Annotated in this window: 56 protein-coding genes (2 of these 56 running past the window's edge); 22 read left to right on the top strand and 34 right to left on the bottom strand. The window is 69.3% G+C overall.

Going from position 1 to position 55077, the window contains the following annotated elements:
- Together TSH58p_RS29835 and rpoZ are read right to left on the bottom strand one after the other, a co-directional pair.
- A protein-coding gene (locus TSH58p_RS29835) for a bifunctional (p)ppGpp synthetase/guanosine-3',5'-bis(diphosphate) 3'-pyrophosphohydrolase (RefSeq protein ID WP_035679205.1) crosses the window boundary here: on the bottom strand, positions 1 to 559 show its start. The gene continues 1613 nt to the left of window position 1, outside the view; only the first 559 of its 2172 coding nucleotides appear in the window; it begins with the start codon at positions 557 to 559; its stop codon lies off the left edge, out of view.
- A gap of 105 nt (positions 560 to 664) precedes the next feature.
- Positions 665 to 1111: a DNA-directed RNA polymerase subunit omega gene (rpoZ, locus tag TSH58p_RS29830; protein WP_109069409.1), complete on the bottom strand. Its 447-nt coding sequence runs from the start codon at positions 1109 to 1111 to the stop codon at positions 665 to 667.
- A gap of 297 nt (positions 1112 to 1408) precedes the next feature.
- On the opposite strand from rpoZ, the gene TSH58p_RS29825 reads away from it, so the two are divergent.
- Positions 1409 to 1990, top strand: coding sequence for an NYN domain-containing protein (locus tag TSH58p_RS29825; RefSeq protein ID WP_109069408.1), 582 nt, complete (start codon positions 1409 to 1411; stop codon positions 1988 to 1990).
- Between the two features lie 34 nt (positions 1991 to 2024).
- Here the strand turns inward: TSH58p_RS29825 and TSH58p_RS29820 are convergent, their stop codons facing one another.
- Positions 2025 to 3047: an esterase-like activity of phytase family protein gene (locus TSH58p_RS29820; RefSeq protein ID WP_109069564.1), complete on the bottom strand. Its 1023-nt coding sequence runs from the start codon at positions 3045 to 3047 to the stop codon at positions 2025 to 2027.
- Between the two features lie 244 nt (positions 3048 to 3291).
- On the opposite strand from TSH58p_RS29820, the gene TSH58p_RS29815 reads away from it, so the two are divergent.
- Positions 3292 to 3984 (top strand): sensor histidine kinase, encoded by a 693-nt coding sequence (locus TSH58p_RS29815; RefSeq protein WP_109069407.1) that lies wholly within the window; start codon positions 3292 to 3294, stop codon positions 3982 to 3984.
- 32 nt (positions 3985 to 4016) lie between these two features.
- Here the strand turns inward: TSH58p_RS29815 and TSH58p_RS29810 are convergent, their stop codons facing one another.
- The 12 genes from TSH58p_RS29810 to TSH58p_RS29755 form a co-directional block, all read right to left on the bottom strand.
- Positions 4017 to 4421, bottom strand: a complete 405-nt coding sequence (locus TSH58p_RS29810; protein ID WP_109069406.1) for a NifB/NifX family molybdenum-iron cluster-binding protein — start codon at positions 4419 to 4421, stop codon at positions 4017 to 4019.
- Positions 4422 to 4499: 78 nt separating this feature from the next.
- Positions 4500 to 5033: a MarR family transcriptional regulator gene (locus TSH58p_RS29805; protein ID WP_109069405.1), complete on the bottom strand. Its 534-nt coding sequence runs from the start codon at positions 5031 to 5033 to the stop codon at positions 4500 to 4502.
- 175 nt (positions 5034 to 5208) lie between these two features.
- Positions 5209 to 6093: a DUF2076 domain-containing protein gene (locus tag TSH58p_RS29800; RefSeq protein WP_109069563.1), complete on the bottom strand. Its 885-nt coding sequence runs from the start codon at positions 6091 to 6093 to the stop codon at positions 5209 to 5211.
- Between the two features lie 91 nt (positions 6094 to 6184).
- Positions 6185 to 8614, bottom strand: a complete 2430-nt coding sequence (lon, locus tag TSH58p_RS29795; RefSeq protein ID WP_247873960.1) for an endopeptidase La — start codon at positions 8612 to 8614, stop codon at positions 6185 to 6187.
- Positions 8615 to 8625: 11 nt separating this feature from the next.
- A complete protein-coding gene (locus TSH58p_RS29790) occupies positions 8626 to 9033 on the bottom strand; it encodes an Hsp20/alpha crystallin family protein (RefSeq protein WP_109069403.1) in 408 nt (135 codons plus the stop codon).
- A gap of 33 nt (positions 9034 to 9066) precedes the next feature.
- Entirely contained in the window at positions 9067 to 9258 is a 192-nt protein-coding gene (locus TSH58p_RS29785; RefSeq protein ID WP_109069402.1) for a DUF2934 domain-containing protein, read from the bottom strand.
- A gap of 167 nt (positions 9259 to 9425) precedes the next feature.
- Positions 9426 to 9677, bottom strand: a complete 252-nt coding sequence (locus TSH58p_RS29780; RefSeq protein ID WP_109069401.1) for a hypothetical protein — start codon at positions 9675 to 9677, stop codon at positions 9426 to 9428.
- A 93-nt stretch (positions 9678 to 9770) separates the two neighbouring features.
- Positions 9771 to 10595 (bottom strand): universal stress protein, encoded by an 825-nt coding sequence (locus TSH58p_RS29775; protein WP_109069400.1) that lies wholly within the window; start codon positions 10593 to 10595, stop codon positions 9771 to 9773.
- 147 nt (positions 10596 to 10742) lie between these two features.
- Entirely contained in the window at positions 10743 to 12530 is a 1788-nt protein-coding gene (locus tag TSH58p_RS34350) for an autotransporter domain-containing protein (protein WP_247873959.1), read from the bottom strand.
- Positions 12531 to 12806: 276 nt separating this feature from the next.
- A complete protein-coding gene (locus TSH58p_RS29765) occupies positions 12807 to 13397 on the bottom strand; it encodes a cytochrome b (protein ID WP_109069399.1) in 591 nt (196 codons plus the stop codon).
- A 203-nt stretch (positions 13398 to 13600) separates the two neighbouring features.
- Positions 13601 to 15589, bottom strand: coding sequence for a PP2C family protein-serine/threonine phosphatase (locus tag TSH58p_RS29760; protein WP_109069398.1), 1989 nt, complete (start codon positions 15587 to 15589; stop codon positions 13601 to 13603).
- Between the two features lie 156 nt (positions 15590 to 15745).
- On the bottom strand, positions 15746 to 16750 hold the full coding sequence (locus tag TSH58p_RS29755; RefSeq protein WP_109069397.1) for a zinc metalloprotease HtpX: 1005 nt from the start codon (positions 16748 to 16750) through the stop codon (positions 15746 to 15748).
- Positions 16751 to 16984: 234 nt separating this feature from the next.
- Here TSH58p_RS29755 and TSH58p_RS29750 point away from each other — a divergent pair, with 234 nt between their 5' ends.
- The 4 genes from TSH58p_RS29750 to TSH58p_RS29735 all read left to right on the top strand — a co-directional run bounded on the left by TSH58p_RS29750 (position 16985) and on the right by TSH58p_RS29735 (position 20509).
- Positions 16985 to 17893 carry a DnaJ C-terminal domain-containing protein gene (locus TSH58p_RS29750; RefSeq protein ID WP_109069396.1) on the top strand — a complete coding sequence of 303 codons (909 nt, stop codon included), beginning with the start codon at positions 16985 to 16987 and terminating at the stop codon, positions 17891 to 17893.
- Position 17894: 1 nt separating this feature from the next.
- Positions 17895 to 18263 carry a chaperone modulator CbpM gene (locus TSH58p_RS29745; RefSeq protein ID WP_109069395.1) on the top strand — a complete coding sequence of 123 codons (369 nt, stop codon included), beginning with the start codon at positions 17895 to 17897 and terminating at the stop codon, positions 18261 to 18263.
- Between the two features lie 516 nt (positions 18264 to 18779).
- Positions 18780 to 19199 (top strand): CopG family transcriptional regulator, encoded by a 420-nt coding sequence (locus tag TSH58p_RS29740; protein WP_109069394.1) that lies wholly within the window; start codon positions 18780 to 18782, stop codon positions 19197 to 19199.
- Positions 19200 to 19276: 77 nt separating this feature from the next.
- On the top strand, positions 19277 to 20509 hold the full coding sequence (locus tag TSH58p_RS29735; protein WP_109069393.1) for a PHB depolymerase family esterase: 1233 nt from the start codon (positions 19277 to 19279) through the stop codon (positions 20507 to 20509).
- Positions 20510 to 20743: 234 nt separating this feature from the next.
- Here the strand turns inward: TSH58p_RS29735 and TSH58p_RS29730 are convergent, their stop codons facing one another.
- Together TSH58p_RS29730 and TSH58p_RS29720 are read right to left on the bottom strand one after the other, a co-directional pair.
- Positions 20744 to 20935: a hypothetical protein gene (locus TSH58p_RS29730; protein WP_014198714.1), complete on the bottom strand. Its 192-nt coding sequence runs from the start codon at positions 20933 to 20935 to the stop codon at positions 20744 to 20746.
- A 324-nt stretch (positions 20936 to 21259) separates the two neighbouring features.
- Positions 21260 to 22189, bottom strand: coding sequence for an NAD(P)/FAD-dependent oxidoreductase (locus TSH58p_RS29720; protein WP_109069392.1), 930 nt, complete (start codon positions 22187 to 22189; stop codon positions 21260 to 21262).
- 177 nt (positions 22190 to 22366) lie between these two features.
- Here TSH58p_RS29720 and TSH58p_RS29715 point away from each other — a divergent pair, with 177 nt between their 5' ends.
- From TSH58p_RS29715 to TSH58p_RS29705, 3 genes are all read left to right on the top strand, one after another.
- Positions 22367 to 22756 carry an Hpt domain-containing protein gene (locus TSH58p_RS29715; protein WP_109069391.1) on the top strand — a complete coding sequence of 130 codons (390 nt, stop codon included), beginning with the start codon at positions 22367 to 22369 and terminating at the stop codon, positions 22754 to 22756.
- A 75-nt stretch (positions 22757 to 22831) separates the two neighbouring features.
- The gene (locus tag TSH58p_RS29710; protein ID WP_247873958.1) at positions 22832 to 23203 is read left to right on the top strand and encodes a response regulator; all 372 of its coding nucleotides are present in this window, start codon (positions 22832 to 22834) and stop codon (positions 23201 to 23203) included.
- Positions 23204 to 23301: 98 nt separating this feature from the next.
- Complete coding sequence (locus TSH58p_RS29705; protein WP_014198709.1) at positions 23302 to 23682, top strand: hypothetical protein; 381 nt, start codon at positions 23302 to 23304, stop codon at positions 23680 to 23682.
- A 7-nt stretch (positions 23683 to 23689) separates the two neighbouring features.
- Here TSH58p_RS29705 and TSH58p_RS29700 read toward each other — a convergent pair whose 3' ends face one another.
- Complete coding sequence (locus TSH58p_RS29700) at positions 23690 to 24637, bottom strand: glutathione S-transferase family protein (RefSeq protein ID WP_109069389.1); 948 nt, start codon at positions 24635 to 24637, stop codon at positions 23690 to 23692.
- A gap of 65 nt (positions 24638 to 24702) precedes the next feature.
- A complete protein-coding gene (gene wrbA / locus TSH58p_RS29695) occupies positions 24703 to 25305 on the bottom strand; it encodes an NAD(P)H:quinone oxidoreductase (protein WP_109069388.1) in 603 nt (200 codons plus the stop codon).
- 127 nt (positions 25306 to 25432) lie between these two features.
- Here wrbA and TSH58p_RS29690 point away from each other — a divergent pair, with 127 nt between their 5' ends.
- Positions 25433 to 26371, top strand: coding sequence for a LysR family transcriptional regulator (locus TSH58p_RS29690; protein WP_109069387.1), 939 nt, complete (start codon positions 25433 to 25435; stop codon positions 26369 to 26371).
- A 30-nt stretch (positions 26372 to 26401) separates the two neighbouring features.
- On the opposite strand, the gene TSH58p_RS29685 is transcribed toward TSH58p_RS29690, so the two are convergent.
- On the bottom strand, positions 26402 to 27703 hold the full coding sequence (locus tag TSH58p_RS29685) for a tetratricopeptide repeat protein (RefSeq protein ID WP_247873957.1): 1302 nt from the start codon (positions 27701 to 27703) through the stop codon (positions 26402 to 26404).
- Positions 27704 to 28303: 600 nt separating this feature from the next.
- Between TSH58p_RS29685 and TSH58p_RS29680 the strand changes: the two genes are divergently transcribed.
- The 5 genes from TSH58p_RS29680 to TSH58p_RS29660 all read left to right on the top strand — a co-directional run bounded on the left by TSH58p_RS29680 (position 28304) and on the right by TSH58p_RS29660 (position 32827).
- Positions 28304 to 28948, top strand: a complete 645-nt coding sequence (locus TSH58p_RS29680) for a transglycosylase SLT domain-containing protein (protein WP_247873956.1) — start codon at positions 28304 to 28306, stop codon at positions 28946 to 28948.
- A gap of 83 nt (positions 28949 to 29031) precedes the next feature.
- Positions 29032 to 29871: a 23S rRNA (adenine(2030)-N(6))-methyltransferase RlmJ gene (locus TSH58p_RS29675; protein ID WP_109069385.1), complete on the top strand. Its 840-nt coding sequence runs from the start codon at positions 29032 to 29034 to the stop codon at positions 29869 to 29871.
- Between the two features lie 110 nt (positions 29872 to 29981).
- Positions 29982 to 30977 carry a hypothetical protein gene (locus tag TSH58p_RS29670; protein WP_109069384.1) on the top strand — a complete coding sequence of 332 codons (996 nt, stop codon included), beginning with the start codon at positions 29982 to 29984 and terminating at the stop codon, positions 30975 to 30977.
- 31 nt (positions 30978 to 31008) lie between these two features.
- Positions 31009 to 32010 carry a hypothetical protein gene (locus TSH58p_RS29665; protein WP_109069383.1) on the top strand — a complete coding sequence of 334 codons (1002 nt, stop codon included), beginning with the start codon at positions 31009 to 31011 and terminating at the stop codon, positions 32008 to 32010.
- A 91-nt stretch (positions 32011 to 32101) separates the two neighbouring features.
- Entirely contained in the window at positions 32102 to 32827 is a 726-nt protein-coding gene (locus TSH58p_RS29660; RefSeq protein ID WP_247873955.1) for a beta-lactamase hydrolase domain-containing protein, read from the top strand.
- Positions 32828 to 32849: 22 nt separating this feature from the next.
- On the opposite strand, the gene TSH58p_RS29655 is transcribed toward TSH58p_RS29660, so the two are convergent.
- The gene (locus TSH58p_RS29655; RefSeq protein WP_109069381.1) at positions 32850 to 34628 is read right to left on the bottom strand and encodes a tetratricopeptide repeat protein; all 1779 of its coding nucleotides are present in this window, start codon (positions 34626 to 34628) and stop codon (positions 32850 to 32852) included.
- Between the two features lie 418 nt (positions 34629 to 35046).
- Here TSH58p_RS29655 and TSH58p_RS29650 point away from each other — a divergent pair, with 418 nt between their 5' ends.
- Complete coding sequence (locus TSH58p_RS29650) at positions 35047 to 37671, top strand: PAS domain S-box protein (protein WP_109069380.1); 2625 nt, start codon at positions 35047 to 35049, stop codon at positions 37669 to 37671.
- A 36-nt stretch (positions 37672 to 37707) separates the two neighbouring features.
- Here TSH58p_RS29650 and TSH58p_RS29645 read toward each other — a convergent pair whose 3' ends face one another.
- Entirely contained in the window at positions 37708 to 39501 is a 1794-nt protein-coding gene (locus tag TSH58p_RS29645; protein ID WP_109069379.1) for an ABC transporter ATP-binding protein, read from the bottom strand.
- 148 nt (positions 39502 to 39649) lie between these two features.
- On the opposite strand from TSH58p_RS29645, the gene TSH58p_RS29640 reads away from it, so the two are divergent.
- The gene (locus TSH58p_RS29640; protein WP_247873954.1) at positions 39650 to 40708 is read left to right on the top strand and encodes a patatin-like phospholipase family protein; all 1059 of its coding nucleotides are present in this window, start codon (positions 39650 to 39652) and stop codon (positions 40706 to 40708) included.
- Between the two features lie 6 nt (positions 40709 to 40714).
- On the opposite strand, the gene TSH58p_RS29635 is transcribed toward TSH58p_RS29640, so the two are convergent.
- Positions 40715 to 41029 (bottom strand): hypothetical protein, encoded by a 315-nt coding sequence (locus tag TSH58p_RS29635; RefSeq protein ID WP_109069378.1) that lies wholly within the window; start codon positions 41027 to 41029, stop codon positions 40715 to 40717.
- 179 nt (positions 41030 to 41208) lie between these two features.
- Between TSH58p_RS29635 and TSH58p_RS29630 the strand changes: the two genes are divergently transcribed.
- Positions 41209 to 41739 (top strand): GNAT family N-acetyltransferase, encoded by a 531-nt coding sequence (locus TSH58p_RS29630; protein ID WP_109069377.1) that lies wholly within the window; start codon positions 41209 to 41211, stop codon positions 41737 to 41739.
- Between the two features lie 78 nt (positions 41740 to 41817).
- Here the strand turns inward: TSH58p_RS29630 and TSH58p_RS29625 are convergent, their stop codons facing one another.
- A complete protein-coding gene (locus tag TSH58p_RS29625; RefSeq protein WP_014198692.1) occupies positions 41818 to 41997 on the bottom strand; it encodes a hypothetical protein in 180 nt (59 codons plus the stop codon).
- A gap of 139 nt (positions 41998 to 42136) precedes the next feature.
- Positions 42137 to 43003 carry a porin gene (locus TSH58p_RS29620; protein WP_109069376.1) on the bottom strand — a complete coding sequence of 289 codons (867 nt, stop codon included), beginning with the start codon at positions 43001 to 43003 and terminating at the stop codon, positions 42137 to 42139.
- 190 nt (positions 43004 to 43193) lie between these two features.
- Here TSH58p_RS29620 and TSH58p_RS29615 point away from each other — a divergent pair, with 190 nt between their 5' ends.
- Positions 43194 to 45083 (top strand): potassium/proton antiporter, encoded by a 1890-nt coding sequence (locus TSH58p_RS29615; protein WP_109069375.1) that lies wholly within the window; start codon positions 43194 to 43196, stop codon positions 45081 to 45083.
- A gap of 52 nt (positions 45084 to 45135) precedes the next feature.
- Here the strand turns inward: TSH58p_RS29615 and TSH58p_RS29610 are convergent, their stop codons facing one another.
- Positions 45136 to 47169, bottom strand: a complete 2034-nt coding sequence (locus TSH58p_RS29610; protein ID WP_247873953.1) for a bifunctional diguanylate cyclase/phosphodiesterase — start codon at positions 47167 to 47169, stop codon at positions 45136 to 45138.
- Positions 47170 to 47557: 388 nt separating this feature from the next.
- The gene (rpoH, locus tag TSH58p_RS29605; RefSeq protein WP_109069373.1) at positions 47558 to 48433 is read right to left on the bottom strand and encodes an RNA polymerase sigma factor RpoH; all 876 of its coding nucleotides are present in this window, start codon (positions 48431 to 48433) and stop codon (positions 47558 to 47560) included.
- 254 nt (positions 48434 to 48687) lie between these two features.
- Between rpoH and TSH58p_RS29600 the strand changes: the two genes are divergently transcribed.
- Complete coding sequence (locus TSH58p_RS29600) at positions 48688 to 49062, top strand: response regulator (protein ID WP_109069372.1); 375 nt, start codon at positions 48688 to 48690, stop codon at positions 49060 to 49062.
- Positions 49063 to 49178: 116 nt separating this feature from the next.
- A complete protein-coding gene (locus tag TSH58p_RS29595) occupies positions 49179 to 50189 on the top strand; it encodes a M23 family metallopeptidase (protein WP_109069371.1) in 1011 nt (336 codons plus the stop codon).
- Positions 50190 to 50204: 15 nt separating this feature from the next.
- Here the strand turns inward: TSH58p_RS29595 and TSH58p_RS29590 are convergent, their stop codons facing one another.
- The 6 genes from TSH58p_RS29590 to TSH58p_RS29560 all read right to left on the bottom strand — a co-directional run bounded on the left by TSH58p_RS29590 (position 50205) and on the right by TSH58p_RS29560 (position 54138).
- Positions 50205 to 50660: a hypothetical protein gene (locus TSH58p_RS29590; RefSeq protein WP_109069370.1), complete on the bottom strand. Its 456-nt coding sequence runs from the start codon at positions 50658 to 50660 to the stop codon at positions 50205 to 50207.
- 188 nt (positions 50661 to 50848) lie between these two features.
- Positions 50849 to 51337, bottom strand: coding sequence for a YajQ family cyclic di-GMP-binding protein (locus TSH58p_RS29585; protein ID WP_109069369.1), 489 nt, complete (start codon positions 51335 to 51337; stop codon positions 50849 to 50851).
- Between the two features lie 127 nt (positions 51338 to 51464).
- On the bottom strand, positions 51465 to 52001 hold the full coding sequence (locus tag TSH58p_RS29580; protein WP_014198683.1) for a hypothetical protein: 537 nt from the start codon (positions 51999 to 52001) through the stop codon (positions 51465 to 51467).
- 22 nt (positions 52002 to 52023) lie between these two features.
- Entirely contained in the window at positions 52024 to 52656 is a 633-nt protein-coding gene (locus tag TSH58p_RS29575) for a hypothetical protein (protein WP_109069368.1), read from the bottom strand.
- Positions 52653 to 53306: a MotA/TolQ/ExbB proton channel family protein gene (locus TSH58p_RS29570; protein WP_109069367.1), complete on the bottom strand. Its 654-nt coding sequence runs from the start codon at positions 53304 to 53306 to the stop codon at positions 52653 to 52655. Before TSH58p_RS29570 ends, TSH58p_RS29575 begins: the two co-directional genes overlap by 4 nt.
- Positions 53307 to 53727: 421 nt before the next feature.
- Positions 53728 to 54138 (bottom strand): bacteriohemerythrin, encoded by a 411-nt coding sequence (locus tag TSH58p_RS29560; RefSeq protein WP_103039172.1) that lies wholly within the window; start codon positions 54136 to 54138, stop codon positions 53728 to 53730.
- A gap of 167 nt (positions 54139 to 54305) precedes the next feature.
- Here TSH58p_RS29560 and TSH58p_RS29555 point away from each other — a divergent pair, with 167 nt between their 5' ends.
- Entirely contained in the window at positions 54306 to 54599 is a 294-nt protein-coding gene (locus TSH58p_RS29555) for a DUF3072 domain-containing protein (protein ID WP_109069365.1), read from the top strand.
- A gap of 31 nt (positions 54600 to 54630) precedes the next feature.
- Here the strand turns inward: TSH58p_RS29555 and TSH58p_RS29550 are convergent, their stop codons facing one another.
- On the bottom strand, positions 54631 to 55077 hold the final stretch of the coding sequence (locus TSH58p_RS29550) for a peptide ABC transporter ATP-binding protein (protein WP_109069364.1). It continues 558 nt past the right edge of the window; the window shows 447 of its 1005 coding nt (coding positions 559–1005); the start codon falls outside the window, past its right edge; its stop codon occupies positions 54631 to 54633.

Raw genomic sequence — 55077 nt, 5'->3', positions numbered from 1 at the left:
AGAGATCCTCCAGCTCGTCCTTGACCTGATGCATGCCGATGCGCTCGGCCAGGGGAGCGTAGATCTCGATCGTTTCGCGGGCGATGCGCTTGCGCTTGTCCGGGTTCTTCAGATGGAACAGCGTGCGCATGTTGTGCAGCCGGTCGGCCAGCTTGACGAGGAGGACGCGGATGTCCTCCGACATGGCCAGCACCAGCTTGCGAAAATTCTCGGCCTGCTTGGCCTGCTCGCTGTGCAGTTCCAGGCGCGACAGCTTGGTCACGCCGTCGACCAGACGGGCGATTTCCTTGCCGAAATGCTTTTCGATGTCCTCCAGCGTGGCGACCGTGTCTTCGACCGTGTCGTGCAGCAGCGCCGTCGCGATGGTCCCGGCGTCCAGCTTGAGCTGGGTGAGGATGCCGGCGACCTCCAGCGGATGGAGGAAATAGGGATCGCCCGAGGCGCGGGTCTGCGAGCCGTGCGCCTTCATGGAGAAGACGTAGGCGCGGTTGAGCAACTCCTCGTCCGCCGAGGGGTCGTACGCCTTGACGCGTTCGACAAGCTCATATTGCCGGATCATGCCACCCGACCCGGCGCAGCGTGCGCCATGAAGTTTCGCAAATGAATGGTTTGTCGACGGAAACGGGGGCCATTGGCCCCCACAGCCGGTCGCTGTCGGTCAGCGTCAGAGATCTCCGTCCGCATCGCGGCCGGCGACATCGTCCTCGGTCATGCCGAAGGCCGCCGCCGGATCGCTCTCCATGTCGGACAGCAGGTCGTCGCCTTCGCCGACCTCCTCCGCCTCGCTCATCCCGTCCTCGTCCTCCAGCGACGTGTCGCCGCGGGCGGCCCAGTCGTGCTCGCCGGCCATCAGCTCGACGATCTCCTCCTCGGGCTCGTCGGGCTCGACGTGCTTCTGGTGGCCCTTGATCAGGGCGTTCTTCAGATGCTCCAGCATCACCGTCTCATCGGCGATCTCACGCAGGGCAACGACCGGGTTCTTATCGTTGTCGCGGTCGATCGACAGCGGGGCGCCGGACGCGATCTCACGCGCGCGCTGGGCCGCCATCATGACCAGCTCAAACCGGTTCGGAACCTTGAGGACGCAATCTTCGACGGTAACGCGGGCCATACCAAACCAACTCCGGGATCTGCGAAGGCAACCGAATATATTGATGCGTTCGCGCCTGCGCAAGCGCTTCGAGCTTCGTCGGGTCCGCCCGCCGTACCCCGCCCGCGGCGTGACCCCGCCCGCGCTCCCCCTTGCTCGCGCGTAGACGACCTCCTACTTTACTTATCTGGTGAATCGCAATTTCGCGTATGCCTGACATATAATTCAATCCATCGTGGAAGGATTACGGAATTGGATCGGAATACGACTTTGCCGAAAGATGTTACGAAGCTCTTTTATAAGGAAGAGCGTCTGGCGATGTTCATCGACGGCGCCAATTTGTACGCAGCCGCCCGGTCCCTGGGCTTCGATATCGACTATAAGCGTCTTCGCGACGGCTTCGCCTCCGAGGGGAGGCTGGTGCGCGCCTTCTACTACACCGCGCTGGTGGAGGATCAGGAGTACTCGCCGATCAGGCCGCTGGTCGATTGGCTGGACTACAACGGCTACACCATGGTGACCAAGCCGACCAAGGAGTTCACCGACGCGTCGGGCCGGCGCAAGATCAAGGGCAACATGGACATAGAGCTGGCCATCGACGTGATGGAGATGGCCGAGCGGGTCGACCACATCCTGCTGTTCTCCGGCGACGGCGATTTCCGCCGGCTGGTCGAGGCGGTGCAGCGCAAGGGCGTGCGGGTCAGCGTCATCAGCACCGTGCGCTCCCAGCCGCCGATGGTCGCCGACGAACTGCGCCGTCAGGCCGACAACTTCATCGAGCTTCAGGACCTCGCCCCGAGCATCGCCCGCGTCCATCATCACCGCGAGCCGATGGGGAACCCGGGCGCTCCGGGAGCGCCGGACCTGTCCGCCCAGGGCGGCCCCTACGCCAACTTCTGAGCGGCGTCGCACTCCTGTGGGGCGCGCCGACCGGTCAGCGCCCCGCGATGGTGGGCTTCAGGGCATTGGCCGGAAGCTGGAACATCATCAGATAGGTCCGCTGGAGCGGGCTGCGGTTGTCGTCGGAAACGATGTAGACCAGCGTGTCGCCGTCCGGGCCGGGCCGGACCGCCATCCCTTCGAAATTGTCGGTCGGCAAGGGCGGCTCCAGCCGCGCCAATTCCACCCCATCCATCGTCGCGCCGCCACGCAGCGAGTCCGCCGGCACATGGACGATGCGCGCCGCCCAGCCCCCCAGCAGGGACACCCGCCGCTCCAGCACCAGTACCCCGCCGTCGGGCAGGGCCGCCGCCGCCGTGGGGCGGAAGCGCGGTGCCGCGCGGTAGGTCAGCGGTTGCCAATCCGCGCGCGCCTTCGGATCGGCGGGAGCGATCCAGGCGTGGCGTTCCCGAACGCCGTCGTCGTCCCCTTCCTCGATGGCCAGGATGCGGCCGTCCGGCAGCGCGGCCAGCGCCTCGACCCCGCCGTTCGACGGAGCCTTCTCCAGGCCGGGCGGTGTTGGAAGCTTGCGCGGCGCTCCCTCGGGGCGGTCGGCGCCGTCGTAACGGAGGATGCGGTGATTGCGCTCGAACGGCACCAGCCAGCCGCCGTCCGGCAGGCGGACGAGGTCCTCCGAGTCGTTGAGGCGGCCGCGGGAGTCCGGGTCCTTGTCGATGACCAAGCGCCGGACATCATAGTGTCCGGCGCCGGCCAGACGCCCCTGGGCGTCGTAGGACAGGCGTCCCGTGACGCTCTTCCCGTTGTCGGAGACGGCGACGAAGCGGTCCCCCGAGTCGCTGACCCACAGGCCGGACAGGCCCCCCACCCCCGCCCCATCGGGCAGACGGAGAGCGCCACGGAACCGCAGGGCACCGACCTCCGCAAGAGCCGGGCGGTCCGGGTCCAGCGCAATCGGAACGGAGGGCGCGGATGGCCCGCCGTTTCCGGCCACCGCGGCGCAGCCGCCGGCCACAGCCAGCAGGGCGCAGAAGGGAATCACCAGGGTTCTCAAACGCATGGCGGCACTCATGCCACGACGGGGCGGCCGGGGAAACGCATTTTCCGGCTTGCCCCGCCTGCCCGCGATTCCCACCCTTTGTCCGCTGGGCTCATAAGCCCTGCCCCTCCGTCCGAACGTGGACGAACGAATTGGATATGCGCAGAGGGTTACTTCCTCAGAACCAACTCGGGAGTGGGTTCAAGCGCATAAATTGTTCTGTACCTAAGTAAAACATTGCCCAGCTTCAGCCGAGAATTGCGTGATGCTCAATCCCCTCCGGTCCCAGCCGGTCGCCCTGCCTGCTGATCGCCCCGCCACCGGTTCGGGAGCGCCGGAGGACCCAATCGCGGAGCGCATCCGGGAGCTGGAGGCCGAACTGCGCGAGCTTCAGCACCGGGCCAAGAACAGCCTTCAGCTGGTCATCAGCCTGCTGAAGCTGCAGACCGGCCGCATCCGCGACCCGGACGCCCGCGCCGCCTACGAGCAGACGCTGGTGCGCATCGAAGCGCTGGCCATCCTCTACCGCCAGCTCCACGAGTCGGGCACCGGCACCCATGTCAATCTGGGCCGCTACATCGAATCGCTCGCCGATGCGGTGAAGCACGGAACGCCCGGCGGCCTCGCCAACGTCCCCATCGAGGTGAAGAGCGATCCCATCCAGATCGGCCTGTACGAGGCCATGCCGCTGGGCCTGATCACCGCGGAGCTGATCACCAACAGCCTGCATCACGCCTATCCGGAACAGGGCTGGATTCGCGTGTCGGTGACGCAGGAGCACAACGGGCGCGCCCGCCTGATCGTCGAGGACAACGGGCGTGCCCTGCCCGCCGGTTTCGACACGACGGCCGAGGACGGGCTGATGCTGGCCGAAGCGCTGGCCGCCCAGCTCGGCGACACGCTGAACACGGAAAGCGACGCCGCCGGCACCACCGCCAGCGTGTCCTTTCCGGTTTGACGACTCAGGGCTGACGACTCAGGCCTGACGGATCAGGCCGGCGTTCCGTGGCACTCCCGCGGGGCGTCCTCGAGGCCGTGGTCGTGATGCTCGTGGGGATGCTCGGGCGGCGGCGCCGCCTTGACGGTGCCGGCGAAGTAATCGCGGATCGCCCGCACCGGGTCGGCCTCCAGCGTGGTCACCGGCTCGATGCCGCGGCGCTTCATGTGGTTGATGAAGCCCTCGCCGGAGGAGCCGGTGATGACCACCCGCACCGCGTCGATGGGGTGTGGGCGCCCGTCGCCGGCGAGGTGGAGCACCTCGTCCTCCGCCAGCTCGATCCGCGCGACCTCAACGGGCTCGCCGCCCGCCTCGGCCTCGAAGACCAGAAAGCGGCGGGTGCGGCCGCCATGGGTGGCGATGCTGCGGTAATCCTGCGTGCCGACGGCGAACTTCATCCCCTACCCCCCTCAAGGCTCAGCCGCCTTACCGTGGCACGGCGTACCGCCGCGCACACTGAGGGAGGTCAATGCGCGTCAGAGGATTTCCGTTTCGTCGGAGCGGATGACGTCCGTCCACTTGCGCTCCAGACGGCGCAGCGTGCGGTAGGTGACCTCGAAGTCCTGGCTGTCGCCGTCGGTGCGGATCAGACCGTCGGAATGGACGGACGCCATGTGGCGCAGCCGCTCGCACAGCTCCAGGCCCCTGGGCGACAACTTCAGCCGGGCGGCGCGCTTGTCGCGCGGCGAGGCGGAGCGGTCCACATAGCCGCTGTCCACCAGCTGCTTCAGGTTGTAGGAGGCGTTGGAGCCGAGGTAATAGCCACGCTCGATCAGGTCGCGCACGCTGATCTCTCCGTTGGAGATGTTCAGCAGCATCATGACCTGAACCGGGCTGATGTCGTCGATGCCGATGCGGGACAGCTCGATTCGCAGAACGTCGAGAAACCGGCGGTGCATCCGTTCGATGATCCGCGCCACCTCATGGTACATCTGGGTGGCGGAGGCCTTGCGCTCAGCGTCGTTGCGCTCGGCGTCTTCGGTCGGCTGGGGCTGAACGAGCGTCGTCATGGGCCTCGGTTCTGCGTGGGGATCGGGGAAAACGGCCTTCCTTGCCCAACGCACCGTAGGGACCTAACTGTTTAATTTATATTAACTGTGATGGCGACGAGAAGGCGCACCGAACCGTTCCAAAGGGTTGGCGCGCCTTCGGTCAAGGACTGGACAAGGCGAGGACTGGATAAGCTCAGATCCAGCTGTCGTCCCCGCCGCCATCGCCACCGCCGTCGCCACCGCCGTCATCAAACGAGGAATCGTCGGTCTGATAGTCGACGTTCTGGAGGTTGTTGTCCTCCGGCGGGAAGCCCTGGTCCGTGCCCCCCTGACCCGCTCCCTGGTCCGCGGAGTCGCCGTAGTAATTGTTGATGATCGTCTCGCCATGGCTGGCCGTCTGGCCCGCCGCCGCTGCGGCCTCGCCGAACGGGCCCGGCGAATGGCTGAGCATCGAGGAGATGGCGCTGGCCGCCAGCATGCCGCCGGCCACGCCCGCCGCGGTCTGGGCGGCACCGCTCAGGAACCCGCCGCCACGCGGCGCGTAGCCCTGCGGGCCGAATCCGGGCTGCGGTGCGTAGCCGGGCTGGGGCGGATAGGCGGGCTGGCCGTAACCGGGTTGCCCGCCAGCCTGCGGAGCGGCCCCCCAGGGGCTGCGCGACGGGGCCGCGGGGGACGGCATCGGCGGCTGCATCGGGTTGTAGGCCGGCCCCTGGGGAGACTGGGGAGCCGGAGCGGGCCGCTGTTCCGCCGGGCGGTTGCCCCCACCGGCCCACGGGCTGCGCCCCAGCCCGAGCGCGTTGGACAGGAAGCTGCCGCCGGACGGCTGCGTCTGCTGGGTCTGCTGGGCGCGGGCCTGCGCCTCCCTCACCTGCCGCTCCAGATCGTCGATGCGCTGCTGGGCGGCGGTCAGCGCCTGCTGCTGCACCAGGACCGACTGCGCCATGTAGTAGGCGGCGGCAGGCTGGCCCTGGATCATCTGCTGGATGAAGCGTTCCGCCTCCGGATCGCGGGGCTGGTTCTCCACCTCGCGCAGGTGCGTGAACAGATCGGAAAGGAGGGTGCGTTCCTCGGGCGTCATGATCGTCTCCTGTGCGCGCTCCACGCGGGCGCGCCTTTCATGTGGCGCACCGCACCCCCAGTGCGCAAGGGTCCCGGACCCGGCGGAGACGCTACCCGGCCTTGCGCTCCGCCGCCTCCGCGGAAGGCTCCGAAACCAGGGCCGCGCGGACGGCGTCGTCCACCCGCTCCAGCCAGACGAAGCTCAGCCGCTCGCGCACCGCCGCGGGAATGTCGTCGAAATCCTTGCGGTTGCGGGCGGGCAGCATGACCGTCTTCAGACCGGCGCGCTGGGCGGCCACCACCTTCTCGCGGATGCCGCCGACCGGCAGGACCAGCCCGCGCAGGCTGATCTCCCCGGTCATCGCCGTGTCGGAGCGGATGCAGCGCCCGGACAGCAGCGACACCAGGGCCGTGAAGATCGCCACCCCGGCGGACGGTCCGTCCTTCGGGATGGCCCCCGCCGGGACGTGGATGTGGATGTCGAAACGGTCCAGCCCCTCCGGGTCGAGGCCGAGGTCCTTCACCCGCGACTTGACGAGGCTGAGGGCGGCCTGCGCGCTTTCCTTCATCACCTCGCCCAGCTGACCGGTCAGGATCAGCCGCCCCGAGCCGGGGTAGCGGCTGGCCTCGATGAACAGGATGTCGCCGCCGACCGGGGTCCAGGCGAGGCCGGTCGCCACGCCGGGCACGCTGGTGCGCATCGCCACGTCGTTCTCGAATCGCGGCGGCCCGAGGATCGCCGTCAGATCCGCCGGCTCGACCCTCATCCGCTCGACCTCGCCCTCGGCGATGCGCACCGCGACGTAGCGTCCGACCGCGCCGATCAGCCGCTCCAGATTGCGGTTCCCGGCCTCCCGCGTGTGGTCGCGGATGATCGCGCGCAGCGTGTCGTCGGGGATCTCCAACTGCTCGGCCGTCAGCCCGTTGGCGGCGAGCTGGCGGGCCAGCAGGTAGCGCCTGGCGATCTCCAGCTTCTCGTCCTCGGTGTAGCCGGACAGCTCGATCACCTCCATGCGGTCGCGCAGCGGACCGGGGATGGTGTCCAGCATGTTGGCGGTGGCGATGAACATCACCTTCGACAGGTCGAAGGGCACGCCCAGGTAATGGTCGCGGAAGGTCGCGTTCTGCTCCGGGTCCAGCACCTCCAGCAGGGCGGCCGACGGGTCGCCGTGGAAGCCCTGCCCCAGCTTGTCCATCTCGTCCAGCATCAGCACGCAGTCGCGCGTCCCGGCCTTGCGGATCGCCTGGACGATGTTCCCCGGCAGCGCCCCGACATAGGTGCGGCGGTGGCCGCGGATCTCGCTCTCGTCATGGACGCCGCCCAGCGAGACGCGGGCGAAGGCCCGGCCGGTCGCCCGCGCGATGCTCTGCCCGAGCGAGGTCTTGCCCACCCCCGGCGGACCGACGAAGCACAGGATGGGGCTGCGCCCTTCCGGGTTCAGCTTGCGCACCGCCAGGAATTCCAGGATGCGGCGCTTGACCTTCTCCAGCCCGTAATGATCCTCGTCCAGGATGCGGCGCGCCTCGGCGATGTCGATGCGCGATTCCGACCGGCGGTCCCACGGCATCTCGATCAGCCAGTCCAGATAGCTGCGGACCATCGAGTATTCCGCCGCCGCCTCCGGCATGCGCTCCAGCCGGCGCAGCTCCTTCTCGGCGTGTTCGCGCACGTCGGGTGGCATGCCGGCCTTGGCGATGGCGTCCTGAAGCTCGCCGATCTCGGCCTGACGGCCCTCGTCGGCCTCGCCCAGCTCCTTCTGGATGGCGCGAAGCTGCTCGCGCAGCAGATACTCGCGCTGGCGCTCGTCCATCGCCTCGCGGGTGCGCTCGCGGAGGTCGCGCGACAGCCGCAGCACCTCGATCCGCCGGGCCAGCAGCCCGCCGACCTTGTCGAGCCGCTCCGGCAGGTCGAAGGTCTCCAGCACCTCCTGCTTCTCGGCAGGCTTCAGATCCATGTAGCTGGCGGTCATGTCGGCCAGCTCGCCGGGATTCTCGATGGCCTGCACGGCGGCCAGAAGCTCCTGCGGGGCCTGGGGCAGCAGTTGCAGCGCCTCCACCGCCTCGTTGCGCAGGTTCAGGAAGCGGGCCATGACCTCCGGCGTGGCGGTGTCGCTCTCCTCCACCATCTCGACGCGGGCGGCCATGAAGGGATGGCCGGGCACCCACTCGACGATGCGGAATCGCTGCTGCCCCTGGCACACCAGATGGTGCGAGCCGTCGGGCGTGGTGACGTAGCGCAGGATGCTGGCGGTCGTGCCGACGCGGTGCATATCGGCCCCCGTCGGCTCCTCCACCGCCTCGTCACGCTGGAGCAGGATGCCGACCGGCCGTTCGGTGCGGGCCGCCTCCTGCGCCGCGGCGACCGAGCGCGCCCGCCCGACCGTCACCGGCAGCACGACCCCGGGAAACTGCACGAGGTTCCGCACCGGGATGACCGGGATCACATCCTCCGGCAGCCCGGAGGCAGGGGGCGAGGCAGGCGGCGTCTGGGGAGCCGGAGTCGCGTCGGCGGCGTGCTCGCCAATCGTTGAGGCGGTCATTCGGGCGTCCTTCATCCCATCTTGTCAAGCGTCAGCACGAGGCAGCCCGCCGACAGCTCGCGCCGTCCCATGCGGAAGGCCCCGGCGGGCAGCTCGATCCGCCGCTCGAAGCGGCCGTGGGGAATCTCAAGCCGGTGGATGATCCCGTCGCAGCCCAGCGGCAGAGTCCGTTCGCCGGCAACCACCAGAACGCCGTCCTCGACGGCGACGTGAAGCTGGTCCGCGCCGACGCCGGGAAGGGCGACCACGATGGTCACCGCGTCCTCCGTCTCGTAGACGTCGATGGGCGGGGTCCAGCAGGCGCGGCGCGGGCCGGGCGGGGCCGGGCGGAAGAACTGGCGGTGCAGCCGCTCGGCGCGGTCCAGCAGTTCGACGGCCTCCGACCACATGAAGGAAGCGGGATCGCGGCGGGGCGGCATGGCGTCTCCTTGGGGCGACGGGTGTGATGGACGTCAGATGCCGGCGCCGGTGTCCGCGGAGGCGCGGGCGGGGTCGCGCCGCTCGGGGGCTTCCCCGGTCGCCCGCTGGTCCTCCTCCTGGAGTTCGCGGCAGGCCCGCTCCCAATGCTCGGCGCGGCGGCCTTCGGGGCGCCCCTCCTGCTCCCAGATCTCGTAGGCACGGTGGCGGATGCGGTGTTCGTCCATTGCGGTCTTCCCCTCCTTCCCGCCCCGGCCGCAGGCATGGCCCGTCCGGCCGCAAGAGCCGGGGCTCCTTCGTCCCTTCAGCAACGGTGGGGAATCGCAGGCGTTCCGCTGACCTTGCGGACATCAGACGGAAGAAAGGGCCGATGGTCCCCTTCGGTGTCGGGGCTTCAGAGCCGGTCCGGCCCGTCCGTGGGGTCGGGGCGGCCCGCCGCCTCGTCATGGCCGCTGCGGTTGCTGAGGAAGACCAGGGCCATCAGCCCGATGGCGACGGCGCTGGTCAGCACGGCGCCGCCGACCAGGGCGAGCAGGCCCGGCAGGCTGAGGCCGAACAGGTCGAAGCCCGTCGCCGCCCAGGCGGCGAGCAGCGCCGCCAGGACGATGACGGGACAGGCGATCAGAAAGACGCGCAGCCAGGACATGCAGGCCCTCCAGCCGGTGCCGGGACAGCCTCTACATGGCCGCCCGGCACGGCGGAGGAAAGCCCGCCGCCTCTTTCCGTCAGCCGGACGGCGTCAGTGGGACAGCAGCAGCGGCACCGGGCAGGTGCGCAGGACGTGGCGCGTCCCGCCGCCGCGGTGCAGGAAGGGGAAGCCGTAATGGCCGTGCGCGCCCATCACCAGCAGATCGGCCCCGGAATCGATGCTGCGGGCGAGAAGCGCGTCCATCGCGCCGATGTCGGTCACGGTGAAGTGCGTCTGGTCGGCCGTCACGCCGTGCAGCGCCAGATGGTCGAGCAGGCCGATGCGCTGCGGCTCCGTTCCGGCCGGCGGAGCGGCCTGGGTGAGCACGGTGATGACCGTGACCTCGTCGGCGGCCTGGAGGAAGGGCATGGCGTCGGCCAGGGCGCGGGCGGCCTCGCGCTCGGCGTTCCAGGCGACGGCGACGCGCTTGCCGATCACCGGGAAGGTTCCGGCGAAGGGCAGCACCAGCACCGGGCGGCCCGAATTCAGCACCACCTGCTCGTTCAGCTCCTCCGGCGCCACCCCGTCGGCGGCGCTGCGGTCGAACTGGCCCAGCACCGTCAGGTCGGCGAAGCGCGACCAGATGATGACCTCGCGGATGACGTGGTTGTGCTCGCCATGGGTGAGGCCGTGCCACTGGCCTTGCAGGCCCGACGCCTGCAGCTTGTCGCGGAACATCGCCTCGCTGCGGGCGGCGGCCTGCTCCAGATGGTCGCTGGAACGGCGGGCGATGACGCTGGTGGCGCTGCGGTCCGGCTGGGCGAACAGGCCGCGCAGGAAGGCGCCGCTTTTGCTCGCCAGCGCGATGGCCGCGTCGAGGCGGGTTTCCACCTGCGGGCCGGAATCGAGATGCACGAGGATGTGCTTGTAGGCCATGAAACTCCTCCCTTTGTTTTTGTCCGGGCCGTTGTTCTTGTTCGGGCGGGCGTGCCCGGGGGCGACGCACCGGCTCCGATTGTTCCTCTTGCGGCGCCGCAACGCCAGCAGGAAAAAGCCTTCCGGAAGGATGGAATAGGCGTTTCCTCAGAAGCTCATCCGCAAGCGGGCGGTGAAGGCGTGGTTGTGGCCGTCCGCCCCCGACAGTTCGCCGCGGTAGCCGACCGTCGCGCCGACCGCCTGCCAGAGCTGGGCCGACAGGCCGGCGCCGATCACCAGGGAGTCGCGGCCGTCGCCGCTCGGGCTGACGCTGTTGGCGGCCCCGCCGGGCAGGCGGACGGTGACGGTGCGCGCGTCCTCGGCGAACTGGTGTTCCCAGGCGACGCCCAGGCTGGGCTGAAGCACCGTCCGCCCGATCTCCAGCATGGTGGAGGCTTCGGCGCCAACGCTGCTCTCCAGCGATTCGGCGCTCTGCCGCTCGACGCCGAGCGACAGCAGGCCGGCGCCGCTCTCCTGATAGCCGTCGATGCGCGTGTGGATGTAGCGCAGGCCCAGCCGCGGCCCCAGCGCCACCGGCCCGAGCTGCGCCGTGTAGCCCCCGGCGACCGACAGGGCGTAGGTGCGCCCGTCCGTTTCCGCCGAGGCGTTGGGGAACGGCGCGAAGCCGGTGGTCCGGTCGATGTCGCCGTAGCGGTCGAAGGAGACGCTGCCCGCCACGGCCAGCTGGAAGCCCTGCGCCTCGGTCACCGCGTGCAGGCCGATGATGGTGCTGGTCATGTCCAGCGTGCCCGCCCCCTCGTCCAGCTTGGCGTGGCCGCGCGAACCGCCGACCGACAGCCCGACGCGCGAGGCCGGGCCGACCGGCAGCTCGGCGCCGACGCCGCCCGACTGGGTGTTGAAGCGGAAGCCCTGCCGCTCCGCCGTGCCGCCGAGACGGCCCCAGGCGGCGTCGCCGATCAGGAAGGCCCTCAGCTCCCCGCTGCCGAGCGGCGCCTCCACCCGCGTGGCGGCGGGGCCGGCGATGGAGCCGAGCAGCGCGCGGTGCCAGCTCCGTGTCGCTTCGAAGGCCAGCTCCGGCTGCATCGCCACCGTCTCCGCCGCGTCGTTCAGCGCGAGCAGGGCGCCCTGCATGTATTGCGCGATCAGCAGATGGGCGGCACGGGTCGGGTGGATCTCGTCCCAATAGACGGTCTGGTCGGCCTGCGCCTCGCTCCCGCAGGCGCCGGTCGGCGCATTGTTTGTCACGCAGGGCGTCACGGTGTTGGTGAAGCCGTAGGCCGTCGGGTTGGCCGCAACCGCGCGGTACAGCGCGTTGACGTCCGCGACCACGACGGTGACGCCCAGCCGCTTCTCCACATCGGCCATCGCCTGGGCGAGCAGCGCGTTGTGGGAGGCGGTGGTCGCGTTCAGCAGGGCGGCGCGGTCGGAATTGCGGGTGTCCGGGATCGTGCCGAGGTCCGGCAGGTTCGGCACCAGGAAGGTCTTCCCGCCGAGCGCCGCCAGACGCTCCACCGTGGTGACGATGTTGCCGACCGTCTGGGTGACGAGGCCCGAGGGATCGGACCCGGCGGAGACGCGGTTGAAATAGTCATTGCCGCCCGCCCAGACCGCGAACAGCCCGCCGCCGGTCCCGCTCGGACGGCTGAGCAGGAACTGCCCGACCTGCCCCTGGATGCCGGGAACGCCGGTCTGCGACAGGGTCCCGGTCTCCGCGCCGCCATAGGCGAAGTTGGTTTTCTGGTCGGGCTGGCTGCCGATCAGCGGGGCCAGCCGCTCGACCCAGACGGGGCCGTTGGAGAAGCGCCCGTCGTAGTAGGGCGGGCTCTGCGGTATGCCGCCACGCGTCAGCTCGTAGACGCGGCCGGTGTCGGACAGGCTGTCGCCGAAGACGAACACCCGGTCGAACGGCACCGCCCCGGCGGGCGCCGACGCCAACAGCGCGGCACCCGCCGCCAAACGCATTCCCGCCAAACGAATCGCCTTGCCCGTCACCGCCTCACCTCCCCCGCTGGCACAGCCGGAAAACAGGGGCGGTGCGTCAAAGCGGGGGGCGGTACCGCCATTGCGTCGGGAAGAGATGCCGCTTGGGCGGGTTCATCAGACCATGGGGGACCCGAGCATGGGTCTTTCCCATGGAGGAGGCAGGACCTCGCCACTCGGCGGGCGGCGCCCACCGGCACTCCGGTGCCAGCGCCGCCCGCCCTTTTCCGTTCAGCGGTTTCCCCAGGGCAGCATCCGGTTCAGCGTCCCGTCCTTCAGCACATACTGGTGGACCAGGGCGGCCGCCGCGTGCAGCCCGGCCAGCACGATGATGGCGGTGCCGAGGAACTCGTGGGCCTCCTCCAGCGTGTGGCCGAACGCCTTGTCCTCGCCGACCAGCGCGGGCAGCGTGAACAGGCCGAAGACGGAGACGGGATGGCCGTTGGCCTGGGTCATCAGCACGCCGGCCAGCGGCACGGCGATCATCAGGGCGTAGAGCGCCAGATGCCCGGCCTTGGCGGCCAGCAGAAGCAACGGGGCGGTGTCGGCGGGCATCGGCGGCGGCGGGCTGACGGCGCGCCAGACCATGCGCAGCGCCACCAGGGCCAGCACGAGGACGCCGAGCGACCGGTGGAGATCCATCAGGGCGGTCCGCTCCGGCCCGCGGGGCACCAGCCCGCGCCCCTGGGCGATGGCGAAGGCCACCAGGATCAGCAGGGCGACGCTCCAGTGCAGGAACAGCATCACCCTGTCGTAGCGAGTCTTGGCGGGGCGGGTCTTGACGGGCGGCCGGGCGGCCGTCTCGGAGTAAACGTTGGACATCGGTGGTCCCCTCATCGGCAGAAACAGGCAAGTCCTGCCGATCCTGTCCGGGTGCGACTGAACCGAAGCTGAACGGCGGAACCCGGACCTGAGATGGGGGTGCCACACGGCTCCGCGCCGTGGTCGCACGGGTGACCCGGCGCGCCAGCCGGATCACCCCGATCAGAGGAGACTTTCGCGATGCCGGCCGTCGCCGGACGGCGTTACACCGCCGCTTCGGACTCCGGCGCCAGTTCGGCGGCGGGCAGCAGGCGCCGGACGGTCAGGCACACGATGTCGCCGGTCTGCCCGCCCGGCCCGACATGGGCCTCCACCGCGCGCAGCAGCAGTTCGGAGCGGTCGCGCGCCGACAGGCCGCGGCCCTGGTGCAGGACGGCGGCCAGACGCTCCTCCCCGAAGGGCTCGCGCTGGGCGTTCACCGCCCGCAGCACGCCCTCGGTGCACAGGAACAGCGTGTCCTCCTGCTCCAGCCGGGTCACCGCCTCGCCGTAGGGGATGCCCTTGCGCACACCCAGCGCCGGGCCGCCGGCGTCGGCCAGGGTCAGGACGCTGCCGTCCGCCCGGATGCGGCAGGGCGCACGGTTGCCGGCGCTGGAGTGGCTGAGCGTCCCGGTCTCCCGGTCGTAGAGGGCGACGAAGGCGGTGGCGAAGCCGTCGAAGGGGCTCTGCCCGCACAGCCGGTCGTTCGCCGCCGCCAGGATGGCCGCGGGGGTCATGCCGGGCCGGGCCGCCGCCTCGCGGATTGCGCCGCGCACCAGCAGCATCAGGAAGGCCGCCGGCACGCCCCAGCCGGACACGCCGGCCACGACCAGCAGGCACTGGCGCTCGTCCACCTCGATCACGTCGTAGAAGTCGCCGCTGACCGCCGGGCCGGGGACCAGCAGGCCGAAGAACTGGCTGTCGCGCCCGGCGGGAAGCTGCTGCGGCAGCAGGTTCGCCTGCACGTCGCGGGCGGCGCGCTGCTCCTCCTCGATCAGGTGTTCGGCGGCGGCCAGCTTCTCGGTGCGGGTCTCCAACTCGGCCGTGCGCATCAGAAGCTGGGCGTCCAGCGTCTCCTCGCGGTAGGACGCCTCCAGCGCCATGCTGCGGAAGACGCGGGCGAGGCGGCCCATCTCGTCGTTGCGCTCCATCGCCTCGTTCAGGGTGAAGGGGTTGAAGCGCCCGGCCTCCACCGCGGCGACGGCCTCGCCCAGCCGCTCGATCGGGGCCATCTGGCTGCGCGCGAAGCGGACGGCGCCGTAGACGCCCGCCGCCAGGACGAGCAGCCCGACCAGCACGCCGATCTTCACATGGCGGCCGACCACCGAGGACAGGTCCTCGGCCGGCAGGCGGACCACCGCGATCCCGGCTCCCAGCCCGGCCGCCCCCTGCCCGGCCATCGCCGGCACCGGGGCGAAGGCGGTCAGGCGGTCGCCCTCGCGCAGAAGGCCGGTCTCGCCGGCCGCCGCGGCGGCCTTCGCCGCCTCCACCGCCCGCTCCGACAGCGGCCCGGCGCTGGGGCTGGTGGCGTGCGCGGCGAGACGCCCGTCGCGCTCCAGCAGCCACGCCCCCTCCACCGTGCCGCCGGCCAGCAGGGAGGCCATCACGCCGTCCACCCCGGCCTTGCGGGCGACGTCGGCGAGCCGGCGCACGTCGGCGCCGACCTGGACGATGCGCGGCTTGTCGACGCCGGCCACGCCGGCGAACTTCATCAGCTTGCCGCCTTCGGTGGCGGCGTCGGTCACCACCTTCTCCGGCGCGCGGTTCAGCAGGCCGTAATAGGGCGCCTGGCGCGGCTGCGCCCGGGCGTCGGGGCCGAAGGTGATGTCGGGGCCGGGAATGTTGTGCAGATAGGCGCGGCCCCGGTTGTCGGTGACCCAAATCTCGTCCGGTCCGCCACCGTCCGCGACGGCCTTCAGCCGGTCGGTCACCGCCTTGGCCGGCGCCTTGCCCGCCTCCATCACCGCGACGAGGTGGGCGGCGAGCGTCGCCTCCGACAGCAACCGGTCGCCGAGCAGCGCCTCGACGTCGCGCGGGACCTCGCGCGCCAGCGAGGCGTTGCGGGCCAGCAGGGTCGCCGCACTGCGGCCGTCCGCTTCCACCCGCGACTGGATCGCCGAGTGGGTCGTCCAGGCCAGCAGCACCGTGACCAGCGCCACCGCCAGCGTCACCAGACCGGAGATCAGGAGGATCAAACGCCCTTGAAAGGTCATGGAGGGGACCCGCCTTCTGTAGCCAACCGACCGCTGCGGGCGCTTCCCTGTCCCGGAACATGCCTGGATTTTGGGGAAATTGCCCGACCGCGCCCGTCGGTTCTACCCAGCCGGGCAGCGCAAGTCCAGGAGAGGCGGACGCCGGCCCTGTAACCATCAGTACCAGTAGCCGCCGATCCGGTAGCGCGGGCGCCGCAACGCCGCCGGCATGGCGAGGTGCGGCGGGGCGTGCAGGGAACGGGCGTCGAGCCCCGGCATGACCGGCGGCGGGGTGCGCAGCGCCATCAGGCGGCGCACACGCTCCTCCGTGTCCGGGTGGGTGCGCAGCAGGGATGGTATGTTCTGCGCACGGCGGCGGCCGGGAAAGCGCAGTCCCTCCCACGGGCCATGCTGAAGCCGCTCGATCCGGGCGAGCGCCGAGGCCACGCCCTCCGGGTCGCCGGTCAGATGGGCGGCGTCGAGGTCGGCGTCGAATTCCCGCGTGCGCGACAGGGCGAGTTGCAGAAGCACGCCGATCCAGGGTGCGGCGATAAGCAGCAGCACCAGCAGCCAGGGAACCGCCTCGTGCCGCATCATCAGCAGGGGCAGGTTGAGAATCAGCAGGGCCATGCCGAAGACCGACATCAGCCGGGTCAGGCTGGTCACCGTGTCGGCCAGCCCCATCACGGTCAGGTCGTTGTTGCGCACATGGCTGACCTCGTGGGCCAGCACGCCGGCCAGTTCGCGCAGGCTGAGCGCGCGGAGCAGCCCGTCGGTGACCGCGATGGCCGACTGGCGGCGGCTGCCCACCGCGAAGGCGTTCAGCGCCGGGCTGGCGACGTACCACAGCTCCGGAACCGCTGGCAGTTCCGCCCGGCGGGCGATGGCGGCCAGCGCGTCGAACAGGACCGGGGCCTCCGCATAGGTCAGGCGGCGAGCGCCGAACATGCCGAGCACCATGCGCGGCGACAGGCGCGGGCTGAACAGCAGGCTGACGGCTCCGCCGAGCAGCGCCCACAGCACCCCCTCCACCCCCGCCAGGATCATCCCGCACAGCGCCAGCAGCAGCACCATGCCGCCGAGCAGGAGGAGGGATTGCAGCACGTTCGAAACCTTGTGGCGGCGCCGCAGGTCGGCGACCGCCTGATCGGTAGGCATGAAGGACCGGTGCATGTGCGGCATGACGGGGGCTTCCTCCCTCACCATCTCCTTTTCGGGACCACTCGACCGGATGCAAGTCCGGCCCGCCTGATATTGGCGCGCTCCGCCCCGTCGTCATCCCGGCCGCAAGCACAGGCGGCGTGCACCAGCCGGAAGGGCACCCCTCTTGATTTGCGGGGACGCGTTGAACACATACACGTCGAACGTGCTCACCCTTTTGCCGCTGACCCCCGTTTTCCAATTACGGTCATCGCCATGAGCAATCCTTACGAGATTCTGGGCGTTTCACCCTCCGCGTCGGACGACGAGATCCGCAAGGCCTACCGCAAGCTGGCCAAGAAGCACCACCCCGACCTCAATCCCGGCAAGGCGGAAGCCGAGCAGCGCTTCAAGGACATCAGCGCCGCCTACAGCCTGCTGTCCGATCACGACAAGCGCGCCCGCTTCGACCGCGGGGAGATCGACGCTTCCGGCCAGGAACAGCCGCAGCGCCAGTATTACCGCGACTTCGCGGAAGGCCCGGCGGGCGCCCGTTACGCCCACGCCGAGGGCTTCGCGTCGGACGATCTGGAACACATCTTCTCCGACCTGTTCGGCGGGCGCGGCTTCGCCCGCGGCGGCGCCATGCCGATGAAGGGCGGCAACCTCAGCATGGCGCTGACGGTCGACTTCCTGGCGGCGGCCAAGGGCGGCAAGCGCCGCGTCACCATGCCGGACGGGAAGACGCTGGACATCGACCTGCCCGCCGGGCTGGAGGATGGCGGCACCATCCGTCTGAAGGGCCAGGGCCTGCCCGGCAGCAACGGCGGTCCGCCCGGCGACGCGCTGGTGACGGTCAAGGTCACCCCCCATCCCTGGTTCCGCCGCGACGGCAACGACATCCAGCTCGACCTGCCGGTGACCCTGGGCGAGGCGGTGCTGGGCGGCAAGGTGCGCGTCCCGACCATCGACGGGCCGGTGATGCTGACCGTTCCGAAGGGAGCGAACAACGGGACGCGGCTGCGGTTGAAGGGCAAGGGCCTTCCCGGAGCGAACGGGGCGCGCGGCGATCAGTATGTGACCCTGCGCATCGCCCTGCCCGACGCGCCCGACCCGGCACTGGAGGCGTTCGTCCGGGATTGGAAGCCCGACCACAACCCGAGGCGGGACATGGAGGCCGCGTGAGATGGGCCACGACCAATGGGAACAGGACGGCGCGGGGTGGCGGACCGAGGAGGTTCTGGCCACCTGCCGGCGCGTCTCCTCCGCTCAACTGACGGTGTGGGTGGAGCGGCACTGGCTGAGGCCGCGGCACGAGGGGACCAGTTTCGTCTTCAGCGCGGCCGACATGGCGAGGCTGGAGCTGATCTGCGACCTGCGGGAGGATCTGGCGCTCGACGACGAGGCGATGCCGGTCGTGCTGTCGCTGCTGGACACCGTCTACGGTCTGCGGCGGCGCCTGCGCGTGCTGGCGGAAGCCATCGGCGACCTGCCGCCGGAAGCCCGCTATCTCCTGCAGGACGAGCTGCGGAAGCGGGGGGAGAAGGACGACTGAAGCCCGGCGTCCAGAACTCTCCGAGGACGGCTGCGCGCGTGATCAGGTAAGCGCAGGGCGGTTCCTGCGCTTTTTTTGGCATGGAAACGGAAACTCCGGTCCGGAGCGTCCACCCGGGGCGCCCACCGATGCCGACTGCGGAGGCGATCCAGACGCTCCGCTTCGTCGTGCGCGAAGGCGTCCAATGGTGCGAGCCGATGGCCGCGGATGGACGCGCCTCGGGCTCTACCCTGCGCCGCCTGAACGGGTGGCACAGGACCGCATTGCGGTGCGGCGGCCATCCTCACCGTCGCAAATCATCACAGCGCGTTCGGAAAAACCGTACCCAAGCGGAGCGCCATCCCACCGGCATCCCCATGGATGTTGCCGGGCCGACCGGCCATTCGGCCTTTGAACGGCCTCGTCCCCACTAAGCCATTGCCCACGGCGCCATTCCGCAGGACGTCATGTCCCCTTGATCGGTTCGCCGCCGCCCCCATTTACCATCTCACTGGATGGTAGAAGGATGGCACAGGGATGTCGACCAACGCACTCGAACCGAAGCCGAAGTCCGGCGACAGCGAAAAGATCACGATCAACCTCGGCTACATCGACCTCGGTCACATCGATCTCCTGGTGCAGGAAGGTTTCTATGCGAATCGCACGGACCTCATCCGCACCGCCATCCGCAACCAGATCGACCGCCATGGAGACGCCTTGCGGCAGGCCGTGACGCGCAAGAGCGTCGATCTCGGCCTGCGCCACTACACCCGCGACGACCTCGAAGCGGCGCGGGAGGCCGGACGGATGCTCCACATCCGTGTCCTCGGGCTGGCCACCATTGCCCGGGACGTCACCCCCGAACTCGCCCGCGCCACCATCGCGTCGGTCGCCGTGTTGGGGGCGCTGCACGCCAGCAGCGCCGTCAAGGCGGCTCTCGCGGACCGCATGATCTAAGGGCGCGGGCCGCATTCCTGAAAGACGACGGACCGGGCTTTTCCGCATGCCTTGTCCGAGCCCAGAAAGCTCCTGACATGAACAACCGTGTCCCCGCCGGAATGGCCGAGGCGCTGCGCCTGACCCAGGCCGGCGACCTCACCGGGGCGACCGCTCACATCCAACGCCTGTTGCGGGGTGCCGCGCCGGTGCCGCCCGGCGACACCCCGACCATCATCGATGTCGAGCCGGTCACGGTGAACGCCGCATCGGACGCGCCGGACCCGGCGCCGCCGCACCACACCTCGGCCTCCAGGCCCGCCGGCGCGTTTGCCGGCCGCTTCCATCCCGGACCGCGGGCGGGCCTGGGCGAGACCCTGCGCGGCCTTGCCACCAGGGCCATGCCGGCAGGCGTCGGTTTCGGGGCGAACGGCATCGTCCGTCCCGCCGCCGACCCGCTGCCGGACGGCGCCGCGTTCACGACGGGATCCTTCACGAACAAGGCCGGCACGCGCTCCTACAAGCTCTATGTTCCCGCCAACCACCGTGACGGCCAGCCACGTCCCCTGGTGGTCATGCTGCACGGCTGCACCCAGTCGCCCGATGATTTCGCCGCCGGCACCCGCATGAACCTCTTGGCGGAGGAGCATGGCTGTCTGGTCATCTACCCGGCGCAGCCTTCCTCGGCCAACGCCCAGAAGTGCTGGAACTGGTTCAACCCGGCCGACCAGCGGCGCGGCGACGGAGAGCCCTCGCTGATCGCGGGAATCACCCGGCAGGTCATGCGCGACCACGCCGTCGACGCGGACCGCGTCTTCGTCGCCGGCCTCTCGGCCGGCGGGGCGGCGGCGGCCATCATGGGGGCCGCGTATCCCGACCTCTACGCCGCCGTCGGGGTGCATTCCGGCCTTCCCCGAGGCGCAGCCTCCGACGTTCCCTCCGCATTCGTCGCCATGCGCCAGGGCGGCGGGCCGGTGGAACCGCAATCCGGCCCCGCCGTGCCGACGATCGTCTTTCACGGCGACCGCGACACCACCGTTCACCCACGCAACGGCGACGACATCGCCGCGCAATCCAAGATGGGGGCGGCGGGACCGCGGGCTGCGGTGGAACAGGGCCAGGTGCCGGGCGGGCATGGCTACAGCCGCCACGTCCACACCGATGCCTCCGGTCATGTGCTGTGCGAGCAGTGGACGATCCGAGGCGCAGGGCACGCCTGGGCAGGAGGCAGTCAGGCCGGTTCCTACACCGACCCGCGCGGGCCGGACGCCTCACGGGAGATGCTGCGCTTCTTCCTCGCGAACCCGCGGCAGCGGCCATCCGCGCCGTAACCGCCACCGGCAAAGGGCTTCAACGGCGCCCCGCCTCTTCACCGGCGTGCCCCTAAATCGACGGCGACATGGGGAAATCTGATGCTGGGGAGGTCTGATGCCAGGTTCCGATGAGGCCACCTCCTCGGAATTTGGTATCAGGCGTCGGCGCGCAGGGCGAAAACCTGAACAGGGTCGAACTGATTGTGGGCGTGTCGGAAGCAGGTCCGGCGCATTGTGGAAACCGGATCCAGGTCAGCTCCGGACGCCGAAGGCCCGTCCGCTCAGCGCGATGTCCTGGTTGAAGCCTTCCGCGACCCGGTCGTTGCCGCCGGACTGCATGCACAGCGTCACGTTGATGGCGCTGAGGATGGCGTGGTCGATCTGCTCCGGCTTGGCGTTGTGGCGTTTGATGGCTTGAAGCGCACGGGTCACGGATTGGGCCATGAAGCAGGTTCCGTTCGTTCTGGCAGGCTGGCCGGTTTGATCGATGGCGTCATCATGCCGCCGTTTCGCTCGTCCCGCTGTGCACCGGGCCACACCCCGCCGCACGGACCGCCTTTCGCAATGGCGAGAGTCCTAAGGCCCAAATTCTTAATCAGGTGTAAACGTCCGGCCGAGCCCAAAAGGCATAACCCTTTATGCCTTTCCTGGAACACCCACCAAACCAAGAGCATAGCGCAAGCCATTGGTTTGGTATTACCACTCATTAATGTCAAATGCGACATTTTGCCCGGCGGTGCCGGCCGCCGGACGGGGACGCATCACCCCTCAGAGGTCCCCGTCCTCCGCCAGGAGTCGGCGGTGGATGGCGGTGGCGGCAATCGCGGCCTGCCCCATGGCGACCGAGATCTGGTTCAAGCCCTCCACGATGTCGCCGGCAGCGTAGAGCCCCTCAATCCCCGTCTGCTGGTGCCCGTCCGCGACCAGCCGCCCGCTCGGCCCGATGCGCACGCCCAGCCCCTTCACCGTCTCGATGCGCGGGTGGCAGCCCAGGGCGGAATACAGCGTGTCGAAGGTCAGGCGCTCGCCGGACGCGGTGGTCAGGGCGGCGATCCGCCCGCCTTCGGTGTGGATTTCCACCACCGGCTCCTCGACGGCGCGGAGGCCGGCTTCGGCCATGCGGCGCTCCTCCGCCTCCTCCAGATTCATCGGCTCGCCCAGCGTCAGGACGGTGATGTCGCGGGAATAGGTGCGCAGGAACAGCGCCTCCCCCAAAGCTCCGGTGCCGTGGCCGATGACGCCGATGCGGTGGCCGGTCACCTCGAACCCGTCGCAGATCGGACAATGGCGGACCAACCCCCGCTGCACCGCCTGGTAGAGATTGGGCAGCTGCGGTTCCTGGTCGATCACGCCGGTCGCGGCCAGCACGGTGCGGGCGCGGAACACCCGACCGTCCTCCGTCCGCGCATGGTAGCCATCCTCGCCCCGCTCCACCGACGTCACCGTTCCCGGCACGATCCGGGCGCCATAGCGCTCCGCCTGGGCGCGCATGCGGGACAGCAGCTCGTCGCCCGTCACCCCGTCCGGAAACCCCGCGTGGTTGTGGGACAGCGGAATCCAGGAGGCCCGGCTGGCCCCGGAATCCACCACCAGGAAGCGGCGGCGGTAGCGCGCCAGATAGATCGCCGCGGTCAGCCCGGCAGGGCCGCCACCGACGATCAGAGCGTCCAGACGCTGGTCCTCGGGCGCGGCGGTCATCGTTCGGGCAATCCGGTGATCATTGACGACGTTGGGGAACAGACGGCGCGCCCACCGGTTCCGTGCCCGCATGCTGCAGCGCGGAAGCGTCCATTCGCCGCGCCCGCCCCGGCTTGACCAAGTGGTATTTCCACACGCACTGTGCGGCCATACCGTGTCCTGCCGGGAGCCGCAGCCGTGCCCCAGCCACCGCCCACCCTGTCCGACACGCCTCCCGCCACCGCGGTTCCGTGCGATCGGGACATCCTCGACATGGAGCCGATGTTGCGCAACTTCGGCGGACCCGGTCCCACCGTCACCATGCTCTACGCCCTGTTCGTGGAAAACGCCGACGCGTTGTCCCTCGCCCTGAAGGAGCGGCTGGCCGCCGGCGACCTGGACGGCGCCCGGCTCGCCGCCCATTCGGCGGCCGGCGCCGCCCGCACCGCCGGGGCCGGTCGGGTCGCCGACCTCTTCGGTTCGGTGGAAGAGGCGGCCCTGCGCGGCGATGCGGCGGTGGCGCACCGGGACGCTGCCGCCCTCGACCGCGCCCTGGCCGACGTGAAAATTCTGATCGCACGCATTTGAGTTTCTTTCGCGCTGATATATCATGCGGATGCAACCCACATTGGGTAACCCACAGGACGAAGCGCGAGGGTGGCCGTGTCGTTCAATTCCTGCGCGGTGCTGGTCGTTGAGGACGAGGTGGTGACCCGCAGCGTTTCGGTGCGGCTGCTGAAGCAACTGGGCGTCGGCACGGTGATCGAGGCCGCCGACGGGGCGGAGGCGCTGGCCCGCTGCAACCGCGTCGATTTCGACGCGATCTTCTGCGACGTGGACATGGCGCCGATGGGCGGCTTGGCCTTTCTGGACGCCCTGGACGGGCGGGCGCCGGTCATCATGCTGACCAAGCACGACGGGTCGGACGTCGTCCTGTCGGCCCTGCGGTCCGGGGCGACCGGCTATCTGGTGAAGCCGCTGACCCCGTTCGGCCTGCGCGAGAAACTGGAAAAAGCGCTGGCCGCGAAAGGGTAGAACCTTGACCGCGACATTATACTTTTCGTAACCACGGCGGAATTATTCTGTACACGGTGCATCGCTGCACCCTTGTGCGGATTGCCGGGAGATTCCGCATGCCCATGAACGTTCTGGAAGTGGCGATCTACGCCATGGTGCTCACCGCGTCGCAGCCGCGCCCCTATGAGTGCGTCGCGGTTCAGCCGGAAGGGGTGAACTGCACGAACGGCCTCGCCGTGGCGTCCGAGACTCCGAACGGCGTCATGGCCTTCAACACCGGCGTGCAGGTCATCAAGGACAACCAGGGCCGCGTGCGGCTGAGCAACGGGATCACCACCCATTTCGATTCCTCCGCCTGGGTGGCCTTCAAGAACCCCGGCGGACAGACCCTGGTCAGCGTGCGCAAGACCGGGCCGTTCCGCTTCAAATTCTCCAACAGCTTCCAGTGCGAGATGATCGGGCAGAACCAGGACATGGCCCGCTGCTACAAGCCCTGACGTCCGCTTACCCCACCGCGTCCCGCCCATGCGGCGCGTCGAGATCCAGCGCCGGGCCCTTCGGCACGACGCCGGTCGGGTTGATCATGGTGTGGCTGGCGTAGTAGTGCCGCTTGATGTGGTGGAAATCGACGGTCTCCGCCACGCCGGGCACCTGATAGAGGTCGCGCAGGTAGCCGGACAGGTTGGGATAGTCGGCGATGCGGCGCAGGTTGCATTTGAAGTGGCCGACATAGACGGCGTCGAACCGCACCAGCGTGGTGAACAGGCGCCAGTCGGCCTCGGTCTGCCGGCTCCCCAGCAGGTAGCGCCGCCCGGCCAGCCGCTCGTCCAGCTCGTCCAGCGCCGCGAAGAGGGCGTCGAACGCCTGCTCGTACTTCTCCTGGCTGGTCGCGAAGCCGGCCTTGTAGACGCCGTTGTTGACGCGGTCGTAGACGAAGGCGTTGAGCCGGTCGATCTCCTCCGCCAGTTCCGCCGGGTAGAAATCCAGCGAGGCGTCGCCAAAGGCGTCGAATTCCCGGTTCAGCATGCGGACGATCTCCGCGGACTCGTTGCTGACGATGGTCCCGGTCGCCTTGTCCCACAGCACCGGAACGGTGACGCGCCCGGAGTAGGTGGGATCGGCCTTGGTGTAGACCTCGTGCAGGCGGGTGGAGCCGGTGACCGGATCGGGTTCGGGGAAGGTCCAGCCCTCCTCCCGCATCAGGGGATCGACCACGGTGACGCCGATGACGTCCTCCAGACCCTTCAGCTTGCGCAGGATAAGCGTGCGGTGCGCCCAGGGGCAGGCCAGCGACACGAACAGGTGATAGCGCCCGGCCTCCGGCTGGAACGGGGTCGAGCCGTCCGCCCGCACCCAGTTGCGGAACTGGGTTTCCGGGCGGACGAAGGCGCCGCCGCTGTTCTTGGTGTCGTACCACTGGTCGTGCCAGCGGCCGTCGATCAACAGGCCCATGCCCTGAACTCCCCTCGTGCCGGTGCCCTCTCCCGCCCGGACGGCGGGAGAGATGCGCCCTACCCTCAACCGTGCAGCTTCTTGGTGATTTCCGCGACGTGCCGCCCCTGGTAGCGGGCGCCGTCCAGCTCGACCGCGCTCGGCTGGCGGGAGCCGTCGCCGCCCGCGATGGTGCTCGCGCCGTAGGGGCTGTTGCCCATCACCTCGTCCACGCCCATCTGGCCCTGGAAGCTGTAGGGCAGGCCGACGATCACCATGCCGAGGTGCAGGAGCACGGTGTGGGTGGTGAGGATCGTGCTCTCCTGCCCGCCGTGCTGGGTGGCCGATGAGGAGAAGGCGGCGCCCACCTTGCCGACCAGCGCGCCTTTCGCCCACAGGCCGCCCGTCTGGTCGAGGAAGTTCTTCATCTGGCCCGGCATGTTGCCGTAGCGCGTCGGCACGCCCAGTATGATGGCGTCGTAGTTGGCCAGCTCGTTCGGGTCGGCGATGGGAATGTTCGGCTCTTCCTTGAAGTGCGCCTTCTGCCGCACCTCCTCGGGGACCAGTTCCGGCACGCGCTTCACCGTCACATCGGTTCCCGGAACCGAGCGCGCGCCCTCGGCCATTGCCTGCGCCATGGTGGAGATGTGGCCGTAGCTGCTGTAGTAGAGCACCAGAACTTTCGCCATGTCTCGTCTCCCCTCTGTCGTTGCGGCCGCGCTGGAGGCTGCGGCGTCCCAAAGAGATAGCGCGTTGCCGCGCTCCAGCAAATCCAGGGCGCTGGAACTTCATTGTTCCCCGGTGTAGAACAATGACATGGATCGCCTCGACGACATGATGGCCTTTATCAAGGTCGTGGACACCAAGAGCTTCACCACCGCGGCGGAGCGCCTGAACCTGTCCAAGTCCGTGGTTTCCCGCCGCATCGCGGAGCTGGAGAACCGGCTGGGCGCGCGGCTGCTGAACCGCACCACGCGCAAGCTCAGCCTGACCGAGGTCGGGCAGGCCTATTACGAGCGCTGCACCCGCATCATCGCCGACCTGGAGGAGGCGGAGCAGGCCGTCGCCGACCTGCACGCGGCCCCGCGCGGGCGGCTGAAGGTCAACGCGCCGGTGTCCTTCGGCCTGCTGCATCTGGCCAAGGCGGTCGCCGAGTTCCTGGAGCGCTACCCGTCCATCGAGATCGAGATGGACCTGAACGACCGCTACGTCGATCTGATCGACGAGGGCTACGATCTGGCGGTGCGCATCGGCCGGCTGCGCGACAGCTCGCTGATCGCCAAGCGTCTGGCCCCCAACCGGCAGGTGGTCTGCGCCAGCCCGGCCTATCTGGAGAAGCACGGGACACCTCAGACACCGGATGAGCTGTCCAACCACAACTGCCTGATCTACACCAACATCCCGACCGCCGAGCAGTGGCAGTTCCGCGTCAACGACGCCATGCGGTCGGTCCGCGTGTCGGGATCGCTGCGCACCAACAACGGCGATCTGCTGCGCGAGTCCGCCATCGCCGGCGTCGGCATCATCGTTCTGCCGACCTTCCTGTGCGGCGAGGCGCTGTCCAAGGGGCAGCTCCAGTGCCTGCTGCTGGACTATTACATGGCGGAATCGAACGTCTTCGCGGTCTACCCGCAGAACCGGCACCTGTCGCCGAAGGTCCGCGTCTTCGTCGATTTCCTGGCCGAACGCTTCGGCCCGCGCCCCTATTGGGACTGCGCCCTGCTCAGCCTGCAGCCCTTCCGGGCGGAGGCGTGACGGACGCCCCCTCCCGAACGGCGTCTTCCGTCAGCCCCCCGGCTTCTCCATTATAAAGAGGAGACCCGGAACGCCCACGCCCTTCTCCCGGCGTGGGGAGCAGGGCTCCATCAGCCGCACCGTCAGCCCCGCCGCCGCCGCCGTCTCCCGCAGATAGGCTTCGGTGTGGGCGTAGCGCCGCGACGGGCCGAGCGCGTAGCCGCCATCCGCCGCCCCGCCCTCCAGACGCTCCACCGTCGCGGCGAAGCGGCCCGCCGGGCGCAGGGCCTTGGCGGCGCCCTCGAACAGGGCGGTCAGGTTGCCGAGATAGACCAGCACATCGGCGGCGACCAGCAGGTCCCAGGCGCCGGGCGCCGCCTCCACCGCCGCGACCACGTCGCCGACCGACAATTCATCATAAAGAGTGCGGGCGCGGGCCTTCTCGACCATGCGCGGGGCCAGATCGATCCCGGCGAGATGCGCGGCCAGCGGGCGGAACGCCACGCCCGCCAGCCCGGTGCCGCAACCGAGGTCCAGAATGCGCAATCCCGCCGCCCCGGGTTTGGATGCCGGCCCCAGCCGGTCCACCGCCTCGCGCAGCAGGGCCGGCGCGGAATAGCCCAGCTTGCCCACCAGATCCTGGTCGAAGCGGTCGGCGTAGCGGTCGAACAGGGCGCGCACATAGGCCGCCGACAAATCCTCCTCCGCACCGCCTTCCAGAGCCGCGATCAGCGCCGCGCAGCCGAGTCGCCCCTCCGAGTCGAGCCCTTGGGCACGGCGCAGCGCGGTCAGGGCCTTCGCCGGCTCCTGCAGCGCGATCCAGGCCCGCCCAACGGCGGCGTGCAGGTCCGCATCCTCCGGGTCCCGGCGGGATAAGGGCTGCAGCAGTTCGACCGCACCCAGCGCGTCGCCCGCCTCGACCAGCAGGGCCGCCAGTTCCAGAGCCGCCTCGCGGTCGCCGGGACGCAGGGCCACGGCCTCGCGGTACTCCTCCAGCGCGGCGTCGCGCCGGCCCACCGCCGCCAGGGCGCGGGCGAGAGCGAGCCGGGCCGTGGCGGAATCGGGCCGTTCCGCCGTCAGCACCTGCCCGGTGGTCACCGCCTCCTCGACCCGGCCGGCGGCGCGCAGCGCTTCGGCCAGGGCGATCCGCCAGGGCCACACGCCGGGGTCGAGCGCCACCGCCCGCCCGCAGGCGGCCAGCGCCCCGTCGGCCTGGCCCGCATCCCGCGTGCTGTCGGCCAGGGCGCCCCAGGCCTCGCCCGACGCCGGGTCGGCGGCGCAGGCGAGCCGGAAGGCGCGCGCCGCCCCCGCCGCGTCGGCGGCGTAGAGTCGGTCATAGCCGGTCTGAAACAAAATGCCCGGAACGTCTCCGGGTTGGACGAGGGGGCCTGCCCCCTCCCGGTCGGCTTGAGCCGTCGAATCGCGATCCACGATCACTTCGCTATGGGAGATGCGCTGTCGCCGTCCCCGCTCCGGGAGACTCCGGATTGCGAGAGACGACACGAACTCCTGCACCAGCTTGCACGCGCGCGCAAGAGGCATCCGAAGGAGGTCGTTCAATGGCGAATCGTGCTTCAGACCGTCGCATTAGGCCGTTTGGACGGATTTATCCGCCGTTCGCACAATCCACCCCTTTCGGTTTTTCAAAGCGCTTCGGAATCAGTGTCTTGGTGGATAAGACCAAGGCCCCTGGTGGGTTTTTCCCGCCGCCTTGTGACATCGTTCGATCGAAAGGCGTGGTATTACCGGGCAGCAAATAGATTGACGCTGTATAAAATTTTTGGAAGTGTGGCTTCGGCGCCCGATGGTGGGCGCTGAACTTTTGGGTAGGAGGCGGTCACCGTAAGCGACTCGGTGACCGGTGATGACGGCCCCGCGCGGGGGGCCAAAACGAAGCCGGATGAACCCGGCAACGAAGAGGGGACCGAGGATATGCAGGATCGAACTCAGCGCGTGCGACGCACGTATGGCGGCTGGATCGCTCTTGCACTGGGATTAGCCGCCTCGCCGGTCCTCCTCGCCAAGCCCGCCGCCGCCCAGGACAGCAGCTGCGTCTCCCACGCCGTGGAGGCCGAGCGCAAGTTCAACATCCCCTCCGGTCTTCTCGTCGCCATCGCCCTGGTGGAAAGCGGCCAGGACGGCGCCCCGACCCCCTTCGCGATGAGCGTGGAAGGCCGTCCCGTCTACGCCCGCAACGCCAACGACGCCGCCCGGCATCTCCGCGACAAGCGCGGCCAGCTTCGCCAGAACGTCTATGTCGGCTGCATGCAGATCTCGCTCGGCACCCACCGCGGCGAGTTCCAGCCGGTGGAGCGGATCGTCGATCCCCGCGAGAACGTCAACTACGCCGGCCGCCTTCTTCTCCGCCTCCATGGCGAGCAGGGAAGCTGGAAGACCGCCGTCGCCCGCTACAACGGCGGCTCCACCCGTCAGGCCCAGAACTACGTCTGCAAGATCTGGCAGCACCTGAACGAACTGGACCCGAAGAGCGCCAAGCTGCTGGAATCCGCCCGTTGCGGCGAGTCCGAGCCCGCCAGCATCGCGCCGAGCACCCGCCGCACCTTCCGCAACGCCCAGCAGGTCGCCTCCCTCGACTGACTTGAGGCGCGTGACGATGGTCTGCTGACCCCGGCTTTTCAGGGGATGGCGCGGAACGCCCCGATGGGCTAAATCCCTGCTCCATGAACTACCGTCACATTTTCCACGCCGGCAACCCCGCCGATGTGATGAAGCACGCCGTCCTGGCGCTGATCATCGATCATTTGCGCGCCAAGCCGGCGCCCTTCTGCGTGCTCGACGCCCACGCCGGCATCGGGCGCTACGACCTGGACTCCGAACCGGCGCGCAAGACGCTGGAGTTCCAGGACGGAATCGGACGGCTGTTCGGCCAGCCGGCGCCGCATCCGGCGCTCCGCCCCTATCTGGACGCGGTGTCCGCGCTGAATCCGGACGGGCGGCTGCGCTGGTACCCAGGATCGCCGCGGCTGGCGCGGGCGCTGCTGCGCGAGCAGGACCGGCTGCTCCTCAACGAACTGCACCCGGACGACTGGCAGACCCTGAAGGCGGAATTCGCCGGGGACCGTCAGGTCTCGGCCTTCAAGACCGACGCCTATCAGACGCTGAAGGCCCATCTGCCGCCGCGGGAGAAGCGCGGTCTCGTCCTGATCGACCCGCCCTTCGAGCAGCCGGACGAGTTCGCCCGCATGGCCGAGGGGCTGAAGGCGGCGCACAGGCGCTGGTCCACCGGCGTCTACGCCCTGTGGTACCCGATCAAGGAACGCCCGGCCGTCTGGCGCTTCCAGGAGGCGGTGGAGAACACCGGCATCCGCAAGATCCTGACCGTCGAGCTGACCTGGCACCCGGAGGACACGCATCTGCGGCTGAACGGGTCCGGGCTGCTGATCGTCAACCCGCCCTGGACGCTGGACGACACGCTGCGCGCCATGCTGCCGGCGCTGCACGCCGCCCTGCCCTCCACCGGCGGCGGCTGCACGGTCGATTGGCTGGTTCCCGAGGGGTAAAACCGCAAATTTCAACGGAAAAGCGGCAACCGGTCACAGAGGTTGCCGTTGCAACGGCCCCGTCACTCGCCATAGGCTGAACGGGATTACTCCGTTCCGGCAAGGCCACGATGTCCCGTTCCAACGATTTCGCCAGCAGCTTCGCCAAGGCCCACGCCGATGCCGGGCTGGAGCGCGTGTCGGTCGCCCATATCCTCCAGACCATCCAGAAGGACCCCGCCTTCCTGTTCAGCGAGGATCTGCGGCGCGGCGGCGGCCAGTGCCCCATGCACGCCGCCCCCAACGCCGACGACGCGGACAAGGTGACGGTCAACACGCTGCTCGCCTACCTGTTCGAACGGCTGCGGGACCATGTGGCGTCCAAGCTGCCGCTGGACGAGCGCGGGCAGGTGATGCTGCCGATCCCGCCGCGTTCCCCGCACGGCATCGATCCGGCCGACCGTGCCGCGATGGCGGCCGCCCCGCTGGACGTGATGGCCTCGGTCCTGCGCGACGCCACCTGCCACCTGCTGGACGGCCTCATCACCGGCTGGGCCGCCGACCTGCTGACGGAGGAGGAGCACTACCGCGCCCAGGGCACGGGCGAGATCTCCGCCGCCGCCGCCGCCACCTTCATCCTGCGCACGACGCTGGAGGACTCGCCCCTCTACCAGCGCGCCGGCTACGACATGCTGTCGATCACCAAGACCGGCAGCCACACCGCCATCCACATCTGCTGGGCGATGGTCGAGGCGGCGCCCCTGCTGCTCCCCGGCGAGGAGGCCGCGGCCTACGACGACCTCGTCCGGCGCAGCCTGAAGCAGGTGGTGCCGCTGTCGATGGCCAGCCTCGGCATGCTGGTCCATTACATGGAGGCGTCGGGGATCGAGCCCCACGACGGGCTCGCCATCCATCTGCTGCCCAAGGACCAGACGGCCTTCGTCCTCGACGAGGCCGGGCTGATCTGCCTGAACCCGGAGCCGATCACCCGCTTCGCCAAGCCCGAGGAGCGGCACTACACCGGCTGCCCGGCCTTCTACACGCCCGGCTTCATCAAACTGTATCTCGACATCGCGGCCAGCATCGCCATGGACTACGGCGTCTACGACCGGCTTCGCGACCGCTGACCGTCCTCATTCACGAGATTGACGCCCCATCATGGCCCGCTCCAACGACTTCGCCCTGACCTATCTCGCCGCGCATGAGGAGGCCGGGATGACCCGGGTCAACCTCGCGCCGATCCTGCACCGGATCACCGAGGACCCGAACTACCTCTTCACCGAGGAGCTTCAGCGCCTCGCCGGCCATTGCCCGGCCCATGCGGACACCCGCAAGGAGGATTACGAGAAGGTCGCGATCAACACGCTGCTGGCCTTCCTCTACAACGACCTGCGCGACCACATCACCAACCGCATGCCGTTGGACGCCGACGGCCATCTGCTGCTGTGCAACCCGCCGGACTCGCCGCACGGGCTGGACGTCGCCGACGCCGCCGGGCTGGACGCCGCCCCGGCGGAGACGCTGATCGGCTTCCTGCGCGACAGCGTGTGCCACCTGCTGGACGCCATCATCAAGGACTGGGCCATCAAGCTGACGCTGGAGGAGGAGCGCTGCCGGGCGGAGGGCGCGATCACGCCGCTCGCCGCGGCCAGCTTCGTCCTCGCCAACACGCTGGAGGCGTCGGTGCTGCACGCACCGTCCGGCTACGACACGCTGTCGATCACCAAGACGGGCAGCCACACGGCGCTCCACGTCTGCTGGAACCTGTGCGAGTCGGCGCCGATGCTGAAGCCCGGCCTGACCCTGGCCGAGTACGACGACCTGTCGCGCCGCAGCCTGAAGCAGGTGCTGCCGCTCGCCATGGGCAGCCTGGGCATGCTGTGCCAGTTCATGGGGGCCGGCCACATCGAGGCCGACGACCATCAGGCCATCCATCCCCTGCCCCGGCACCAGACCGCCTTCGTCTATGACGCGGAGGCGCCGGGCGGCATGATCGTCCTGAACGCCGACCTGATCGAGCCGACCGCGCAGGCGGGCGAGCGCCATTACACCGGCTGCCCGGCCTTCTACGCCAACGGCCTGATCAACCTCTACATGGAGATCGTGCTGTCGCTGGCCGCGCGGTACGACATCTACGGGCGGGTCCTGCGGGCCGGATGACCAAAGCGCCGCACAGCCCAGCGGTGCGGCGGCCTTGACGCCACGCGAAGCGTGCCTATCTTGGCGGCCTTGTCGATTTGGAGACTGCTGCGTGGCCACCACCAGGAAGATGTTGCGCCGTTACACGACCACCGCGCTGGCCGACGGGATCAAGCGGGCGCGCGGGCGCATGATCTCCCCGCTGCAGCGGGCGCTCGGGCATGTCGAGAGCGTGTTCATCGATCACGCCTGCTTCCGGCTGGTCTATTCGAACACCTACCGCATCTCCCCAAACATGTACCGGGCGAGCCAGCCCTCCCCCTCGCACATCCGGGAGGCGGCGCGCCAAGGCGTGAAGACCATCCTGAACCTGCGCGGCAGCCGCGACTGCGCCTCCTACATCCTGGAGGCCGAGGCCTGCCGGGCGGCCGGCCTGACGCTGGTGGATTTTCCCGTCAACTCCCGCGACATGCCGAAGAAGGAGACGCTGCTGAAGGCCCGCGACCTGTTCGCGACCATGCAGTATCCGGCGCTGCTGCACTGCAAGTCGGGGGCGGACCGCGCCGGCTTCATGTCGGCGCTCTACCTCTTCATCCATGAAGGCGTGCCGCTGGAGCGGGCGACCAAGCAGCTTCACTGGAAATACGGCCACTTCAAGCAGGCCAAGACCGGCATCCTCGACTATTTCTTCGAGCTGTACGCCGCCTACAACGAGAAGCGCCCGATCGCCTTCTGGGACTGGGTGGAGCGCGTCTACGACCCGGTGGAGGCCAAGGCCAGCTTCCGCTCCCGCGAGTGGGCCGACACCGTGGTCGACCGGGTGCTCGGGCGGGAATGAGGGCGGGAGTGAGCGGGGCGGGTCACTTCGCCCCGACGAAGCGGCAATAGGGGAAGGTCAGGAAGTCGAAGCGGCGCACCCGGACCGGCTCATGCCGGTTCAGCCAGTCGAGCACCGCGTAATGAGCCATCTGGTCCAGCATCCAATAGACCTCCGCCCCCGCCAGGAAATGCCCGATGTAGGAGCCGATCAGCGACAGGAAGCGGTCGCCGCCGGGGGTGTTCTGGTAAACGGCGAACCCGACCGGAATTTCCCGCGACGGACCGCGACGACGACCGTCGAGCATGAGGCCGACGTCGTGTCCGGCCATGTCCGCCCGGAGCGCCTGCAGGTCTCCGGTGACCCAGGCGTCGGTGTCGATCACCATCAGCGGCCGGTCCAGCCGGCGCAGCCACTGCAAGGCGCGGAGGAAGCGGGCGGACGCGTAGTAGGTGACGCGCTTGATGTCGGTCCATCCCGCCATGTCCGGCCGGTCCAGCGAAAAGCCGATCCTCAGCCGTCCATCCGTCCGCCAGCGGGCCATGGCCTGCTCCGTCTCCGGCGACGGCGCCACCACATGGACCGCGACCGTGGCGCCCGGCATCCGCTCCGCCAGCGAGTCCAGCAGCGCCGGGGCGAAACGGCGGAAATAGACGTCGTCGCAGCAGAAGAAGACCGCCGGTTCCCCGGCCGGGACGGGCGCCGGCTCGATGCGGCACTCCAGGGGCGCCATGCCCTCCAGCACCGCTTCGACCGGCGGCAGGGCGCGGAAGAAGGCATCGTCGGCGCGCAGCATGGCCCACAGGCCCAACTCATGCTCCCGCGCGACCTCCGCCGCGGTGAAGCGCCGCCGGAAGCGACGGCTCAGCCAGGAGGCGAGCGCGAGCCGGTCCCGCCGGTAGATGTGGAAACCGATGACGGCGGCCGCGACCGTGTCCTTGGGGTGGCGCCGCAGGCGGACCCAGGCGGCCCTCGCCCCATCGCGCAGCACCCTGTCGGACGCCATGCCCACCTGCACCAGCGTCGCCACCGCGGCGACGTGCAGCCAGTCGGCCTCGTCGTCGTCCGGGCGGGCGGCGACAGCCCGGCGCAGGGCGCCGATGGCCTCCTCGACCAGCGCACGGTCGACCGCAAAGGGCTTGCCGTCCCGCACCCCCATCGCCCCGCTGCGTTCCAGGAGCAGGCGCCCCAGAATCCGGTTGGCCCGAGGATGGTCACCATCGCGCTCCAGGGCGGCGCGCGCCATCGCTTCCGCCGCCGCCGCATCCCCGACCGCCAGCCACGCCTCCGCCGCCGCGGCGCGGGTTTCGGCGTCCGCCGCCGGGTGGCGCGCCGCGGCGGTCCGCCGTTCCGCCTCGTCCAGCCGTGATCCCCACTGGTCCCGCAGCGCCTTCAGGTTGCCCGCCGCTCCGGCGTGACCGGGCTCCAGCGCCAGGGTCCGCCGGTAGCTCCATTGCGCGCCCGCCGCCTTCTCCTGCTGCTTCAACCCGTTGCCGAGGTTGAACCAGGAGGCCGCGTGCGCCGGGTCGAGGGACAGCGCCCGGTGCAGGCAGGCCATGGCCTCCGCCCCCTGCCCGGCCAGGCGCAGGGCGGCGGCCAGGTTGCTGTAGCCGGCGACGCCGCCGGGCTCCAGCCGCAGGATGGTCCGGAAATGGTCGGCGGCCTCCGCCGGGCGTGCGGTCTGCACCAGAAGCATCGCCAGCATCTGCAGCGCACCGCGATTCGCCGGCTCACGCTCCAGCACCGCGCGGTAAAGCGGCTCCGCCCCCGCATGGTTGCCGGATTTGTGCAGGCGGATCGCGTCGTCGAGAGCAGGTTCCATGAGGCGGGACCATAGACCGGATCGGCCCTGCCGCCAATCGCCGCCGTGGGGCGGGAGACCGGAGCGATCCGGGAAGACGCTTCGCGGATCGGGCCGCCCCCGGGCGTCCTCCCATGATCGGATGGATCGATTATCAACCAATTATTGCACGGTATGATACAGTCTGGTTCAGAGTTGCCCGCAACCGGTTACCTCCACGAATGGTCTGCGAAATGCCTCGGTACGTTCGGACCGGACACGCCTCCTCGATCGACCGCCCCGCCAACGCCATGCTCCTTCCACCGTTCCCAAAACTGCAGGAACGCGCTCCCGCGCCATCTGAACAGGCCTGCACCGCCAACACGGGTGACGCCAACCGGATCGGACGCGGTCCCCAGGCGATCCGGCCCATGGTTGCGTTCGAACGCCGGCCGATTCGATGATTCCCGATCCGGACACGCCGCAGCGGTCGACCGGGCGTCCGACCCGCCGTTCCATGTGGCTGATGCGGCCGCAGCGGGTGCGAAGCTGGCTCGTCCTGCTGGTCATGGCGGTGGCCGTGCCGCTGGTCCTCTTCTCGGTGTTCCTCCTGATCCGCAACATCGATGCGCAGGCCCAGCAAACCGAACAGCTCGTGCTCGACCGGACGCGCCTGCTGGCCGAGGACGTGGAACGCGAGGTCAGCCGCCAGATCGCCGCGGCCGAGGTGCTCTCCACGTCGGAAAGCCTGACAACGGATGATCTGGCCGCTTTCCACCGGCAAGCCGTCGGCGTGCGTGACCGGCTGGGCACCAACGTCGTTCTGCGCGATCCGCAGGGCCGGCAACTGGTCAACAGCCGGGTGCCCTGGGGCACGGAGCTGCCGGACGGCACCGTGCTCGAAGCCGATCAACGGGTGATCGACACGGGACGGCCGCAGATCACCGGCCTCTTCATCGGCGACGTGAGCCGGACACCGCTTCTGGCGGTGATCGCCCCGGTGATCCGCGACGGCCGGATCCGCTACCTGCTGAACGTCACCATCCCCCAGGAACGGCTTCAGGCCATCGTCTCGCCGGAGCGCATCCCGACGGGCTGGCGGGCCGGGGTGATCGACCAGGACGGTGTCGTCATCGCCCGGTCGCACTTGAGCGAGCAACTCGTCGGCAAACGGCTTCCCACCTCGCTGTGGAGCGGCATGCAGGACATACCGGACGGAATCCACCGCGCCGTCAATCTGGAGGGGGTGGAGGCGATCCAGGCCTACAGCCGGTCGCGCAGCTTCGGCTGGGTGGTCGCCACCAGCGTCCCCACGGCCCTGGTGGCGTCCCCGGCGCGTCATGCCCTCCTGCTCTTCACCGGCGGCGGCCTCCTTCTTCTGCTGACCGGCATCGGGGCGGCGATCCTGCTCGGACGGCGCCTCACCCGCTCCGTCTCGCAACTGGCCGGAGCGGCGGAAGCGCTGGGCGCCGGTTACCCGGTGCCGCCGCCCGACGGCGGCGTGGCCGAGATGGAGGCGGTGGGCCGCGCCATCCGCAACGCCGCCGACCTCATCCGGCGGCGCGAGGCGGCTCTGGCGGAAAGCGAGGCCCGCCACCGGGCCATCGTGCAGACCGCGGTGGACGCCATGCTGGTCATCGACGAGGCCGGCACGATCGAGAGCTTCAACCCGGCGGCGGAACGCATCTTCGGCTACGAGGCCGGCGATGCGGTCGGCCGGAACATCCGCATCCTGATGCCGGAACCCTATCATTCCGCCCATGACGGCTATCTGCAGGCCTACCGGAGCACGGGCGAGAAGAAAATCATCGGCATCGGGCGCGAGGTGGAGGGGCGGCACAAGGACGGTTCGATCTTCCCGATCGAGCTGGCAGTCACCGAATGGACCGCCGGGGAGCGCCGCTATTTCACGGGCATCGTCCGCAACATCACCGAACGCCGCCGTGCCGAGGACGCCCTGCGCGCCTCCAAGGCCGAGGCCGACCGCGCCAACGTCGCGAAGTCCAAGTTCCTCGCCGCCGCAAGCCACGACCTGCGGCAGCCGGTCCAGGCGATGATGCTGTTCCAATCCGCCCTGGCGGAACGGCTGGACGGGCACCCCGCGGCCCCGCTTCTCGACTCCATGGGGCTGGCCATGGACGGGCTGCGCATGCTGCTCGACAGCCTGCTCGACGTGTCCAAGCTGGATGCCGGATTGATCGTGCCCCAACTGCAGGATCTGGCGATCGGCCCGATCATCGAACAGCTGGGCGCCGAGTACCATCCCCAGGCGAAGGCGAAGGGGCTGCGGCTGCGCGTGGTGCCCTGCACCCTGACGGTCCGCAGCGATCCGGCGCTGCTGATGCGCATCCTGCGCAACCTTGTGGAAAACGCGCTGCGCTACACCGAGCGGGGCGGCCTGCTGATCGGCTGCCGGCGCCGGGGCGACCGCCTGCGCATCGAGGTGATGGATTCCGGCATCGGCATCCCGTCCAATCAGCACGAGGAGATTTTCGAGGAGTTCTACCAGGTCGGCAACCAGGAGCGGGACCGCAGCAAGGGTCTGGGGCTCGGTCTGGCGGTGGTGCGTCGCCTCGCCCGCCTGCTCGGTCATACGGTTCACCTGCGCTCGAGAACGGGAGCCGGGTCCGCCTTCTGCGTCGATGTGCCCTTGATCACCCGCAACGCGACCCGCTCCGAACCGGTGGAAGCCCGGTTGGTGACGGGCGACGGGCGGGGCATGATCCTGGTGATCGACGACGAGCCGCTGATTCGCCACGGCCTGCAGGCCATGCTGGAGGGTTGGGGGTATCGGGTGCTGACGGCGGGCTCCATCGAGGACGCGGTCCGGCACGTCGAAAGCGGGGAATGGCCGAGCGCGATCCTGGCCGACTACCGCCTGCGCGACGGGAAGACCGGGTTGGACGCCATCCGGGCGGTGTGCGAGCGGCTCAGGACTCCGGTGCCGGCGACGATCATCACCGGCGATACCGCCCCGGAGCGTCTGGCGGAAGCCCGAGCGGGCGGCCACACCCTTCTGCACAAGCCCATCGCCGCCCACGAGTTGCGCAACGCCGTGGTGGAGATGATGCCCGCGGCCGATTGACCGCGGGTCGGGTCGGGGGTCGGATCGGGGGCCGGATCAGGGCGCCAGCAGAGCCGCCTCGCCGTCCTCGCCGAACTGGAGCTTGCACAGGCGGGCGTAGGTGCCGTTCTGCGCGATCAGGGCGTCGTGGGTGCCCTGCTCCAGGATGCGCCCGCCCTCCATCACCACGATCCGGTCGGCGTTGCGCACGGTGGCCAGCCGGTGGGCGATGACCAGCGTCGTGCGCCCCTGGGTCAGCCGTTCCAGCGCGCCCTGCACCAGCCGCTCGGACTCGCTGTCCAGCGCGCTCGTCGCCTCGTCCAGCAGCAGGATCGGCGCGTCCTTCAGGAAGGCGCGGGCGAGCGCGAGGCGCTGCCGCTCGCCGCCCGACAGCTTCACGCCGCGGTCGCCGATCACCGTGTCGTAGCCCTCCGGCAGCCGGGCGACGAAGTCATGCGCGGCGGCGGCCTTCGCGGCGGCCACGATGTCGTCGAATGGGGCGTCCAGCCGCCCGAAGGCGATGTTGGCCCGCACCGTGTCGTTGAACAGCACCGTGTCCTGGCTGACCAGAGAGATCACGCCGCGCAGGCTCTTCAGCGTCACCGCCCGCACGTCCTGCCCGTCGATCAGCACCTGCCCGCCGGTGGCGTCGTAGAGGCGCGGGATCAGGTTGAACACGGTGGACTTGCCGGCGCCGCTGCGCCCGACCAGGGCCACCGTCGCCCCCGCCGGAACCTCCAGGTCGACGCCCTTCAGCGTCTCCGTCCCCTCCTCGTAGGCGAAGCGGACGCCGCGCAAGGACACGGCGGCGCGCTCCACCGCCAGCGGCTTGGCGCCGGGCTGCTCGGTGATGGTCGGCTTCTCGTCCACCAGCTCGAAGATGCGCTGGGCGGCGGCCAACCCCTCCTGAAGCACGGCGTTCAGCGTGCCGATGGCCCGCACCGGCTGCGCCGCCATCAGGAGCGCGCCGACGAAGCCGGAAAAGGCGCCGACCGACCCCTCGCCCATGGCCATGCGGTAGCCCGCGAAGGCGATCACCCCGGCCACCGCGGCGCCGCCCAGAACCTCCATCATCGGGTCGATGCGCGAGCGGGCGCGGGTCGCCTTCATGGTCAGGGCGAAATTGTCCTCGAAGGCGCGGGCGGCACGGGCGCGCTCGTACTCCTCCAGGGAGTAGGTCTTGACCATGCGGGCGCCGGCCAGGCTTTCCGTCAGCAGGGCGGTCATGTCGCCCATCTGCGCCTGGGTGTCGCGCGAGACGCGGCGCAGCCGCTTGCCGATGTTGACGATGGGAATGGCGGCGATCGGATAGATCAGGAAGACGATCAGCGACAGCACCCAGTCGAGATAGAACATCGACCCGACCAGCGCGATCACCGTCAGGATGTCGCGCACCAGCCCGGTCAGGGTCCGTGACAGGGCGTTGCGGATCAGGTCCACGTCGCTGATGAAGCGGGAGGTCAGCGTGCCGGTGGGCGCGGCGTGAAGCTGGGCGGTGTCGGACCGCAGCAGGTGGTCGAACATCGACAGCCGCACGTCGGTGATGATCCGCTGCACGATGTCGGTGGTCACCACCGTCTGGGAATACATGGACAGCGCCTTGACCGCCGTGACCACGATGATCAGGAGCGGGATGACCAGCAGCATGCCCCGGTCCTGCTCGGAGAACATCGAATAGGCCTGGTCGATCAGCAGCGGATAGGCGCCGGTCGCCGCCGCCACCACGGCCATCAGCAGGAAGGACAGCATCAGCTTGCCGCTGTAGGGGCGCACCCATTCCCGCAGCATGCGGCCGACCAGCCGCTCCGTCGCCGCGTCGAGACGCAGCCGTTCTCCGCTCTTCTTGCTCACGTGCACGTCTTCCTGTAGCGCAATCGCGATGGCTTAGCCGATGGCGCCCGTGCTTGTCCATCAAGCCTTGATTCACCGGGCCTTGTCCGCTCGGGCTTGTCCACCGGGGCGGAACCGATCAAGCTTCCTTAACCGGTCGGGTGGCACCATGGCGGCCGGCACGCGCTCCACCCTGTGCAAAGGAGGCGCCATGGCGGCGGACGGCGGAAACGGACAGGGTCTCGGAAACGGATACGGCCGGCAGCACCACCGGCCGCGCATCGGTCTGGCGCTGGGCGCCGGGGTGGCGCGGGGCTGGGCGCACATCGGCGTCCTGCGGGCGCTGAGGCGTTACGGGATCGAGGCGGACATCGTCTGCGGCAGCTCGGTGGGGGCGCTGGTCGGCGGCGTCCATCTCGCCGGCAAGCTCGACGCGCTGGAGGAGTGGACGCGCAGCCTGACCCGGATGAAGATCGTCGGCTATCTGGACCTGCGGCTTCGCCAGGGCGGCGGGCTGATCGGCGGGGACCGGCTGGTGGCCGAGATGCGCCACCATCTCGGCGACGTCCTGATCGAGGAACTGTCCAGCCCTTTTGCCGCCATCGCCACCGATCTGGTCACCGGGCACGAGGTGTGGATGCGCAACGGCCCGCTGGTGGACGCGCTGCGCGCCTCCTTCTCCCTGCCCGGCGTCTTCCCGCCGGTGCGGTTCGAGGGGCGCTGGATGGTCGACGGCGCCCTGGTCAACCCGGTGCCGGTGTCGGCCTGCCGGGCCCTGGGCGCCCAGATGGTCATCGCGGTGAATCTGGCCGCCGACATCATCGGCAAGTCGCGGCGCCCCGGCGCCGCCGTGCCGACCGCGGCGGGGTTCGACCTCCTCAAGCTGATCGACGAGGAGCAGGGGCCGGATGGCGAGACCAGGCCCCGCGCCGGCTTCCGCGTGCCCATCGGCGCGCTGAGCCGCCGCATCTTCCGGCGCGATTACGAGGGGCCGAGCCTGTTCGGCGTGATGATCTCCTCGTTGGGCATCGTCACCGACCGCATCGCGCGCTCCCGTCTGGCGGGCGAGCCGCCGGACGTGCACATCACCCCGCGGCTGGGGCACATCGGCCTGTCGGAGTTCGATCGGGCCGACGACTGCATCCGCGAGGGCGAGGCGGCGGTCGAGCGCGTCCTTCCCGACCTTCAGGACGCGCTGCGGGTTTTCGGCTACTCGCCCCCGGCCTGAACGGCGTCAGGCGGTCAGGTCGACCGCCGCGCCGCGACGGTCCTTCTCGCCGGTCAGCTGGCGCTTCAGTTCCTCGGCGATCTGCTTCTCGACCGCGGCCCGCTTTTCCGGCGGCATCTCGGCGAGGGACTCCTCGTCCAGCTTCATGCGGGCGAGCAGCTGGTCGCGGATGCGTTGGGCCGGCGTCTTCCGCGCCTCCTTGAGGAAGGCGTCGGCGGCGCTGACGCCGCTCGCCTCCTTCTCCGGTTCGGTCTTCTCGTTCTTCGCCGTGAACTTGGAGACGACGCGGGTGACCTCGCTGATATAATTGGAGATTTGCATGACGGCTTCTCGTGACCGATGGGTTGGAGATCCGACAAGCAAGTTTTGTGCAACCTTGAATATGCTGGACAATCAAACGCCTACGTGGAATTCCTGGTGACACGAAGGTGCCGGGCGGCAAAATTGACCGGCTCATGAACTGCCGGGTTCCGGCTCCAGCCCTTTCCGCAGGGACGAACATGGACCCCATCACCACGGACCGTCTGATCCTGAGGCCCTTCCGGGAGGGGGACGCGCCCGATCTGCTCGCCTATCTGCGTCACCCCCGGGCGAGTTGCTTCCTCTCGCTCAAGCTGGACGATCTCGACGCGGCGGCCGCGGAGGTGGAAGCCCGCAGCCGAAGCGACGAGCACATCGCCGTGTGCCTGCGAAGCAGCGGCCGGGTGATCGGAGACGTGTTCCAGGTGCCCGAGCCGCCGGACACCTACACCGTCGGCTGGAACTTCAACGCGGATGTCGCGGGAGCCGGATACGCCACGGAGGCCGCGCGGGCCCTCTTCGAGCATCTGTTCACGGTGCGGCAGGCCCGCCGCCTCTACGCCTATGTCGAGGAGACCAACGTCGCGTCCCAGCGCCTGTGCGAAAAGCTCGGCATGCGGAAGGAAGGGCTGTTCCTGGAGTTCATTTCCTTCACGACGGATGGCGACGGGAACCCCATCTTCGAGAACACGATGCAGTACGCCATCCTGCGGAAGGAATGGCGGGCCTGAAAAGGCGAAAGCGCGCCGCGCCCGGTCGGCGCGACGCGCTTGTCGTCATCGGCAACGGAACGTGTCCGTCGCGTCCGGTCAGCGATCCAGGGCCGTGCCCAGAGCCGCGCCGCCCAGGCCACCGATGATCGCGCCACGCTTGCCGTCCACCGCGTAGCCACCGGCGGCGCCAGCCGTGCCGCCCACGACGCCGCCGGTCGAACAGGCCGCGAGCGTCAACAGCGCAATGGCGGTCCCGATCAGGCGCAAACGAGACATGTCCAAACCCTCCTTGTGGTGCATCTCGCTTCTGTAAACAGGCGAGAAGGCCATTTGCTTCCACGACACCGCAATTCCGTCGGGAAACCACCCTTGGATAACGGCGAAAGAGGGATATCAGGCCCGTTCGGGCACCGATTCAGAACAGAACGCGGGTGCCGACGCGCAGCATCGTGCTGTCGGACGGGTCCCCGCCGTAGGTCATGGTGCCCAGATCGGCGGTGACGCTGACCTTCGGCGACATGCGGAACCGCAGGCCCGTGGACCAGGCCTCCTGCGGGGCCTCCGTGCCGACCTGCGTGTGGGCCAGCCGCCCCATGACCGTCCAGCCCCGCAGCGGCGTGCCCTGCTCCAGATAGAGGCCGGCGTTGAGCGTCCGCCGCGCCGCGCCGCCGTCGGGCAACTGCTCGCGATAGCCGGCGCCGACCGTCACGCCGGGCAGCGTCACCTGACCGCCGACCACCCAGGACCGGCGGGGCGTGCCGCGGTCCTTGGCCACGGCGGCCTTGCCCGCCCCCGCGGTGATGCGCAGGCGGGCCTTGCCCAGCCGCCCGTCGTGCCGCACCACGCCTTCCACCACATGACGGGCGAGCGGGTCGGCCGCGCCAAGCTCCGTCCGCACGGGGGTGTAGCCGAGCCCGATGTTGAAGCCGTGCAGGCCCGGCGAATAATAGGTCGCCCGCGCGTCCGGACCGCCGAAGGCGCCGTCGTTCATGAAGACCGGGTCGGAGAACCACTGGTCGCGCACCGGCGTGGTCACCACCATCCGGCGCGACGCGCTTTCCGTCTGGCCGACCTCCAGGGCGCCCCAACCGCCGAGGTCGATGGCCTTCTTGTCGAACCGGATCGGCGTGGCACCGCCGCCCGCCGCCGTGCGGTCCAGGTCGGGCAAGGCTCCCGCCGTCGCGGCGGCGGAGGACAGGACAAGCGTCAGGAGAGCGAGGGGCAGGGAGACGAGGGGCAGGGAGATGAGGGGTGGTGCCGGAATACGCCGTATACGAAACATGAAATGCCCCTCGCCCGTTGCATTAACCCGGAAGGATTGTAGCCCGCCGCAATGCTGCATTGCGGGAGACATTTCTGTATTATTTTAGGAACATTGGGAAATTTTGGCCGCTGCGTTGCACTCGTGCCCAAGAATTGCCAAAATCGGATGACCGCGAAGGCGGCATCACTCCCATTCCGGCGCGAGGACTATGGAGACGGCGAGCACCATCATCCTGATCGGGTCGTCGCTGCTGATCGTCAGCATCCTGACCAGCTATCTGGCGCTGCGGATCGGCACGCCGCTGCTGCTGATCTTCCTGGGCGTCGGTCTGTTCGCCGGGATCGATGGCGTCGGGGGCATCAGCTTCAACGACGCGGACAGCGCCTTTCTGATCGGCTCCATCGCGCTCGCCGTGATCCTCTTCGAAAGCGGGCTGGACACCAAGCTGTCGAGCTACCGCGCCGCCGCGTGGCCGGCGCTCAGCCTCGCCACCTTCGGGGTCGCCATCACCTCCGGGGTCATCGGCGTCGCCGCGCATGGTCTGCTGGGCCTGCCCTGGATCGAATCCTTCCTGGTCGGCGCGGCGGTCAGTTCCACCGACGCGGCGGCGGTCTTCTTCCTGCTGCGGGTCGGCGGCATCACCATCCGCGACCGCGTGCGCTCGACATTGGAAATCGAGTCCGGCAGCAACGACCCGACGGCCATCCTGCTGACCGCCATGCTGGTGGAAGCGGCCCTGCACGGCTGGGGAACGCCGCTGGAGCTGGCCGGCTTCCTGGTCAAGCAGATCGCCGGCGGGGCGGTGCTGGGCGTCCTGGGCGGGGCCGGGCTGGCCGCCTTCATCAACAAGGCCCGCCTCGACCCCGGCCTGAACCCGGTGGTCACCCTGGCCTTCGCCCTGTTCCTGTTCGCCGGCACGAACGAGCTGGGGGGCAGCGGCTTCCTGGCCGTCTACGCCGCCGGCCTCGTCGCGGGCAATGTGAAGCTGCGCGGGGCGCTGGGCCTGCGGCAGTTCCACTCGGGTCTGACCTGGCTCAGCCAGATCGTCATGTTCGTCATGCTGGGCCTGTTCGCCACCCCGCACGACTTCGGGGCGATCGCCCTGCCCGCCCTCGCCCTGGCCGTCCTGCTGATCCTGCTGGCGCGCCCGCTGGCGGTGTGGCTGTGCCTGCTGCCCTTCCGCTTCTCGGCCAACGAGAAGACCTTCATGGCCTGGGTCGGGCTGCGCGGCGCGGTGTCGATGCTGCTGGCGCTCGTGCCGATCCTGGGCGACCTGCCGGGCGGTCAGGTGATCTTCAACACGGCCTTCCTGGTGGTGATCGTGTCCCTGGCGGTGCAAGGCTGGACCATCGGCCCGATGGCGCGCTGGCTGAAGCTGATCGTCCCGCCGCGGCGCGGCCCGGTCGAGCGGTTCGAGCTGGAACTGCCCGGCGGCGCCGACCAGGAGATGGTCGCCTACACCGTCCACCCCAAGAGCCCCGCCGCCCGCGGCCAGCGCACGCCGCGCTTCGCCCGCCCCTCCCTGGTCATCCGCGACGGACGCGTGGTGCCGCTGCACAAGGCGCGGACGCTCCAGGCCGGGGACATGGTCTATCTGTTCACCCCGCCCAGCCAGTTGCCGCTGATCGACAAGCTGTTCGCCGAGAGCCGCCCGCTGGATCAGGACGACCGCGCCTTCTACGGCGATCTGGCGCTGAACCCCGACGCGACGGTCGAGCAGATCGCCGAGATGTACGGCCTGCCCCTGTCGCTGGCCAACGCCCAGCGGTCGTTGCGCGATCTGCTGCGCAACGAGTTCGGCGGCAATTGCGAGTTGGGCGACCGGATGCGCATGGGCGGGGTGGAGTTGATCGTCCGCGACATGCAGGAGGGGCAGATCACCTCGGTCGGCCTCGCGCTGGAGCCCTCGGCCATGGACAAGCCCCGCGTGCCGCTGTTCCAGGGGCCGGAACGGCTCTGGCAGACGGTCCGATCCTGGTGGTCGAAACGTTCCTTCCGCCGCTGGCAGCGCCGGGAAACCCGCCGCGAGCGCCTGCCCGCCCCCGTGATGGACGCGCCCGCCCTGACCGGGAAGGAACCGGAACGGCTGGAGGGATGACGCCCTTCCGGCCGCCGCCGACGAGCATTCAGGCGGACGTTCAGGCGGACGTTCAGGCCATCGCGGGCTGCTGGGCGCGGATCATCGCCGCGAAGGCGTCCGGGGCGGCCGGGCGGCCGAACAGATAGCCCTGGAGCAGGTCGCAGCCGACGGAGACCAGGAAGTCCCGCTGCTCCTCCGTCTCGACCCCTTCGGCCACGGTGACGAGGCCGAGCCCGTGCGCCATGCCGACCGCGGCGCGGACCAGCGCCCCGTTCTTCAGGTTGTCCGGAATGTCCGCCATGAAGGCTCGGTCGATCTTCAGCTTCGACACCGGAAGCTGCTGCACGTAGCTGAGCGACGAGTAGCCCGACCCGAAATCGTCGATCGCCACCTGGACGTCGATGGCCTCCAGTTCCGTCAGGGTCTGCACCGCGGCCTTCAGATCGCGCACCGCCGCCTGCTCGGTGATCTCCAGCCCCAGTCGCCCGCGCAGCTCCGGATGGCGGCCCAACAGCTCCTCGAGGCGGGCGCTGAGGTTGCCGCGCAGGAACTGCGGACCGGAAATGTTGATGAAGATCTGCTTGGGCAGGGTGCCCGCCTTCTCCCACACGGCCATCTGATCGACGACGGCGGTCAGCACCCAGTCGGTGATGGGAACGATCAGGCCGCTTTCCTCGGCGACCGGAATGAACTCGCCCGGGGAGACGGGACCCAGCGTGTGCTGGTTCCAGCGCAGCAGCGCCTCCGCCCCCACGATCCGGCCGGAACGGGCCTCCACGATGGGTTGGTAGGCCATGTGCAGCTCGTTCCGCTCGATGGCGTGGGCGAGATGCATGGTCAGGAACATGCGCCGGGTCGCCGCCGCGGCCATTTCCGGGGTGTAGAAGCAAACGGCGTTGCCGCCGTTGTGCTGGGCGGCCTGAAGCGCCAGCTTGGCCTTGGCGTTCAGCTCCTCCAGCGTGCGGATGTCGGCGTCCTGCACCGCGGCGCCGATGGACAGCCGCAGCCGCACCCAATGGCGGTCGGCGTAGATGGAGGCGGTCAGCCGGTCATGCAGCAGATCGGCCAGCGTCTCCGCCTGCTCGGCGCTCTCGACGCGGGACAGGGCGGCGAACTCGTCGGCGGCGATGCGGCAGACGTAGGTCTGCTGCGGCAGCACCTCCGTCACCCGGCTGACCATCGCCTTCAACGCGGCGTCGCCGACATGGAAGCCGAACGCCTCGTTGATGTCGCTGAACTGGTCGACGTCGAGCGCGTAGAGCGCGAAGAGGCCCCCTTCCTGGCCGGGGAAGGGCGCGGCCAGCACGGCCTCGCACTCCTCCAGGAAGGCGGTGCGGGTCAGCACGCCGGTCAGCGGGTCGTGCCGGGCGAGATAGGTCGCCCGCTGCTCCGCCGCCAGCCGCTCGGAGATGTCGCGGATGATGCCGACGAAGACGACGTCGCGCGCCAGGCGGGCCTGTCCGACGCTGAGATGGATCGGGAACACCGCGCCGTCCTTGCGCCGGCCCAGCGCGTCGCGCCCGATGCCGATGATCTTGGCGCGCTCCGTCTCCAGATAGCTGCCGATGTACTTGTCGTGGTCGCGGGAGAAGGGCGGCGGCATCAGGACGGAGACGTTCCGCCCGATCAACTCCTCCTCGTCGTAGCCGAACAGGTCGCGGCAGGAGCGGTTGACCGTGCGGATGATGCCGTGGCGGTCCGCCACCACCACGCCATCCACCGCCGCGTCGAGCAGCGTCGTCACGAAGGGGTCGCGGCGCAGGACGAAATCGGCGATGCGGGCCGGGTCGGTCACGTCCTGGAACAGGCCGAGGAAGCCGTGGGCCCCATCGCCGGTGCGATGGGGCAGGACGCAGCCGGTCAGCACGCCGCGCCCGCCGTCCGACCGCTCGACCTCGCAATCGACCGGGGCGGCCTCCCCGGTCTGGCCGGAGCGCTCCAGCGCCTGCGCCACGGCGCGCGCCAGGGGATGGTCGAATTCGGCCAGCGGCCGCCCCACCAAGGCTTCGGGCGACGTCCGCAAAACGGCGGCGAATACAGGGTTCGCGAACAGGCAGCGCCGCCCGGCGTCGGCATAGACCAACGCGAAGGACGCCTGGTGCATGAGGCTTTCGGCCAGCGATGCCAGAAACGCCGATGTGGTCGGCATTGCCGGTGCGGACGGGCCGTCAGGACCCTGATGCTCTGCCGGAGACACGTTGGACAAAACCGTACCCGCTCACCAAGGCGCCCCCGGGGCTGGAAACCAAACCCGCCCCCCAGGGGTGCACAGAAACTGAGTTGTCATTATGACGGCTTGCGGACCGTTTTCCAACAAATTGCGGCGAAATCACAACATCTGCTGCATCCGCAACTCCCCGCACCACAACCGCAGGCAGGAGAACGCCGTCCCGTCTCACGCGGTGGAACGGCGCCGACGGCGCGAACCAACCCGCCAGAATCTAGGCCTTTCGGTATACATCAGGACGGAGAGGGAGGCAACAAGCCCCCCTTTACGCCGCTGCGGCGAGTTCCCGCACCCTCTGGGACAGCTTTTGAAAAGCCCGCTCCTCGATCTGGCGGATGCGCTCGCGGCTGACGCCGTAAACGGCGGCCAGATCCTCCAGCGTCTTGGGCGACGGGCTGAGACGGCGGGCGGTCAGGATGTCGCGCTCGCGGTCCTTCAGCACCGCCATCGCGTCGCGCAGCATGGCGCTGCGGTGCATCGCCTCGTCGCGCTCCAGCAGGCTGTCCTCGGCGTTCGGACGCTCGTCGGGCAGGAAGTCCTGCATCTCCGCGGTCCCCTCCCCGGCGGAGAGCGGCGCGTTGAGCGAGGCGACCGGCTGGACGAAGCGGCGGTTCACCGCCACGACGTCGCTTTCCGGCACGTCGAGTTCCTGGGCGATGCGGGACACGCTTTCCGGCTTCAGGTCGCCGTTGCCGAACTCGCCCAGCTTGCGCTTCAGGCGGGACAGGCCGAAGAAGAGCTTCTTCTGGGCGCCGGTGGTGCCCAGCTTCACGAGGCTCCAGGAGCGCAGGATGTATTCCTGGATCGACGCCTTGATCCACCACATCGCGTAGGTGGACAGGCGGAAGCCGCGGTCCGGCTCGAACTTGCGGACGGCGGTCATCAGGCCGATGTTGCCCTCGCCGACCAGATCGGTCATCGGCAGGCCGTAGCCGCGGAAGCCGGTGGCGATCTTGACGACCAGACGCAGATGGCTGGTCACCAGCTTGCGGGCCGCCTCCATGTCGCCATGCTGGCGCCACGCGGTCGCCAACACATACTCCTCCTCCGCGCCCAGAACGGGGAAGCGGTGGACCTGCTCGATGTAGCGGGACAGCGACTCGCCGGGAAAAGGCGTGGTCAGTGTCAATGCGGTGCTCATGTCACATCCTCTTTGAAGCGATATGACCCAATCCGCCGGTCCCCGTGATGGGCGACCGGCGCCCTCTCCATGAAGGCACCTCATAGTTTACGCGTACGGAACGCCAAGTCAACGCCGTGCGGGTACGAGTGTCGGGCGCCTTGACGTGGCTGCATGGCCGCCCCCGCTCATAAACGGGGCGTAAACCAGCCCGGCCTTATTCAGGTCGGCAATACCCCGAACCCTAACACCGAATTATGAAAGGGCGGACTCCGATGGCCGACATCCTTGTCGTCGATGACGACCCGGTATCCCTCAGCATCGTCACCAAGATCCTGGAGAAGGAAGGCAACAGCGTGACCGGCTGCACCGACGCGCGGGCGGCCGTCGAATCATTGACCTTCCATGAGTTCGATCTGCTGGTCACCGACCTCATCATGCCCGATCATGACGGGTTCGAGGTCATCCAGGCGGCCAAGAGCCTTCGACCGGACCTGCGGATCATCGTCCTGTCCGGAATCGACGAGCGGGTTCCGCCGGAACTGACCATGCAGGCCTTGACCAAGCTGGGCGTCGCCCGGATGGTCCGCAAGCCGATCAAGCCCGCGGTCCTGGCCTCCGAAGTCCTCGCGGTGCTGATCGGCGGCTGAAGGGCTTTGGGTGGAGGGCTCCGGCCGGGCGGCGTATGGCTTCCTTGCGGTTGCGTCGGAACGGGGGTTGCCTCACCCTGCCCCCGCAAATCCACCCACATCCCCGGGAAGCCCGCATGATCCGCGCCGCGCTCACCACCGTCCTGTCCGCAAGCCTGTTCCTGGGCGCGCTGGCCATTGCCGGCCCCGCGGCGGCGGAGGCGCCGGCCTTCGGGCTGCCGGTCGACTGCCGGGTCGGGGAGACCTGCTTCATCCAGAACTACGTCGACGAGGACTCCGGCCCCGGCTGGCGCGACCATGCCTGCGGGCGGCTGAGCTACGACGGCCATGACGGCACGGACTTCCGCCTGCCCGACTACACGGCGATGGATAAGGGTGTCGCCGTGCTGGCCGCCGCCGCGGGCACCGTCCTGCGGGTGCGCGACGGCATGGACGACGTGAACGTCAACGTCATCGGACGCGACACGGTGATGAAGGTCGGGGGCGGCAACGCCGTCATCATCGAGCATGGCGACGGTTGGCAGACCGCCTATCTGCACATGAAGCGCGGCAGCGTCGCGGTCACCCCCGGCCAGCGGGTGGAGGCCGGGCAACGGCTGGGCGAGGTCGGGCTGTCGGGATTGACCGAGTTCCCCCATCTGCATTTCGGCGTGCGCCACAACGGCGCGGTCGTCGACCCCTTCGTCGGCCAGCAGCCCTTCACCGCCTGCGGCCAAGCCATGAAGCCGCTGTGGACCGCCGCCACGGCCAAGGCGCTGGCCTACCGCCCGACCGCCGGCCTCGGCGCCGGCTTCGCCACCAGCCGCGTCCCGGAAGCCGAACCGGCCCGCCACGGCGAGTTCGCCGGGGAGACGCTGACCCAGGACTCCCCCATGCTGGTGCTGTGGTCCGACATCATGGGCGTCCGCGACGGCGACACCCAGCGGATCCGCATCCTCGACGGCGATGGACGCCCCCTGTTCGACAACAGCAAGGGCATCACCGGGGACAAGGCCGTCTGGTTCGCCTATCAGGGGCTGAAGCGCCCGGCGTCCGGATGGCCCAAGGGACCCTACAAGGGCATCGTGACGCTGGCCCGCGACGGCAAGACGGTGGTCACGCTGGAGCGCCGGCTGGACGTCCGCTGACGCCCGACCTTTTCGTCACTGGGCCGACCCCGACGTCATGCGGTCGGGAACGCCCTGGGTCAGCAGCGTGGTCAGCCAGCGGAAGTTCGGCGCGCTTTCGGCCTGGAGCGCGCTCTGCACCACCTGCATGGCCTCTTCGGCGTTGGGCGCCTTCATATCGGGCGTGTGGCCTTCGGCGGTCTGGCCGCCCGATGCCTCGTCCGCACCGCTCTGCGCGAAGACACTGACGGCGCCGACGCCCAGCCGATGGGCGATCGCGGAACTTCCCGTCACCGGACCGGTTGCGGAGGACGCCATCAGGCCCGCCGCGCCGTCCTCACCCCCGACGCCGTTCAACTGCTCCAGCATCGCGGCGAACTGGCCGGCGAGTTCCCCCGCCTGCCGGGGCGCACCCGTGCCTTTGCGCTCCAGAAGCTCTTCAGCCCGGATGCGCATCAACTGGGAAGCGTCGGCGTTGGCCGGTATCGACATGGCGCGTGGACCCTGCGGCGTTCGGCTGCCGGATCAGGGCAAGCAAGGGACGGGCCATCGTCGGAAGGGCGGAGAAGCGGGTGGTGCGGCGGCCTCGCCGCCCGCGCACCCGGCAAAAATTTCCGCCCAACCGGCAAGAATGACCGGCCAACCGGCAAAAACCGCCCCTGCGGTGCCCTTGCCGGTCCTCAGTCCCGGAAGTTCACATACTGCAGGGGCTGCTCGATCTTCAGCCCGCGCACCAGGGCGATGGCGTCCTGGAGGTCGTCGCGCTTCTTGCCGGTGACGCGCAGCTCGTCGCCCTGGATGGAGACCTGGACCTTCATCTTGGCGTCCTTGATCGCCTTGACGATGGTCTTGCCGAGGTCCTGGGCGATGCCCTGCTTGACGGTGACGGTCTGGCGCAGCGCGTCGCCCGCCGCCCGCTCCGGCGGCTTGGAATAGTCGAGCGCCCCAGCGTCCAGCTTCCGCCGGGTCACATAGACCCGCAGCAGCTCCTGCATCTGCTCCAGCTTGGGGGCGTCGTCGGCCAGCAGGGTGATGTCGTTCTCGGTGCGCTCCACGGTGCAGCGCGAGCCCTTGAAGTCGAACCGGGTCTCGATCTCGCGGCGCATGCCGTTCAGCGCGTTGTCGATTTCGTGGATGTCGGTCTTGGACACGATGTCGAAGGACGGCATGGGACTCTCTTTGCTCGGGCGGACGGAATCGCGGAACCGTAGACGAGGCCGCACCCCGCCTTCAAGGGGCCTGCACGAAGGCCGTGACGGAATGCGGCCATCAGGCGCCAATGGCCCACCGGGAGTCTCAGGTCGGCTGACCGGGGTGCTGGAACTCGATTCCCGGATTGCCGCCCGGCCCGCCGTTGCCGGGCGCGTTCTCATAGGGCTTGTCCGGCATCTTCGGCTGCGGCTGCGCGTAAAAGCGCGGTTCCCGGTCGTCCCAGGACCGCTCGAAGGGCAGCCGCATCATCGGGTTTGTGCCGTTGCGCTGGGCCTCCCGCTGGGCCTCCTGCAACTGCTCCGCCATGCGGCGATCCCAGGGCAGGCGGTAGAGGTTGGGCGCCTGCTCCCAGAGGAGGGTGAGATAGATCGCTTCGTTCTCCACCAGCGTGGCGCTCAGCACCTTCGCCTCGCGGACATTGGCCCCCATCCATTCCAGCGTGACCGGCTTGGCCCGGCCCAGCAGCGCCGCCGGCGCGGCGTAGGCCGCCGGCAGCAGCAGGGCGAACAGCAGCAGGATCACCACACGCGCCATCCGGCTGCGCGTCCAGCGCAGGGCCGACAGGACGAGCAGCAAGGTGACGACGGCGACGAAGCCGAAGATGACGGTCAGGCTTTCCATGGCGCACTCTCGATCCGACGGGTCAATTCTTCGCCGAGCGCAGCGGCTTGAACACGGCGTTCAGGGACCCCGGCACCAGCTCGCCCCGTTCGGTCAGGTTGAAGCGGAAGGCGGTGATCTCCTGCCCTTCGTGGTCCAGCCGGACGCGCGTGGCGGCGATGGTGGCGGCCCCCGATTCATGCTCCGCCTTCACGCGGGCGACCACCCGGACCCAGATGGGAAACACATTCTCCAGATTGCGGAACATATGCACGTTTACCGTGTATTCCCCCGGAGGAATGCCCCGCGAATAGGAGGTTTCGAAATTGATCTCCGTGGGATCGGCGTAGGCGCCCAGATCATCGCGCAGCAGGTTGAAGATCAGCCCCGACTTGTTCGAGTAGCCGACCGGCACGTCCCCCGGCGCCTGCACCCACAGATCGACGTCGCTGCGCAGCTTGTCGTCCCAGCGCGCCTCGATGATGACGTTTCCCGGCGGCTCCATGCCCGCCGCCGCGGAGGAGGATTCGTTCTGCTGGTTGGCCTCGGTCTTCTTGGCCTCGTTGATGAAGGGGACCGCCAGAACCGCGCAGGCGACGAAGCCGCACAGCAACAGCGTCAGCAGGTCCCGCGCGACGAGCACGCCGGTTTGGTCCTCACCCAGGAAATCATTCATGGTGTGGCCTCACCGCGCAGGGCGCCGTAGGGGGCCGCTTGCGTCGCGGCGAAGTCCGGCGTCCCCGTCCGCGGAGCAAGGCGGGAGCGTGCGTGGGCCTCGTCCATGATCAGCGCGCACAGGGACGCCGTCGCCCCGCGCAGAAGCTGCAGGTTGCAGGTGGTCCACAGGCACAGGGCGCCGCCGAGCATCGTGGCGTAGATCGCCACGCCCAGCCCGCTCGCCAGCGTGGTCACCATGGCGCCGGCCGACGCGGCGTTGCCCACCATGTCCGGCGTGATGTTCGCGGCGAACAGGCTGAAGCCCCAGGCCGTGCCGATCAGGCCGAGCATGCCCAGCGCGTTGGCGATGTGCTGGAGATGCGAGATCCGCGAGAACAGGCGGATTTCCAGGGCGCGCTCGCTCTCCACCTTCATCAGCCGCCCGCCGCCGACCTTGGCCCGGTCCAGCTCACCGCCGATCTTCCACACCCGATAGGCCGACATCACGAGGCCGACCAGGAAGACGATCCCGATGATCGCGGTCGCCACGGCGATGTGCCCGGTCAGAACCCGGTCCAGCCACCCCTGAGCGTACAGAACGAAAACGAATGCCGAAATGGTCAGGTTGAAGGCAACGAATTTCGCCTTGAGCAGCCACTGTTCTTCCATGGTTTTGACCCTGTGACGGTTGCGTGTGTCTCCGGATCGTCATGTTCAGGCGGCGATGGCGCACGACGGCGGCGCCGCGGAAAGCCGGGCGGCGATGGAGGGATCAGGAGAGCGGGGAACGGATTCGCGGCGGCACGCGCTGACGGCGCCGGCGCGGTTGGCCCGGGCGCTGGTGGCGGGACGGCTCCGTGTCGGCCATCGGTTCATCGGCGCACCTTCGCCGGAATTGCGCGATGACGGAGCCATTCAGGAGTCATCCGTCACCTCATGAACCCCGGCCCAGGCCAAGAGTTCCCGACGCCCGGCGACGGACCTGCCGGGTTGAGGCGCGACGCGGACGGGGAAACCCCCATTGTCCGACAGAAGAAGGGAGCGGTCCGGGACGTCCTGCCCCGGCCATCGCCCTTCGGGAAATGGCCCTTTACGCCACGCCCTTTTCCTTCAGGAAGGGGCCGTACTTCTTGTCGGTACCCTGGATGTGCTTGATCAACCAGTTCTTCAGGAAGTTCATCACCTCCATGCTCAGCGTGGCGGTGGCGCCGGCGTGGTACTTGCGCTGCACCTCCAGCACCTGATTGGCCAGCGCGTCGTGTTCCGCCTTGTGGGCGTCGCGGTCCGGATAGCCGAGGCGGGCGAAATGCTCCTCCTCATGGGTGAAGTGCGACTTGGTGTAGGCGACGAGGCTGTCGAGAATGCCGCCCAGCGCCTCCTTGCTGCGCCCCGCCTGGACGGCGTCGAACAGCTCGTTGACCAGGGCGACCAGTTGCTTGTGCTCCTCGTCGAACTGCGCGATCCCGACGCTCAGCTTGTCGTTCCACACCATCAGCGGCATTTCGTTCCGTCCCCTCGCGCTGGGCCTCGCATGGCCGGCCGGGAAAACCCCAGCCCGCGAAAGGGTAACGTCTTCCGCAGGGCGCATCAACGGTCGGCGAGCCGACGCCGGGAACCAACCCCACAGGCGGCTGTTGGACAGACGTTTCCAGCAAAAAGGAACATTTCATGAACGCGAAGCGCGACGACAAACGTGAGAACCACCCCCAGCCCCATCGCGGAGACGCGCCGAATCCGACAGGCAATCCAAAAACCGCGGACGCCGGGGGGGCCGACCATTCCAACCGCGAGAAGGACCCGGACGATTGGACCACGGGCGACGAGCCGATGACCGGTGCGCAGGCCTCCTACCTGAAGACGCTCAGCGAGGAGGCGGGCGAAGGCTTCGATGGTGACCTGACGAAGGCCGAAGCCTCCAAACGCATCGACGCCCTTCAGGACAAGACCGGCCGCGGCGCCTGACGAAACCGCCGGACGCCGCGGCCGCTTGCCCTCAGGCCATCTCCTCGGCGAAGTGGCAGGCGACCAGCCGCTCGTCCACCGGGCGCAGCGCCGGCACCTCGGCCGCGCAGCGCTCCGTGGCGTGGGGGCAGCGCTTGTGGAAGGGACAGCCCGGCGGCGGGTTCAGCGGCGAGGGCAGTTCGCCCTTCGGAATCACCCGCTCCGCCCGCAGCGCCGGGTTCACCCGCGGCGTGGCGGCCATCAGGATGCGGGTGTAGGGGTGGCGCGGGCGGGAGTAGACCACGTCCTTCGGCCCGTGCTCCACCGGTCGGCCCAGATACATCACCATGACCGCGTCGGCGATATGCCGCACCACGCTGAGGTCGTGGGAGATGAACAGGTAGGCGAGGTTCAGCTCCTCCTGCAGGTCCATCATCAGGTTCAGCACCTGCGCCTGGATCGACACGTCGAGCGCCGACACCGGCTCGTCCGCCACGAC

Source organism: Azospirillum sp. TSH58 (genome assembly GCF_003119115.1).
Taxonomy (GTDB): domain Bacteria; phylum Pseudomonadota; class Alphaproteobacteria; order Azospirillales; family Azospirillaceae; genus Azospirillum.
Note: the sequence above shows the minus strand (reverse complement) of the source record. Positions and strands in the feature narration are given on the sequence as shown.

Coding starts and splice junctions, on each gene's coding strand:
- TSH58p_RS29630 (WP_109069377.1), top strand. CDS start 41,209: ATGGACCCCATCACCACGGACCGTCTGATCCTGAGGCCCTTCCGGGAG.
- TSH58p_RS29615 (WP_109069375.1), top strand. CDS start 43,194: ATGGAGACGGCGAGCACCATCATCCTGATCGGGTCGTCGCTGCTGATC.
- TSH58p_RS29755 (WP_109069397.1), bottom strand. CDS start 16,750: ATGCCGCACATGCACCGGTCCTTCATGCCTACCGATCAGGCGGTCGCC.
- TSH58p_RS29765 (WP_109069399.1), bottom strand. CDS start 13,397: ATGTCCAACGTTTACTCCGAGACGGCCGCCCGGCCGCCCGTCAAGACC.
- TSH58p_RS29590 (WP_109069370.1), bottom strand. CDS start 50,660: ATGTCGATACCGGCCAACGCCGACGCTTCCCAGTTGATGCGCATCCGG.
- TSH58p_RS29595 (WP_109069371.1), top strand. CDS start 49,179: ATGATCCGCGCCGCGCTCACCACCGTCCTGTCCGCAAGCCTGTTCCTG.
- TSH58p_RS29730 (WP_014198714.1), bottom strand. CDS start 20,935: ATGGCCCAATCCGTGACCCGTGCGCTTCAAGCCATCAAACGCCACAAC.
- TSH58p_RS29580 (WP_014198683.1), bottom strand. CDS start 52,001: ATGGAAAGCCTGACCGTCATCTTCGGCTTCGTCGCCGTCGTCACCTTG.
- TSH58p_RS29635 (WP_109069378.1), bottom strand. CDS start 41,029: ATGCAAATCTCCAATTATATCAGCGAGGTCACCCGCGTCGTCTCCAAG.
- TSH58p_RS29790 (WP_109069403.1), bottom strand. CDS start 9,033: ATGCCGCCCCGCCGCGATCCCGCTTCCTTCATGTGGTCGGAGGCCGTC.
- TSH58p_RS29655 (WP_109069381.1), bottom strand. CDS start 34,628: ATGGAACCTGCTCTCGACGACGCGATCCGCCTGCACAAATCCGGCAAC.
- TSH58p_RS29555 (WP_109069365.1), top strand. CDS start 54,306: ATGAACGCGAAGCGCGACGACAAACGTGAGAACCACCCCCAGCCCCAT.
- TSH58p_RS29640 (WP_247873954.1), top strand. CDS start 39,650: ATGGCGGCCGGCACGCGCTCCACCCTGTGCAAAGGAGGCGCCATGGCG.
- TSH58p_RS29775 (WP_109069400.1), bottom strand. CDS start 10,595: ATGGCCTACAAGCACATCCTCGTGCATCTCGATTCCGGCCCGCAGGTG.
- TSH58p_RS29600 (WP_109069372.1), top strand. CDS start 48,688: ATGGCCGACATCCTTGTCGTCGATGACGACCCGGTATCCCTCAGCATC.
- TSH58p_RS29675 (WP_109069385.1), top strand. CDS start 29,032: ATGAACTACCGTCACATTTTCCACGCCGGCAACCCCGCCGATGTGATG.
- TSH58p_RS29820 (WP_109069564.1), bottom strand. CDS start 3,047: ATGCGTTTGAGAACCCTGGTGATTCCCTTCTGCGCCCTGCTGGCTGTG.
- TSH58p_RS29735 (WP_109069393.1), top strand. CDS start 19,277: ATGAACAACCGTGTCCCCGCCGGAATGGCCGAGGCGCTGCGCCTGACC.
- lon (WP_247873960.1), bottom strand. CDS start 8,614: ATGACCGCCTCAACGATTGGCGAGCACGCCGCCGACGCGACTCCGGCT.
- TSH58p_RS29810 (WP_109069406.1), bottom strand. CDS start 4,421: ATGAAGTTCGCCGTCGGCACGCAGGATTACCGCAGCATCGCCACCCAT.
- TSH58p_RS29690 (WP_109069387.1), top strand. CDS start 25,433: ATGGATCGCCTCGACGACATGATGGCCTTTATCAAGGTCGTGGACACC.
- TSH58p_RS29700 (WP_109069389.1), bottom strand. CDS start 24,637: ATGGGCCTGTTGATCGACGGCCGCTGGCACGACCAGTGGTACGACACC.
- TSH58p_RS29785 (WP_109069402.1), bottom strand. CDS start 9,258: ATGGACGAACACCGCATCCGCCACCGTGCCTACGAGATCTGGGAGCAG.
- TSH58p_RS29815 (WP_109069407.1), top strand. CDS start 3,292: ATGCTCAATCCCCTCCGGTCCCAGCCGGTCGCCCTGCCTGCTGATCGC.
- wrbA (WP_109069388.1), bottom strand. CDS start 25,305: ATGGCGAAAGTTCTGGTGCTCTACTACAGCAGCTACGGCCACATCTCC.
- rpoH (WP_109069373.1), bottom strand. CDS start 48,433: ATGAGCACCGCATTGACACTGACCACGCCTTTTCCCGGCGAGTCGCTG.
- TSH58p_RS29670 (WP_109069384.1), top strand. CDS start 29,982: ATGTCCCGTTCCAACGATTTCGCCAGCAGCTTCGCCAAGGCCCACGCC.
- TSH58p_RS29750 (WP_109069396.1), top strand. CDS start 16,985: ATGAGCAATCCTTACGAGATTCTGGGCGTTTCACCCTCCGCGTCGGAC.
- TSH58p_RS29745 (WP_109069395.1), top strand. CDS start 17,895: ATGGGCCACGACCAATGGGAACAGGACGGCGCGGGGTGGCGGACCGAG.
- TSH58p_RS29575 (WP_109069368.1), bottom strand. CDS start 52,656: ATGAATGATTTCCTGGGTGAGGACCAAACCGGCGTGCTCGTCGCGCGG.
- TSH58p_RS29800 (WP_109069563.1), bottom strand. CDS start 6,093: ATGACGCCCGAGGAACGCACCCTCCTTTCCGATCTGTTCACGCACCTG.
- TSH58p_RS29560 (WP_103039172.1), bottom strand. CDS start 54,138: ATGCCGCTGATGGTGTGGAACGACAAGCTGAGCGTCGGGATCGCGCAG.
- rpoZ (WP_109069409.1), bottom strand. CDS start 1,111: ATGGCCCGCGTTACCGTCGAAGATTGCGTCCTCAAGGTTCCGAACCGG.
- TSH58p_RS29780 (WP_109069401.1), bottom strand. CDS start 9,677: ATGTCCTGGCTGCGCGTCTTTCTGATCGCCTGTCCCGTCATCGTCCTG.
- TSH58p_RS29805 (WP_109069405.1), bottom strand. CDS start 5,033: ATGACGACGCTCGTTCAGCCCCAGCCGACCGAAGACGCCGAGCGCAAC.
- TSH58p_RS29760 (WP_109069398.1), bottom strand. CDS start 15,589: ATGACCTTTCAAGGGCGTTTGATCCTCCTGATCTCCGGTCTGGTGACG.
- TSH58p_RS29610 (WP_247873953.1), bottom strand. CDS start 47,169: ATGCACCAGGCGTCCTTCGCGTTGGTCTATGCCGACGCCGGGCGGCGC.
- TSH58p_RS29740 (WP_109069394.1), top strand. CDS start 18,780: ATGTCGACCAACGCACTCGAACCGAAGCCGAAGTCCGGCGACAGCGAA.
- TSH58p_RS29570 (WP_109069367.1), bottom strand. CDS start 53,306: ATGGAAGAACAGTGGCTGCTCAAGGCGAAATTCGTTGCCTTCAACCTG.
- TSH58p_RS29650 (WP_109069380.1), top strand. CDS start 35,047: ATGATTCCCGATCCGGACACGCCGCAGCGGTCGACCGGGCGTCCGACC.
- TSH58p_RS29585 (WP_109069369.1), bottom strand. CDS start 51,337: ATGCCGTCCTTCGACATCGTGTCCAAGACCGACATCCACGAAATCGAC.
- TSH58p_RS29705 (WP_014198709.1), top strand. CDS start 23,302: ATGCCCATGAACGTTCTGGAAGTGGCGATCTACGCCATGGTGCTCACC.
- TSH58p_RS29665 (WP_109069383.1), top strand. CDS start 31,009: ATGGCCCGCTCCAACGACTTCGCCCTGACCTATCTCGCCGCGCATGAG.
- TSH58p_RS29825 (WP_109069408.1), top strand. CDS start 1,409: ATGTTCATCGACGGCGCCAATTTGTACGCAGCCGCCCGGTCCCTGGGC.
- TSH58p_RS29625 (WP_014198692.1), bottom strand. CDS start 41,997: ATGTCTCGTTTGCGCCTGATCGGGACCGCCATTGCGCTGTTGACGCTC.
- TSH58p_RS29720 (WP_109069392.1), bottom strand. CDS start 22,189: ATGACCGCCGCGCCCGAGGACCAGCGTCTGGACGCTCTGATCGTCGGT.
- TSH58p_RS29620 (WP_109069376.1), bottom strand. CDS start 43,003: ATGTTTCGTATACGGCGTATTCCGGCACCACCCCTCATCTCCCTGCCC.